The sequence below is a fragment of the Roseateles chitinivorans genome (assembly GCF_002761755.1).
In the GTDB taxonomy this organism is placed as follows: domain Bacteria; phylum Pseudomonadota; class Gammaproteobacteria; order Burkholderiales; family Burkholderiaceae_C; genus Roseateles; species Roseateles chitinivorans.
This window is the reverse complement of sequence record NZ_PEOG01000039.1, coordinates 1-52,241: the sequence shown is the minus strand read 5'-3', so window position 1 is coordinate 52,241 and position 52,241 is coordinate 1. Positions and strand designations below refer to the sequence as shown.

General features: G+C 70.4%; 47 protein-coding genes and 2 tRNA genes. 30 read left to right on the top strand and 19 right to left on the bottom strand.

Translation table 11 applies throughout. The features are described from left to right. The 4 genes from CS062_RS15210 to CS062_RS15195 all read left to right on the top strand — a co-directional run. Positions 1–689 (top strand): DNA polymerase III subunit gamma/tau C-terminal domain-containing protein (locus tag CS062_RS15210; protein ID WP_303645158.1); only part of this gene is annotated, 689 nt, incomplete at its 5' end. Positions 690–805: 116 nt separating this feature from the next. Next, the gene (locus CS062_RS15205) at positions 806–1,135 is read left to right on the top strand and encodes a YbaB/EbfC family nucleoid-associated protein (RefSeq protein WP_091723332.1); all 330 of its coding nucleotides are present in this window, start codon (positions 806–808) and stop codon (positions 1,133–1,135) included. Positions 1,136–1,145: 10 nt separating this feature from the next. Then, a complete protein-coding gene (gene recR / locus CS062_RS15200) occupies positions 1,146–1,733 on the top strand; it encodes a recombination mediator RecR (RefSeq protein ID WP_099862456.1) in 588 nt (195 codons plus the stop codon). Between the two features lie 67 nt (positions 1,734–1,800). Further along, entirely contained in the window at positions 1,801–2,190 is a 390-nt protein-coding gene (locus tag CS062_RS15195) for an MAPEG family protein (RefSeq protein WP_099862455.1), read from the top strand. Positions 2,191–2,221: 31 nt separating this feature from the next. Here CS062_RS15195 and CS062_RS15190 read toward each other — a convergent pair whose 3' ends face one another. Beyond that, a complete protein-coding gene (locus CS062_RS15190) occupies positions 2,222–3,994 on the bottom strand; it encodes a transglycosylase SLT domain-containing protein (protein ID WP_099862454.1) in 1,773 nt (590 codons plus the stop codon). A 7-nt stretch (positions 3,995–4,001) separates the two neighbouring features. Continuing rightward, positions 4,002–4,787: a hydroxyacylglutathione hydrolase gene (gene gloB, locus CS062_RS15185; protein WP_099862453.1), complete on the bottom strand. Its 786-nt coding sequence runs from the start codon at positions 4,785–4,787 to the stop codon at positions 4,002–4,004. Between the two features lie 24 nt (positions 4,788–4,811). Between gloB and CS062_RS15180 the strand changes: the two genes are divergently transcribed. From CS062_RS15180 to CS062_RS15160, 5 genes are all read left to right on the top strand, one after another. Next, entirely contained in the window at positions 4,812–5,759 is a 948-nt protein-coding gene (locus CS062_RS15180; protein WP_099862452.1) for a class I SAM-dependent methyltransferase, read from the top strand. 86 nt (positions 5,760–5,845) lie between these two features. Then, positions 5,846–6,316: a ribonuclease HI gene (gene rnhA, locus CS062_RS15175; RefSeq protein WP_099862451.1), complete on the top strand. Its 471-nt coding sequence runs from the start codon at positions 5,846–5,848 to the stop codon at positions 6,314–6,316. Positions 6,317–6,413: 97 nt separating this feature from the next. After that, entirely contained in the window at positions 6,414–6,935 is a 522-nt protein-coding gene (locus tag CS062_RS15170; RefSeq protein ID WP_099862450.1) for a deoxycytidylate deaminase, read from the top strand. A gap of 136 nt (positions 6,936–7,071) precedes the next feature. Continuing rightward, positions 7,072–7,395 (top strand): hypothetical protein, encoded by a 324-nt coding sequence (locus CS062_RS15165; protein WP_099862449.1) that lies wholly within the window; start codon positions 7,072–7,074, stop codon positions 7,393–7,395. A 118-nt stretch (positions 7,396–7,513) separates the two neighbouring features. After that, positions 7,514–7,717 carry a hypothetical protein gene (locus CS062_RS15160; protein WP_099862448.1) on the top strand — a complete coding sequence of 68 codons (204 nt, stop codon included), beginning with the start codon at positions 7,514–7,516 and terminating at the stop codon, positions 7,715–7,717. Positions 7,718–7,745: 28 nt separating this feature from the next. Here CS062_RS15160 and mltB read toward each other — a convergent pair whose 3' ends face one another. The 4 genes from mltB to CS062_RS15140 all read right to left on the bottom strand — a co-directional run bounded on the left by mltB (position 7,746) and on the right by CS062_RS15140 (position 13,085). Further along, the gene (mltB, locus tag CS062_RS15155) at positions 7,746–8,873 is read right to left on the bottom strand and encodes a lytic murein transglycosylase B (RefSeq protein WP_233218076.1); all 1,128 of its coding nucleotides are present in this window, start codon (positions 8,871–8,873) and stop codon (positions 7,746–7,748) included. Positions 8,874–9,014: 141 nt separating this feature from the next. Continuing rightward, positions 9,015–11,060, bottom strand: a complete 2,046-nt coding sequence (locus tag CS062_RS15150) for a transglutaminase TgpA family protein (RefSeq protein ID WP_158238804.1) — start codon at positions 11,058–11,060, stop codon at positions 9,015–9,017. Beyond that, positions 11,057–12,097, bottom strand: a complete 1,041-nt coding sequence (locus CS062_RS15145) for a DUF58 domain-containing protein (protein WP_233218075.1) — start codon at positions 12,095–12,097, stop codon at positions 11,057–11,059. Before CS062_RS15145 ends, CS062_RS15150 begins: the two co-directional genes overlap by 4 nt. A 34-nt stretch (positions 12,098–12,131) precedes the next feature. Next, positions 12,132–13,085 (bottom strand): AAA family ATPase, encoded by a 954-nt coding sequence (locus CS062_RS15140; protein WP_099862445.1) that lies wholly within the window; start codon positions 13,083–13,085, stop codon positions 12,132–12,134. A 58-nt stretch (positions 13,086–13,143) separates the two neighbouring features. Between CS062_RS15140 and CS062_RS15135 the strand changes: the two genes are divergently transcribed. Together CS062_RS15135 and CS062_RS15130 are read left to right on the top strand one after the other, a co-directional pair. Beyond that, the gene (locus CS062_RS15135) at positions 13,144–14,097 is read left to right on the top strand and encodes a histone deacetylase family protein (RefSeq protein ID WP_099862444.1); all 954 of its coding nucleotides are present in this window, start codon (positions 13,144–13,146) and stop codon (positions 14,095–14,097) included. An 80-nt stretch (positions 14,098–14,177) separates the two neighbouring features. Further along, complete coding sequence (locus CS062_RS15130) at positions 14,178–15,560, top strand: mechanosensitive ion channel family protein (RefSeq protein ID WP_233218074.1); 1,383 nt, start codon at positions 14,178–14,180, stop codon at positions 15,558–15,560. A 63-nt stretch (positions 15,561–15,623) separates the two neighbouring features. Here the strand turns inward: CS062_RS15130 and CS062_RS15125 are convergent, their stop codons facing one another. Next, positions 15,624–17,165: a fumarate hydratase gene (locus CS062_RS15125; protein WP_099862443.1), complete on the bottom strand. Its 1,542-nt coding sequence runs from the start codon at positions 17,163–17,165 to the stop codon at positions 15,624–15,626. 279 nt (positions 17,166–17,444) lie between these two features. Here CS062_RS15125 and nhaA point away from each other — a divergent pair, with 279 nt between their 5' ends. Then, the gene (gene nhaA, locus CS062_RS15120; RefSeq protein ID WP_099862442.1) at positions 17,445–18,608 is read left to right on the top strand and encodes a Na+/H+ antiporter NhaA; all 1,164 of its coding nucleotides are present in this window, start codon (positions 17,445–17,447) and stop codon (positions 18,606–18,608) included. A gap of 66 nt (positions 18,609–18,674) precedes the next feature. Here nhaA and CS062_RS15115 read toward each other — a convergent pair whose 3' ends face one another. Next, positions 18,675–19,289 (bottom strand): TIGR00645 family protein, encoded by a 615-nt coding sequence (locus CS062_RS15115; protein ID WP_099862441.1) that lies wholly within the window; start codon positions 19,287–19,289, stop codon positions 18,675–18,677. A gap of 182 nt (positions 19,290–19,471) precedes the next feature. On the opposite strand from CS062_RS15115, the gene acs reads away from it, so the two are divergent. Further along, entirely contained in the window at positions 19,472–21,442 is a 1,971-nt protein-coding gene (gene acs, locus CS062_RS15110; RefSeq protein WP_099862440.1) for an acetate--CoA ligase, read from the top strand. A gap of 332 nt (positions 21,443–21,774) precedes the next feature. Further along, the gene (locus tag CS062_RS15105) at positions 21,775–22,035 is read left to right on the top strand and encodes a hypothetical protein (protein ID WP_158238803.1); all 261 of its coding nucleotides are present in this window, start codon (positions 21,775–21,777) and stop codon (positions 22,033–22,035) included. A 51-nt stretch (positions 22,036–22,086) separates the two neighbouring features. Here CS062_RS15105 and CS062_RS15100 read toward each other — a convergent pair whose 3' ends face one another. Beyond that, positions 22,087–22,398: a c-type cytochrome gene (locus CS062_RS15100; RefSeq protein ID WP_099862438.1), complete on the bottom strand. Its 312-nt coding sequence runs from the start codon at positions 22,396–22,398 to the stop codon at positions 22,087–22,089. A 152-nt stretch (positions 22,399–22,550) separates the two neighbouring features. On the opposite strand from CS062_RS15100, the gene CS062_RS15095 reads away from it, so the two are divergent. Further along, positions 22,551–22,799, top strand: coding sequence for a TIGR04438 family Trp-rich protein (locus CS062_RS15095; protein ID WP_099862437.1), 249 nt, complete (start codon positions 22,551–22,553; stop codon positions 22,797–22,799). Between the two features lie 98 nt (positions 22,800–22,897). Here CS062_RS15095 and ilvD read toward each other — a convergent pair whose 3' ends face one another. Continuing rightward, positions 22,898–24,607 carry a dihydroxy-acid dehydratase gene (gene ilvD, locus CS062_RS15090; RefSeq protein ID WP_099862436.1) on the bottom strand — a complete coding sequence of 570 codons (1,710 nt, stop codon included), beginning with the start codon at positions 24,605–24,607 and terminating at the stop codon, positions 22,898–22,900. Positions 24,608–24,711: 104 nt separating this feature from the next. On the opposite strand from ilvD, the gene CS062_RS15085 reads away from it, so the two are divergent. The 6 genes from CS062_RS15085 to CS062_RS15060 all read left to right on the top strand — a co-directional run bounded on the left by CS062_RS15085 (position 24,712) and on the right by CS062_RS15060 (position 28,771). Next, positions 24,712–25,617, top strand: coding sequence for a LysR family transcriptional regulator (locus CS062_RS15085; RefSeq protein WP_099862435.1), 906 nt, complete (start codon positions 24,712–24,714; stop codon positions 25,615–25,617). Positions 25,618–25,752: 135 nt separating this feature from the next. Next, positions 25,753–26,805, top strand: coding sequence for a tetratricopeptide repeat protein (locus CS062_RS27290; RefSeq protein ID WP_099862434.1), 1,053 nt, complete (start codon positions 25,753–25,755; stop codon positions 26,803–26,805). 60 nt (positions 26,806–26,865) lie between these two features. Next, positions 26,866–27,693 (top strand): prolipoprotein diacylglyceryl transferase, encoded by an 828-nt coding sequence (gene lgt / locus CS062_RS15075; protein ID WP_099862433.1) that lies wholly within the window; start codon positions 26,866–26,868, stop codon positions 27,691–27,693. Between the two features lie 27 nt (positions 27,694–27,720). Continuing rightward, positions 27,721–28,440, top strand: coding sequence for a DNA polymerase III subunit epsilon (gene dnaQ, locus CS062_RS15070; RefSeq protein WP_099862432.1), 720 nt, complete (start codon positions 27,721–27,723; stop codon positions 28,438–28,440). 138 nt (positions 28,441–28,578) lie between these two features. After that, a tRNA-Val gene (locus CS062_RS15065) sits at positions 28,579–28,653 on the top strand. Positions 28,654–28,696: 43 nt separating this feature from the next. Next, a tRNA-Val gene (locus tag CS062_RS15060) sits at positions 28,697–28,771 on the top strand. 50 nt (positions 28,772–28,821) lie between these two features. Here the strand turns inward: CS062_RS15060 and CS062_RS15055 are convergent. Beyond that, complete coding sequence (locus tag CS062_RS15055; RefSeq protein WP_143742357.1) at positions 28,822–29,322, bottom strand: hypothetical protein; 501 nt, start codon at positions 29,320–29,322, stop codon at positions 28,822–28,824. Between the two features lie 93 nt (positions 29,323–29,415). Between CS062_RS15055 and CS062_RS15050 the strand changes: the two genes are divergently transcribed. Next, complete coding sequence (locus CS062_RS15050) at positions 29,416–30,261, top strand: NUDIX hydrolase (protein ID WP_099862430.1); 846 nt, start codon at positions 29,416–29,418, stop codon at positions 30,259–30,261. Positions 30,262–30,331: 70 nt separating this feature from the next. Next, entirely contained in the window at positions 30,332–31,432 is a 1,101-nt protein-coding gene (locus CS062_RS15045; RefSeq protein ID WP_099862429.1) for an NAD(P)/FAD-dependent oxidoreductase, read from the top strand. 19 nt (positions 31,433–31,451) lie between these two features. On the opposite strand, the gene CS062_RS15040 is transcribed toward CS062_RS15045, so the two are convergent. Together CS062_RS15040 and CS062_RS15035 are read right to left on the bottom strand one after the other, a co-directional pair. After that, the gene (locus CS062_RS15040) at positions 31,452–32,462 is read right to left on the bottom strand and encodes a Bug family tripartite tricarboxylate transporter substrate binding protein (RefSeq protein ID WP_233218073.1); all 1,011 of its coding nucleotides are present in this window, start codon (positions 32,460–32,462) and stop codon (positions 31,452–31,454) included. Then, positions 32,455–33,375: a LysR family transcriptional regulator gene (locus tag CS062_RS15035; protein ID WP_099862427.1), complete on the bottom strand. Its 921-nt coding sequence runs from the start codon at positions 33,373–33,375 to the stop codon at positions 32,455–32,457. The genes CS062_RS15040 and CS062_RS15035 overlap by 8 nt, the downstream gene beginning before the upstream one ends. 257 nt (positions 33,376–33,632) lie before the next feature. Here CS062_RS15035 and CS062_RS15030 point away from each other — a divergent pair, with 257 nt between their 5' ends. From CS062_RS15030 to CS062_RS15015, 4 genes are all read left to right on the top strand, one after another. Further along, entirely contained in the window at positions 33,633–34,733 is a 1,101-nt protein-coding gene (locus tag CS062_RS15030) for a porin (protein ID WP_099862426.1), read from the top strand. Between the two features lie 36 nt (positions 34,734–34,769). Next, positions 34,770–36,071, top strand: a complete 1,302-nt coding sequence (locus CS062_RS15025) for a PEP-CTERM sorting domain-containing protein (protein ID WP_099862425.1) — start codon at positions 34,770–34,772, stop codon at positions 36,069–36,071. A 30-nt stretch (positions 36,072–36,101) separates the two neighbouring features. Continuing rightward, positions 36,102–37,502 carry a hypothetical protein gene (locus tag CS062_RS15020; RefSeq protein WP_438270480.1) on the top strand — a complete coding sequence of 467 codons (1,401 nt, stop codon included), beginning with the start codon at positions 36,102–36,104 and terminating at the stop codon, positions 37,500–37,502. Between the two features lie 235 nt (positions 37,503–37,737). Next, positions 37,738–39,648 carry an amidohydrolase gene (locus tag CS062_RS15015; RefSeq protein WP_199174251.1) on the top strand — a complete coding sequence of 637 codons (1,911 nt, stop codon included), beginning with the start codon at positions 37,738–37,740 and terminating at the stop codon, positions 39,646–39,648. Between the two features lie 60 nt (positions 39,649–39,708). Here the strand turns inward: CS062_RS15015 and CS062_RS15010 are convergent, their stop codons facing one another. After that, on the bottom strand, positions 39,709–40,563 hold the full coding sequence (locus tag CS062_RS15010) for an amidohydrolase family protein (protein WP_438270479.1): 855 nt from the start codon (positions 40,561–40,563) through the stop codon (positions 39,709–39,711). 100 nt (positions 40,564–40,663) lie between these two features. Beyond that, the gene (locus tag CS062_RS15005) at positions 40,664–41,266 is read right to left on the bottom strand and encodes a hypothetical protein (protein ID WP_099862422.1); all 603 of its coding nucleotides are present in this window, start codon (positions 41,264–41,266) and stop codon (positions 40,664–40,666) included. Between the two features lie 215 nt (positions 41,267–41,481). On the opposite strand from CS062_RS15005, the gene CS062_RS15000 reads away from it, so the two are divergent. Further along, a complete protein-coding gene (locus CS062_RS15000) occupies positions 41,482–41,967 on the top strand; it encodes a hypothetical protein (protein ID WP_099862421.1) in 486 nt (161 codons plus the stop codon). A gap of 48 nt (positions 41,968–42,015) precedes the next feature. Here CS062_RS15000 and CS062_RS14995 read toward each other — a convergent pair whose 3' ends face one another. Together CS062_RS14995 and CS062_RS14990 are read right to left on the bottom strand one after the other, a co-directional pair. Further along, complete coding sequence (locus CS062_RS14995; protein WP_199174250.1) at positions 42,016–43,875, bottom strand: glycoside hydrolase family 13 protein; 1,860 nt, start codon at positions 43,873–43,875, stop codon at positions 42,016–42,018. A gap of 81 nt (positions 43,876–43,956) precedes the next feature. Continuing rightward, the gene (locus CS062_RS14990; protein WP_143742355.1) at positions 43,957–45,675 is read right to left on the bottom strand and encodes an alpha-amylase family glycosyl hydrolase; all 1,719 of its coding nucleotides are present in this window, start codon (positions 45,673–45,675) and stop codon (positions 43,957–43,959) included. Positions 45,676–45,895: 220 nt separating this feature from the next. Here CS062_RS14990 and CS062_RS14985 point away from each other — a divergent pair, with 220 nt between their 5' ends. Both CS062_RS14985 and CS062_RS14980 read left to right on the top strand, forming a co-directional pair. Further along, positions 45,896–48,712 (top strand): alpha-1,6-glucosidase domain-containing protein, encoded by a 2,817-nt coding sequence (locus tag CS062_RS14985; RefSeq protein ID WP_099862418.1) that lies wholly within the window; start codon positions 45,896–45,898, stop codon positions 48,710–48,712. A gap of 172 nt (positions 48,713–48,884) precedes the next feature. Further along, positions 48,885–50,201, top strand: coding sequence for a tetratricopeptide repeat protein (locus CS062_RS14980; protein ID WP_143742354.1), 1,317 nt, complete (start codon positions 48,885–48,887; stop codon positions 50,199–50,201). 20 nt (positions 50,202–50,221) lie between these two features. Here CS062_RS14980 and CS062_RS14975 read toward each other — a convergent pair whose 3' ends face one another. Next, positions 50,222–50,563: a YkgJ family cysteine cluster protein gene (locus CS062_RS14975; RefSeq protein WP_099862416.1), complete on the bottom strand. Its 342-nt coding sequence runs from the start codon at positions 50,561–50,563 to the stop codon at positions 50,222–50,224. 80 nt (positions 50,564–50,643) lie between these two features. Continuing rightward, on the bottom strand, positions 50,644–52,134 hold the full coding sequence (locus tag CS062_RS14970; protein ID WP_233218072.1) for a serine/threonine protein kinase: 1,491 nt from the start codon (positions 52,132–52,134) through the stop codon (positions 50,644–50,646). Positions 52,135–52,241: the final 107 nt, after the last annotated feature.

Here is a 52,241-nt window from a genome sequence, read left to right as displayed (position 1 = left end):
GCGCCGCCCCCGCTGGCGCGCCCGCTACCCGCTTCAGCGATCGCCTGCGGCCGCGTGCCGCGCCGCCCGTCGCTGCGCGGGCCGAGGCCGATGTCGAGGAACCCGAGGACCTGTCGCCGCCGCACGATGACGACGGTCCGCCGCCCTGGATGGACGTGCCGCCGCCATCGGACGAGGAGGCCTCCATCGGCATGGGTCTGTCCGACATGGATGACCCGATGCCCGGCTCCGGCTCCGGCGCCGGCGATGCCGACGGCATCTACGTCTCGACCGCGATCGAGGAGGTGGCGTTGGTCCCCACCGCGCTGGGCGAGCGCTGGCACGCGCTTGCGCCGCAACTGGGCCTGAACGCGCTGGCGCGGGAACTGGCGCTGCAGGCCGAATGCCTGGAGATCGACGAGGCGGCCGAGCCGCAGCGCTGGCGTTTCCGGGTCGAGCGCGAGTCGCTGCGCCAGCCCGGCCTGCAGGACAAGCTGCAGGCGGCGCTGACGGCGCTGATCGGCAAGCCCACGCGCGTGGAGATCGAGGCGGGGCGTGCCACCGACTCGCCGGCGCTGCGCGACACGATGGCGGTGCGTGCCCGCCAGCGGCAGGCCGAGGCGATCATCCTCGAGGACCCGGAAGTCCAGCAGTTGCTGGCGCAGTTCAAGACGGCGCGCATCCTGCCGGGCTCGATCAAGCCGGCCTGACCGGCGCCGCGGCCGATCCGGCGCTGGGCGACAATCCCGCCCATCGCCTCGACCTCCGGGTCGCGTTCCCGGTCGGCCAACCACCGAACCATTGAATCTCTGAACAAGGAATTACGATCATGATGAAGGGTCAACTCGCCGGCCTGATGAAGCAGGCGCAAGCGATGCAGGACAACCTGAAGAAGGCGCAGGACGAGCTCGGCAACATCGAGGTCGAAGGCCAGTCCGGCGCCGGCCTGGTGAAGGTCACGATGACCTGCAAGCACGACGTCAAGCGCGTCGCCATCGATCCCAGCCTGCTGGCCGACGACAAGGACATGCTGGAGGACCTCGTCGCCGCCGCGTTCAACGACGCGGTGCGTCGCGCCGAGCAGGTCAGCTCGGAGAAGATGTCCAAGCTGACCGCCGGCATGCCGCTGCCCCCCGGCATGAAGTTCCCGTTCTGATCGGACGACGGTGACCGCGCTCGACCAGTTGATCGAGGCCTTGCGGCGCCTGCCCGGCGTGGGCCAGAAGTCGGCCCAGCGCATGGCCTACCACCTGCTGCAGCACGACCGCGCCGGCGCCGACGCGCTGGCTCGCGCGCTGCAGGACGCGGTGCGCAACGTGCGCCACTGCGAGCGCTGCCACACCTTCAGCGAGACGCCGCTGTGCCCTATCTGCGCCGACCGGCACCGCGACGCCCGGCTGCTGTGCGTCGTCGAGTCGCCGGCCGACCAGGCCGCGATGGAGCGCACCGCGTCCTACTTCGGCTACTACTTCGTGCTGCAGGGACGGATCAGCCCGCTGGACGGCGTGTCCACCCGGGAGATCGGCGTCGACCAGTTGCTCGAGCGGGCCGCCGATGGCCAGGTGGAGGAGGTCATCCTCGCCACCAGCTTCACCGCCGAGGGCGAGGCCACCGCCCATGTGCTGGCCGAGGCGCTGCGCGCCCGAGGCCTGCGCAGCACCCGGCTGGCGCGGGGCGTGCCGGTGGGCAGCGAGCTGGAGTACGTGGACCTGGGCACGATCGCGCACGCGCTCGTCGACCGCCGCTCCACCTGACGACCGCCGCGGTCGGCACCGACCGCTTCGCGGCACTCATCCATCACCGCGCCCGGGGAGGGCATCGATGACCATCGCCAACCACTGCCTGATCGTCGCCTGCCTGATGCCGCTGTTGTGCGCATGGATCGCGAAGTCCAAGGGCATCGGCAAGCGCCGCCGCGACGGCGGCTTCGACAACCACGACCCGCGCACCTGGCTCGCGCGCCAGACGGGCTGGCAGGCGCGCGCCAACGCGGCGCAGGCCAACAGCTTCGAGGCGCTGCCGCTGTTCATCGCGGGCGTGCTCGCGGCGCAGCAGATGCAGCTGGCCCAGGCGCGCATCGACCAGCTCGCGATGGGATTCATCGCGGCGCGGGTGGTGTATATCGCGCTGTACCTCGCCGATCAGCCCACCCTGCGCAGCCTGGCGTGGGGCGTGGGCCTGGCGCTGTCCGTGGCGCTGTTCTTCGCCTGAAGCGGCGGGGGCGGTGCCGGGACGCCGCCGCTCAGCGCAACGCGGTCTTGGTCGACACGGTGCGGGCGCCCTTGCCATCGCTGGCGGCGACCTTGGCGCTGCGGGTTTTCGCGCCGCCCTTGGCCGGCTTGTTCGCCGCGCTGGACGCGACCTTGGTGACCTTGCCCGACTTCGAGGATCCGGCCTTCGACTTCGATGTCGTCGAGGACGGCTCCACCGAGGCCAGCGTCTGGCCTTCGCGTACGTAGACGACGATCTGCTGGCCCGGCTTGAAGGTCGCCTTGGTGCTGACGCGGTTCCACTGCGCCAGCTGCGTCGTGCCCAGGCGATGGCGGCGCGCGACGCTCGCCACCGTGTCGCCCTTGTTCGCCTTCAGTGTCACGCGGCGCATCGGCGGCACGTCGGGCGCGAAGCCGATGCGGGCGTTGTCGGCCAGGTGTTCGGAGACGTCCTGGTCGCGGGAGGCGGTGCGCGGCACCAGCAGGGTCGAGCCCTTGGTCACCAGCATCCGCGCCGGGATGCGATTGATCTCGCGCAGCCCGGTCTCGCTCATGCCGACCTGCTTGGCCGCGTCGGCCGGCTTCATCGTGCGGGGCACGACCCAGGCGGTCCATGAGGCCAGCGGGCCGCGATGCTTCTCGAGGTTGGTCACGAAGGTGCTGGCGTTGTCGTAGGGCAGCAGCAGCTGGCCGCTGCTGGCCGCCAGGATCACCGGCTTGTTCATCGACGGATTGAACTGGCGGAAGGTCTCCTCGTCCAGCTCGGCCAGCTGCGCGGCGCGGGTCACGTCGATGTCGCGGTCGATGTTGACCGACAGGAAGTACGGATGGTTGGCCACCGCCGGCAGCTCCAGGCCATAGGCCGACGGGCGCATCACGATGTTCTTCACCGCCTGCAGCTTGGGCAGGTAGTAGCGCGTCTCGTCGGGCATGCGCAGGCTCTCGTAGTCGATCGGCAGCCCGGCCTTCTGGTTGCGCGCCACCGCCTTGCTGACGTTGCCCTGGCCCCAGTTGTAGGCGGCCAGCGCCAGTTGCCAGTCGCCGTCGAACAGCTTGTTCAGGCGCTGCAGGTAGTCCAGGGCGGCCTTGGTCGAGGCCAGCACGTCGCGGCGGTCGTCGCGGAAGATGTTCTGCTTGAGGTCGAAGTCCCGGCCGGTGGCGGGCATGAACTGCCACATGCCGACGGCCTTGGCGCTGGACTGCGCGTCGTTGCGGAAGGCGCTCTCGACGAAGGGCAGCAGCGCCAGCTCCATCGGCATGCCGCGCTTCTCGACCTCCTCGACCACGTGGTACAGGTACAGGCTGCCGCGGCCGGTCATGCGCGCGACGTAGTCGGGCCGGCTGCTGTACCAGTCCTCGGCCTTGCGGACCAGGTCGTTGTCGAGCTCGGGCATCGCCATGCCGGCGCGCATCCGCGCCCACAGGTCGACATGGGTCTTCGGCGCGTCCAGGTCGACCTTCTCGCCGGGGTTCATCGTGTCCTCGAGCAGCACGTCGAGCTTCTTTTCCGGCGCGGTGGCCACGCGGGCCACCGGCGTCGCGGGCGAGGGCACGGCCGAGGCGGCCGATTCGACCGCCTGCACCGTCTGCTGCGCCACGGCCTGGGCGTCCTGGTTGTCGGGGGGCGCGACCGGGCGGTTGGCGCAGGCGGCCAGCACCAGCGGCAGCAGCGCTGCGATCAGCGTCAGCGCGGGACGTCGGGGGGAGGAAACGGTGGAGGTGGCGGAGGCGGGAACGGCGTCCGCGCGGTCCGCGGAGCGGGAGGAACGAAGCAGCGGGAAGGACGGGGTCGGGTGTCGGTGCATCGGGATCTCAGCGAAAGTCGTTCTTCCATCGGCGCAGCCCGGCCAGGACCGAGACCGGCTGCGCGGTGACGCTCGGGTCGTGGCGCTGCGCGGCCGCGCGGACCTCGGCATGCTCGCAGCGCAGGAAGGGGTTGATCTGGAGCTCCACGGCGATGGTGGAGGGCAGGGTAGGCAGCGACTGCTCGCGCCGGGCCAGACACCAGGCCTCGTGGCGCGCGACCGCCTCGTTCTGGGGCTCGACTGTGCGAGCAAATCGAAGATTCGACAAGGTGTACTCGTGCGCGCAGCACACCCGGGTCTCCCCGGGGAGCGCCGCCAGCTTGGTCAGCGAGTCCAGCATCTGTGCGGGCGTGCCCTCGAAGAGCCGGCCGCAACCGGCGGAGAAGAGCGTGTCGCCGCAGAACAGGATCGGCGCGTCGCCGTTGCCCGGATGCTTCAGCACGAAAGCGATGTGACCGGCGGTGTGGCCGGGGACGTCCAGCACCTCGAAGACCTGGCCGAGCAGTTCGATGCGGTCGCCCTCGCGCAGCGGCACGACGGGCACCGGCATCGCTTCGGTGGCGGGACCCCAGACCTGTGCCCCCGGCGCCAGCAGCGGCAGCAATTCACGCAGGCCGCCGACGTGATCGCCGTGGTGATGCGTCACTAGAATGCCCTGCAGGTCCAGGCCGAGCGCGCGCAGCGTCTCCTTCACCGGCGCGGCGTCGCCCGGATCGACCACCAGGGCCGACCGGCCGTCGTGCAGCAGCCAGAGGTAGTTGTCTGTGAAGGCGGGAACGGCGATCAGGTTCATGCAGGCAAGGGGATCGGGTTCCAGATGAAGACGCGGGGCCAGGACGAGGACACCGACGGGAAGGCGCCGATTGTAGAGGCGCAGGTCCGGCCGGATGCTGCCGCGGCGGAGCTCGCGCACTGGCTGCGCACGCCTGCCGGGCGCTACCTGCTGGCCTGGGAACAGCGCTTCATCGACGCCGCGGTGATCGACTGGTTCGGCTATCACGCGCTGCAACTGGGCTTCCCGGAACTGCACGGCCTGCGCACCAACCGCATGACGAACCGGTGGCTCGCGCTGGACCATCGGCCGTTCGAGGAGGCCGCCGCCGGGCCGCCGCGGCCCGCGCTCACCGCGCATCCGCTGGAGTACCAGCCCGAACCGCAGGCCGAGGCCGCACCGGGCCTCAACGGCGCGGGCCGCGCGGCGATCTTCTGCGAGTTCGACGCGCTCCCGTTCGAGGCCAACAGCCTGGACCTCGTCCTGCTGCCCCACACGCTGGAGCAGGCGGTCGATCCGCACCGCTGCCTGCGCGAGGTCGAACGCGTGCTGCGTCCCGAGGGCCGGGTCGTGATCCTGGGCCTGAACCCGGCCAGCCTCTGGGCCGTGAGGCAGAATCTCGCCCGCGTCAATGGCCGGCTGCTGAGCCGTGCGCCGCGGCTCTACCTGCCGGAGGAGCGCGAGTACATCGGCTACTGGCGGCTGCGCGACTGGCTGCGGCTGCTGTCGTTCGAGGTCGAGCGCGCGCAGTTCGGTTGCTATCGACCGCCGCTGCTGAGCGATCCCTGGCTGGCGCGCTGGCAATGGATCGAGAAGCCCGGCGGCAAGTGGTGGACGGTGCTGGGCGCGCTGTATGGCGTCATCGCGGTCAAGCGCGTGCACGGCATGCGGCTGATCGGGCTGGCGCGCGGCAAGAAGCGCGTGGCCAAGGCTGCGCCGGCGGTCGCCGCCGTCCACCATCATCACCATCGCGACGACGTCGAGGTCGACTGAGCCTCGACGCGCCGGATGTCCTGGATCCGGGCGCGCCGCCGCGCCCGGTCCGCCTTTTTCAAGTTCCCTGTTGCCCCGCTCCCTTCATGACCGATACCACTCCCGCCACGCCGAAGATCGCCAAGCCCAGCGTCGTCATCTACACCGACGGCGCCTGCAAGGGCAATCCGGGGCCGGGCGGGTGGGGGGCCTGGCTCAAGAGCGGCGACCATGAGAAGGAGCTGTTCGGTGGCGAGCGCAACACGACCAACAACCGCATGGAGCTGACGGCGGTGATCGAGGCGCTGACCTCGCTCAAGCGCAGCTGCAACATCGTGATCTACACGGACAGCGAGTACGTGCGCAAGGGCATGACGGAGTGGATCTCCGGCTGGCAGCGCCGCGGCTGGAAGACCGCCGACGGCAAGCCGGTGAAGAACGCCGAACTGTGGCAGCGCCTGGACGCGCTGCGCAAGCTGCACACGGTGGAGTGGCGCTGGGTCAAGGGCCATGCCGGCGATCCTGGCAACGAGCGCGCGGATGCGCTGGCGAACAAGGGTGTCGGCGTCGCGAAGTAGCCGGCCCGGCCAGGGCCGCCGCCTCTCCCGGGGGCGGCTTCATGCCCTCCACTACACTTTCCCGCCTCGTCCCCGACCTTCGTTCCCTGTCTGCACCATGGACAACCATCCGCTGATCGACTGGCATTCGATGTTCATGGGCGTGGCCCTGCTGGCCAGCGCCCGTTCCAAGGACAGCCGCAAGCGCAACGGCGCCTGCATCGCGAGCGCGGACTACAAGATCGTCGGGGTGGGCTACAACGGCCTGCCGCGCGGCTGCGACGACAACGACCCGGCCTACTGGTCCGACGACGACGCCGATCCGGCCAACTCGCGTCACAGCTACATCGTCCACGCCGAGGTCAACGCGATCCTCAACTGCGTCGTGCTGCCGCTGACCGGCAGCACCATCTACACGACCCAGTACCCCTGCCCGCGCTGCGTGCAGTCCATCATCCAGGTCGGCATCCAGCGCGTGGTCTACCTGGAGAAGAAGGACCACCAGGTCGGGCTCAACGCGGCCTCGGCCAAGATGCTGACCGACGCCCACGTCGACGTGCTGGCGCTCAATGAGCTCGACGTGCCCGCCGCCGCCTGGTGCACCGAGCTCTCGGGCTTCATCGCCCGGCCTCGCCGCTGATTGGCGCAGGCCGGCGGCACGAGTCGCCGGTCAAGCTGGGCAGGGCGTCCGGCGATCGCCAGAACTGGCCCGGAATTCCCCCGCTTTTCCCGCTCAAGTTCCGGGCGGTGCGATCCATGATCCTGTCCACGCCGACATGAATCGCTCCGAGGCCACCATGCACACCCAGATCCCGCCGCACCTGATGCCCGAAACCGCCCAGGCACCCTGGGGACTGGTGCCGGATCTCGGCCTGACGGTGGCCGGCACCGCGAGCATGGACGAGCTGCTGACGCTGCAGGACCTGATGGCCGACCACGGCCTGACGCTGCAGCCGACCCGCATGCTGTACGACCGCCTCTACGCGCTGGAGCGCCTGTCCACGGCCCATGCCCGCGGCGATGCCCGGCTGCAGGCGGTCGCGCAGGACCTGTTCGATGCGTACCAGCGTCGCGGCGAGTGGATCGGCCTGGTGCACTGAGCACGCGGTTTTCCACTGGATCGACAGCAGAAGGCGCCCGAGGGGCGCCTTTGTCGTTCTTGCGGGTGGGGCCTTCCGCACCGTGGCTAAGATCGATCGGCCACTTCAGGAGGAAACCATGAATGCTCCGCGCACTTCCAGTGACTTCCCACCCGGCCTGCATGGCGGGCTCGAGCATGACGACGAGGACCATCGCGTCGGCGAGACCGGCCAGAAGGGGCCCGAAGGCGATGGCGACATCGACCGCGCCCATCATGAGCAGCGTGACTCCGGCGATGGCGCCGGGCGCCCGCGGACCAAGCCGCCGATCCCCGGTCGTTGATCGCGGGCCGCCGATCCCCGGCCGTTGATCAGCTGGCGCTGGCCGGGCTCGACGGGGGCGTCGGGCCGGTCGCCTTGCGCCAGCTCGCGAGGGTGTTGGCGAACTCGATCACCGCCATCGCGTAATAGCTGCTCTGGTTGTACCGGGTCACCGTGTAGAAGTTCTGGGTGCCCGCGACGTACACCGGCGCAGCGCCGCCCATCTGCAGCTCGATCAGCGCCAGCGGGCCGTTGTGGGCGCGTCCCTGCGGCGACAGCTGCGCACCGACCGACTCGAACTGCCGCGCGTCCAGCTGCGGCAGCACGTCGCTGATCAGCAGCTGCGCGCGCGCCGCGGTGTCATTGGGCACCTGCACCTCGTAATGCGTCGGCATGCCGCGCTGCCAGCCGTGCTCGCGCAGGAAATTGGCCACCGAGCCGATCGCGTCGACCGGGCTGTCGATCAGGTCCACATGACCGTCGCCATCGAAGTCGATCGCGAAGCGCCGCCAGCTGCCCGGCATGAACTGGCCCCAGCCCATTGCGCCCGCGTACGAGCCCTTCATCGCCATCGGATCCAGGCCGTTCTCGCGCGCCAGGATCAGGAACTGGCGCAGCTCCTCGCGGAAGAAGGGGCTGCGGTCGCGCGCACCGGGTGGCAGCGGCGACGGGTAGTCGAAGCTCAGCGTCGCCAGCGCGTCCAGCACGCGGAAGCTGCCCATGATCCGGCCGTAGAAGGTCTCCACGCCGATCACCGACGCGATGATCTCCGCCGGCACGCCGTAGGACGCCTCGGCGCGCGCGAGCGCCGCCTCGTGCGTGGCCCAGAAGGCCAGCCCGGCCTGCAGCCGCTGCGGCTCCACGAAACGCTGCCGGTAGGCGCCCCAGTCCTTCGCCTGTCCCGGCGGCCCCGGGAGGATCAGCCGCTGCACCGTCGGTTGCGGCCGTGCCAGCGCCAGCACCGCGCGCAGCTCCTCGCGGCGGTAGCCCAGCGAGTCCGCCTGCGCATCGGCGAAGGCCATGACGTCGGCGCGGTCACCGTAGGCCGGCGGCGGCGCGGGCTTGCGCGCCGGCTTCTTCCCGGCGGACTTCGGCTTCGCGGCCGGATGCGGCTTGTGGGCCGTCTCCGCCAGCGCCGGCGCGGCGGCCAGGCTTGCCATCAGCGGAGTGGCGGCCATCGAGGCCTGCAGGAGGGCATGGAGAAAGAGGCGGCGAGGTGCGGAGCGGCGGTCTGCGGTCATTCGGGAAGGTGGCGGATGCGGCGGATGCGGGCCGGCGGGCGGCGGTGGAGCGTCGAGGACTCGAAGGGGCGGCGGGGGTCAGCGGGCCAGGGCCTGACGGAGGTCGGCACACTGAGCCGCGAACTGGCGCTGCCATTGTGACGTGGCGGCGGCGAGGTCCTGCCGGTAGCGCTGCGCTTCCAATTGCAACAGCGTGGCGGCGACCGTCCCGGCCGGCGCGCCGTGGCGCTCGACCAGCGCCGCGGCCCAGCGCCGCGGGGTCTCGTCGTCGCGGGTGGACAGGCCGAGGCGATCGAGCTCGCGTCGCACCCGGGCGCGCTGGCGCGACCAGGGATCGTGCGGCCGCCGGTGCCAGGCCGCCAGGCCGGCGCCGACCAGGGCCGCCGTCGCCATCAGGCCGCCGGCGACCTGACCCAGCGCGGTCCAGTCCGGATTCTCGAAACCCAGCCGCTTGAGCAGGTTCATCTGCTCGCCGGTGGAGAAGTTCAGCACCGTCTGCTGCCAGCGGTTGTTCAGGCGTTCCCAGGTGGTGCGCAGCGCCGTCAGCAGGCCCGGACGGAGCTGCTCGAGGGCGCCGGAGAAGACGCCGGGCGACGGCCGCAGCGGTCGGCCCTGGATGCGGTCGGGCGACACCGCCGCGGTCGGATCCGCGCGCTGCCAGCCGCCCGAGGCGGTCCAGAACTCGGCCCAGGCGTGCGCCTGGCTCATGCGCACGACCAGGTCGCCGTCCTGCAGCTGGGGATCGGCGCCCTGGAAGCCGGTGACCACGCGGGCCGGCACACCCGCCGCCCGCATCAGCACGACATAGGCCGAGGCGAAGTGCTCGCAGAAGCCGAGCTTGCGGTCGAACCAGAACTCGTCGATCGCATGCGGGCTGGTCTCGCCGTAGACACCGGGAGCGAGGGTGTAGCCGAAGCCGTCGCGGCGGATGCGGGTCAGCAGTTCCCGGTTCACCGCGAGCGCGCGGGCATCCTCGTCCAGCGTCGCGAAGCGCTCCTGCAGCGAGGCGCCGAGCGCCCGCGTGCGCGGATTGAGGCCGGGCGGCAGGCTCAGCGCCTCGAGCCGATCGGCGCGGCCGATGCGGGCGCCCCATTGCGCGCGTGGCCAGGCCTCATGCCGGAATCGCAGCGTTTCCGCGAACGGCAGCGCGACCTGCCACTGGCCCTGCGGCCCCCGTGTCGCGGCCAGGCGCCCGACCGGGATCCGGTCGCCGGCGACGCCCGGACTGAACTCGAGCAGCGGGATCGCGGTCACGCGCAGCGGCTCGATCGTCGCCTGGTAGCGGAACACCGGACCGTCGAGCGTCGGCGCGACCTCGCCGCCGACCCAGGTCACGCGCGAGGCGGTCCAGGTCTGGCCATCGAAGCGCGTCAGCACCTGTGCGCGGAAGTACAGCTGCGGCTGAGGCGGCGGCGCGCCGTCGAAGCGCAGCCGCATCGCGATCGTGTCGTCGCTGGCCACCTCGGCGAAGGCGCCGAAGCTCATCGTGTCCGACAGGCCGGTGCGCGCGCCCGAGTCCTTGGGCAGGCCCCACAGCGGCGGGAAGCGCGGGAACAGCACGAACAGCGCCACCATCACCGGCAGGCCGATCAGGGTGTTGCGCGCCGCGATGCGTGCCGCCAGCTTCAGGCTGGGCACGCCCTGCGGCATCTGCGCGAGCACCAGCGCCGACAGCAGCGCCCAGACGCAGCCGATCATCCACACCGCGATGAGCGGGGACTGGGAGTACAGGAACTGGGTGAGCACCAGGAAGAAGCCGAGGAAGAAGACGACGAAGGCGTCGCGCCGGGCGCGCAACTCCAGCGTCTTCAGCGCCATCAGCATCGCCAGCATCGTGATGCCGGCCTCGCGTCCGAGGATGGTCTTGTGGGTGGCCAGGGTCAGGCCGATCACCAGCGCCAGCACCGCCAGCAGGCTCCAGCGGCCGGGCAGGGCCTCGCTGCGCCAGGCCAGCCGCGCGCGCCAGCCCAGCATCAGCGCGGTCAGGGCGCTGCACCACCACGGCAGGTGGTCGGCGTGCGGCAGCAGCACCGCCGAGATGATCGCCAGCAGGAAGAGCGTGTCGCGCGCCTCGCGGGGCAGCGGGCTGCGGCGGCCTGCCGCCAGTGCCGGGGCGGCGCTCACGGCTGCTCCTGCGCCAGGGCCAGCGCTTCCATGCAGTCGCGGAAGTGCTCCGGCCCGAGGTCGGGCGCCAGCGCGACACCGCGCAGGCGCAGCCCGTAGGGCAGGCCTTCCTCCTCGGCGCGCAGCACCCACGCCGCCAGCCGGGAGACGCGCTGCTCGAACGGCAGGCCGCGGGTCGCGGCCAGGTCCAGCCACTGCTCGCTGGCGCGGCTGCCCAGTCGCTCGCGCACGAGCAGGGCCGCGCCCGCGCCGCTGCCTCCCGGCGGCTGCGGCTGGGCCAGCGCGAGTGCCGACTTCTTCCACAGGATCTGCCGCGGCGAGTCCCCGTGGCGGTAGGGCCGAAGTCCCGGATCGTCACCGAGACCGGGCTGGCCCTGGCCCTGCGGCAGCCCTTCCTCAACGGCGGCCGCCGGCGGCGCGTCCAGCTCGGGCGTCGGATAGACCCAGGCCTGCGCGGCCGGCCGCCAGTAGCTCCAGGTCATGAACAGGCCGAAGGGGAACTGCGATTCGATGCGCAGCCGCGGCAGCGCATGGCGGCCGCGGTTCGGGAAGCTCAGCTGCAGCTGCAGTTGCGCATGGCCCTGCGCGGGCACGTCGGCGAAGGCGGTATCGCCGGGCTTGGCGTCCGGCAGTCGCAGGCCGACGCCGAAACGCGCCGCCGAGGGGTTGTGCAGCCGGATGTCCAGCGCGAGCGCCTGGCCGGCGTAGGCCGGCGGGGGCGTCTTCAGGTCCAGCTTCAGGCCCCGCAGGTTGCGGTGGGTCGCGTTCATCGACGCCATGCCGGCGCCCGCCAGCACGAAGGTGAGCAGGTAGCCCAGGCTCAGCTGGTCGTTGATCGACGCCAGCAGCAGCACCAGCAGCGTGACCACGAAGGCGGCGCCCGGACGGCTGGGCAGGATGTAGAGGTTGCGCTGCGTCAGCGCAGTCGTGTCGCTGGCCGGATGGCGGGCCTGCCACCATGCGTCCCAGCGCCGCTGCCACGGCCAGCGCAGGGCCGGCGGTTTCAGCGGAGGCAGCTTCCAGGCGGGCACGCGCACGGCGGTCTCCGGTCGGTCGATCGCGACGCGCCGCTCAGGGCAGCGGCACGGCGGCCATCATCGCGCGCACCTGTTCGCGGGCGCCGCGCGCGCTGCCGCCGCGGGGACGCAGCCGGTGGGCGATCGTCTGCGGCAGGATCGCCTGCACGTCGTCCGGCGAGACATAGTCCCGCCCGCTCAGCAGCGCCTTGGCGCGCGCGGCGCGCAGCAGCGCCAGGCCGGCGCGCGGGCTCAGGCCTTCCTGGAACCATTCGCCGGAGCGCGTCGCCTCCAGCAGCGCCTGCAGGTAGTCCAGCAGCGCGGGCGACACATGGATGCGCAGCACCTCCCGCTGCAGGGCGCGCAGCTGCTCCGGCGTCATCACCGGCTTGAGCGCGCGCAGCTGCTCGCGGCTGTCCTCGCCCATCAGCAGTTCGCGCTCGGCCTGGCGGTCGGGATAGCCCAGGCTGATGCACATCAGGAAGCGGTCCAGCTGCGACTCCGGCAGCGGATGCGTGCCGAGCTGCTCGCTCGGGTTCTGCGTCGCGATGACGAAGAAGGGTTGCGGCAGCGGATGGGTCGTGCCGTCCACGCTGACCTGGTACTCCTCCATCGCCTCCAGCAGCGCGCTCTGCGTCTTCGGGCCGGCGCGGTTGATCTCGTCGGCCAGCAGCACCTGGCTGAAGACCGGACCGGGGTGGAACTGGAAGGCGCTGGCGCCGGCAGCCTGCGCGCCGGGCTGGTAGATGTTGACGCCGAGCAGGTCCGAGGGCATCAGGTCGGTGGTGAACTGCACCCGCGAGAAGCGCAGGCCCAGCGAGATCGCCAGCACATGCGCCAGCGTGGTCTTGCCGACGCCCGGGAGGTCCTCGATGAGCAGGTGGCCGCCGGCCAGCAGGCAGGCCAGGCAGTCTTCCGTCTGCGCCTGTTTGCCCTTGATGATCGTGCTAATCTGCCGCCGCAGGTCGGCCAGCGGTTGGGAGGCGAGGGTCGGGGCGTCGGAGCTCATCGGCGCACGATATCTCAGAATCCCTGCGGTCCGACGACGCCACGCGCACGCCCCGACCATGTCCACCGCCTTCATCAGCCACCCCGACTGCCACCGTCACGACATGGGCGCCGGTCATCCGGAATGCCCGCAGCGCCTGGCCGCGATCGAGGACTGGCTCATCGCCCACGGCATCGACACCGCGCTCGACCGGCACGACGCGCCCCGCGCCGAGCTGCGGTCGCTGGAGCGGGCGCATTCGGCGCGCTACGTCGCCGAACTCAAGGCCGAGCTGGAAGCGCTCGAGCAGCAGGCCCGCCAGGGCGTGCCCAACCCGATGAAGGCGCTCGACCCCGACACCAGCGCCAATGCCCACACCTGGTCGGCGGCGCTGCGCGCGGCCGGCGCGGCGGTGAAGGCCACCGACCTGGTGATGGACGGCCGCGCCGAGAACGCCTTCTGCGCCGTGCGCCCGCCGGGCCACCACGCGACCCGCGAGCAGGCGATGGGCTTCTGCTTCTTCAACAACGTGGCCGTCGCCGCCCGGCATGCGCTGGACGTGCGCGGCCTGGACCGCGTCGCGGTCATCGACTTCGACGTCCACCACGGCAACGGCACCGAGGACATCCTCGCCGGCGACGAGCGGGTGCTGATGGTCAGCATCTTCCAGGACCCGCTGTACCCGTATTGCGGCGCCGAGCCCAAGGGCCCGAACATGCTCAACCTGCCGGTGCCGCCGTACACCCGCGGCGCCGAGGTGCGCGAAATGATCGAGTCGCTCTGGATGCCGGCGCTGGAGCGCTTCCGGCCGCAGATGGTGTTCGTCTCGGCCGGCTTCGACGCGCACCGCGACGACGAGCTCGCGCAGCTCGGCCTGGTCGAGGCGGACTACGAATGGATCACGCTGCGGATCATGGACGTGGCCCGGCGCCATGCGAAGGGCCGCATCGTGTCCTGCCTCGAAGGCGGCTACGACCTGGGCGCGCTGGCGCGCAGCGTCGGCGTGCACGTGCGGACGCTGGCCGGGATCTGAGCCGCATCGCGCCGCACGCCCCCTCGATTTCCCATTGACCGAAGGACCGGCCCGTGCCGGTTGCCGAATTGATCTCCTCCTTGAGCTCCACCCTGGGCAGCACCGCGCCCCTGAACCACACCCTGAGCCTGCGCGAGCTGGAATCGCTGCTCACCATGCTGGCGCGCCCGCGCGCGCTGATCGAGGTCGGCCTGGTGCTGGCCTGCCTGGCGCTGTCGTGGCTGATCGTCTACCGCATCGCCAAGCATGTGACGGCCGCGCCGGGCCACCACTCGGTGCTGCTCGGCCACCGCGTGTACGACGGTGTGCTCTTCCCGGTCATCGCGCTGCTGCTGGCGCTCGGCGCGCGGCGGCTGATGCCGCTGCTGGGCGAGCCGGTCGCGCTGTTCCGCGTCGTCATTCCGGTGCTGCTGTCGCTGGTGGTGATCCGGCTCGTGGCGCGCGTGCTGCGGGCGACGATGCCCGACTCGGTCGGCATCAAGCTGCTGGAGCGCAGCGTCTCCTGGGTCGCCTGGCTGGGATCGATCCTGTGGATCGTGGGCCTGCTGCCGATCCTGATCGACGAGCTCGACGACTACAAGCTGGGCTTCCTGCCGAAGAACGCCCGGGGCGAGTCGACCACGGTCTATGACCTCCTGGTCGGGGTGTTGCAGGTCGGCGCCATCATGCTGGTGGTGCTGTGGCTGTCGTCGGCGATCGAATCGAGGCTGCTGCGCGGCAAATCGGTGATGGATCTGTCGATGCGCAAGATCGCGGTCAACCTGACGCGCACCGCGCTGATGGTGGTCGGCGCGATGGTGGCGCTGAACATGGTGGGCCTGAACCTGAGCGCCTTGTCCTGGCTGGGCGGCGCGGTCGGCGTGGGGCTGGGCTTCGGCCTGCAGAAGATCGCGGCGAACTATGTGTCGGGCTTCATGATCCTGGCCGAGCGCTCGCTGCGCATCGGGGACATGGTCAAGGTCGACAACTTCGAGGGCCGCATCAGCGACATCAAGACCCGCTACACGGTGATCCGCGCGCTCAACGGCCGCGAGGCGATCGTGCCCAACGAATCGTTGATCACGACGCGGGTCGAGAACCTCTCGCTCGCCGATCCGCAGGTCAATGTGACGACCGTCGTCCAGGTGGCCTACGGCACCGATGTCGACGCGCTGTTCCCGCAGCTGATCGAGGAGATCCAGCGCGTGCCGCGCGTGCTGTCCGAGCCGGCGCCGTCGGTGTCGCTGAGCAACTTCGCCGCCGATGGGCTGGAGCTGACGATCGGCTTCTGGATCTCCGATCCGCACAACGGGCAGGGCGGCGTGCGCTCCGATGTGAACCTCGCGGTGCTGCGGCTGCTCAACCGGCTGGGCATCGATATCCCGTTCCCGCAGCGGGTGGTGCGGACGGTCGCCGAAACGCCTTCGCCGGCAGCGGGCCCGACCGCCGCGGCGGCGACGGCACCGGACGCAACGCGCGGCTGATCGCCACCACGAGCATTAAAAAGGCCACCCGAGGGTGGCCCTTGCTTGCGGCGCGACGCCGGATCAGCCGGCGGCGACCGGGATCTTGATCGCCTTGCCCGAGGCGATGCGCTGTTGCCACTCGGCCGGGCCGGTGATGTGGGCACTGGTGCCGCCGGCGTCCACCGCCACCGTCACCGGCATGTCGACCACGTCGAACTCGTAGATCGCTTCCATGCCCAGGTCCTCGAAGCCGACGACCTTGGCATGCTTGATCGCCTTGGACACCAGGTAGGCCGAGCCGCCGACCGCCATCAGGTAGGCCGACTTGTGGTTCTTGATCGACTCGATCGCGACCGGGCCGCGTTCGGCCTTGCCGATCATGGCGATCAGGCCGGTCTTCTCCAGCATCATGTCGGTGAACTTGTCCATCCGCGTCGCGGTGGTGGGACCGGCCGGGCCGACCACCTCGTCACGCACCGGGTCGACGGGGCCGACGTAATAGATCACGCGATTGGTGAAGTCCACCGGCAGCGATTCGCCCTTGGCCAGCATGTCCTGGATGCGCTTGTGCGCAGCATCGCGGCCGGTCAGCATCTTGCCGTTGAGCAGCAGCGTGTCGCCGGGCTTCCAGCTCGCGACCTCTTCCTTGGTCAGCGCGTTCAGGTCGACGCGCTTGCTCTTGTTGTAGTCCGGCGCCCATTGCACGTCGGGCCACAGGTCCAGGCTGGGCGGCTCCAGGTAGCTGGGGCCCGAGCCGTCCAGCACGAAGTGCGCGTGGCGCGTGGCCGCACAGTTCGGGATCATCGCGATCGGCTTGGAGGCGGCGTGCGTCGGATAGGTCTTGATCTTGACGTCCAGCACCGTGGTCAGCCCGCCCAGGCCCTGCGCGCCGATGCCCAGCGCATTGACCTTCTCGTACAGCTCGATGCGCAGCTCTTCCAGCTTGTTCTGCGGGCCGCGCTCGAGCAGCTCGTACATGTCGATGTCGTCCATCAGCGCTTCCTTGGCCAGCAGCGCCGCCTTCTCTGCCGTGCCGCCGACGCCGATGCCCAGCATCCCCGGCGGACACCAGCCCGCGCCCATCGTCGGCACGGTCTTGAGCACCCAGTCGACGATCGACTCGCTCGGGTTGAGCATGTAGACCTTGCTCTTGTTCTCGGAGCCGCCGCCCTTGGCCGCGACGATCACGTCGACGGTGTTGCCGGGCACGACCTCCATGAAGATCACCGCCGGCGTGTTGTCCTTGGTGTTCTTGCGCTCGAAGATCGGATCGCTGAGCACCGAGGCGCGCAGCTTGTTGTCCGGATGGTTGTAGGCGCGGCGAACGCCTTCGTTGACGGCGTCCTGGATCGAGCCGGGGAAGTCGGCCCAGCGCACGTCCATGCCGATCTTCAGGAAGACGTTGACGATGCCGGTGTCCTGGCAGATCGGACGACGACCCTCGGCGCACATCTTCGAGTTGGTCAGGATCTGCGCGATGGCGTCCTTGGCGGCCGGGCTCTGTTCGCGCTCATAGGCGCGGGCCAGGTGCTGGATGTAGTCGGCCGGGTGGTAGTAGCTGATGTACTGCAGCGCGGCGGCGACGCTTTCGACGAGGTCGGCGTAACGGATCGTGGTGGTCATGGTGAGGCTCGGGGATCCAGGGACGCGGCGGATTATCCTCCACCACCCCAAGGCCCCGGCGCCAGCCACGGCTTGCGCGCCGATATCCGCACGGAACGGGTCCGGACGGGGGATCCGTCGGCGTCGTTCGGGCGCGCTGCCGGACGGGTGAGCGCGCACCGGCGATGATGTCGGCTTCACGGGCGGTTTGGCCGGGATCGGTCATCGACCTGCCTCCGCCGCGCTGATCCACTGCCTGGGGCCGCCGATCCGGCGGCTCGTTTTTCGGGAGGAACTTTCTTGACGCCGGGACTCAAACGCTTCTTCGCCAGCGAATCGGCTGGCGGCATCGTGCTCGCGATCGCCGCGGTGGCCGCGCTGATCCTGTCCAACTCACCGTGGCGGGAGTTCTATGCCGCCTTCACCCGCATCGAGGGCGAGGTCCGCATCGGCGGCGACTGGCTGGTGCTCGCCAAGCCGCTGCTGGTCTGGGTGAACGACCTCTGGATGGCGGTGTTCTTCTTCCTCGTCGGCCTGGAGATCAAGCGCGAATTCGTCAGCGGCGAGCTGGCCGAGCGCTCGCAGGCGGTGCTGCCCATGGTGGCCGCGCTGGGCGGCATGGTCGTGCCGGCGCTGATCTATGCGGGCATCAACCGCGGCGATCCGGTGGCGCTGCACGGCTGGGCGATCCCCGCCGCCACCGACATCGCGTTCGCGATCGGCATCGTCATGCTGCTGGGCAGCCGGGTGCCGGCCTCGCTGAAGGTCTTCCTGACGGCGGTCGCGATCATCGACGACCTGGGCGCCATCGTCGTCATCGCGCTCTTCTACACGAGCCAGCTGTCGCTGGCGATGCTGGGCGCCGCCGCGGTCTGCCTGGCGATCCTCTTCGCGCTCAACCGGGCCAGGGTGACGCGCGCGGACCTCTACATCGTCGTCGGCCTGGTGCTGTGGACCTGCGTGCTCAAGTCGGGCGTGCATGCGACGCTCGCCGGCGTCGCCACGGCGCTGTTCATCCCGTCGGACGACGGCCGCGGCCATTCGCCGGCCGAGGACCTCGAGCATGGCCTGCATCCGTGGGTCGCCTTCCTGATCCTGCCGATGTTCGCGTTCTCCAACGCGGGCGTGTCGCTGCTGGGCCTGCACGCGGGCGACCTGCTGCACCCGGTGTCGCTGGGCATCGCGCTGGGCCTGCTGACGGGCAAGGCGGTGGGCGTGTTCGGCAGCTCCTGGCTGATGATCCGTTTCGGCCTGGCGCAGCGACCAGGCGGCGCCGACTGGATCCAGTTCTTCGGCGTCTGCGTGCTGTGCGGCATCGGCTTCACGATGAGCCTGTTCATCGGCGGCCTGGCCTTCGAGGGCCACGGGCCCGACTACGAGACGCGCGTGAAGCTGGGCGTGCTGGGCGGCTCGATCCTGTCCGGCGTGGCGGGGACGCTGATCCTGCTGCGCAAGCGCGGCTGAGCGGGCGTCCCCCAAAGAAGAAGGGAGCCCGCGGGCTCCCTCGTCGTTCAGGCGCCGTGGCGGCGCTCAGTGCTTGGCGCCCGGGGGCTGGGACAGCAGCCGGTCGGTCATCGCGATGGCCAGCGCCGACAGCAGGAAGGCCAGATGGATGGCCGTCTGCCAGATCAGCGTCTGCTCGGTCAGGTTCTGCACATTGATGAAGGTCTTGAGCAGGTGGATCGACGAGATGCCGATGATGGCCGTCGCCAGCTTGACCTTCAGGACCGACGCGTTGACGTGATCCAGCCATTCGGGCTGGTCCGGATGGCCCTCCAGATGCAGCCGCGACACGAAGGTCTCGTAGCCGCCGACGATCACCATGATCAGCAGGTTGGAGATCATCACCACGTCGATCAGCGCCAGCACGGCCAGCATGATGATGGTCTCGTTGAGCTTGGTGGGCGCGCTGCCCGCCTTGTAGCCGACGCTGTCGACCAGCAGCTTCAGCGCCTCCTGGTTGCCGAAGGCCGCCTCGACCAGGTGGATCAATTCGGTCCAGAACTGATAGACGTAGACCGCCTGCGCCAGGATCAGCCCGAGGTACAGCGGCAATTGCAGCCAGCGGCTCCCGAACATCAGGTGGGCGAGCGGGTGCATGCGCTTGGGTGCGGTGTCGGCCGGGGCCTTCGGTCGATCGGTCATCGGGGCAATCCTTCAGGTCGTAACGGGCGGGAACCGCCAAACCGGGCGATTTTAGTGAGAGCATGCCCCTGGTTTCGCGGCTGCGCGCCCGCCGCTCTTCTACAAGAGTAAGCAGGTCGTCAGTGTGAAAGCGGAGAGTTCGCCCGAGTTTGAAGATCCCTGCCTGTACGGAGACATAGGCCATGAGCGACAAGATCAGCGACAAGATCTACAACCCCCCCGCAGCCGCCGTCCAGGGCGCGCATGTGTCCGGCATGGCCGCCTACGAGGCGCTGTGCAAGGAGGCCGAGACCGACTACGCCGGCTACTGGGCGCGCCAGGCGCGCGAGCTGCTCAGCTGGAAGCAGCCGTTCACCCAGGTGCTGAACGAGTCGGACGCGCCCTTCTTCAAGTGGTTCGAGGACGGCCGGCTCAATGTGTCCTACAACTGCCTGGACCGCCACGTCGAGGCCGGCCGCGGCGAGCGCGTCGCGATCATCTTCGAGGCCGACGACGGCAGCGTCACCCGTGTCACCTATGCCGAGCTGCTGGCCAGGACGGCGCAACTGGCCAACGCGCTCAAGGCGCGCGGCGTGAAGAAGGGCGATCGCGTCGTCATCTACATGCCGATGTCGGTCGAGGGCGTGGTGGCGATGCAGGCCTGCGCGCGCATCGGCGCGACGCACTCGGTGGTCTTCGGCGGCTTCTCGGCGCAGTCGCTGCGCGACCGCGTGCAGGACGCCGGCGCGGTGATGGTGCTGACCGCCAACGAGCAGGCCCGCGGCGGCAAGTCGCTGCCGCTCAAGGCCATCGTCGATGACGCGCTGGCCGACAACAGCTGTCCGACCATCAGATCGGTGATCGTCTACAAGCGCACCGGCGGCCAGATCGCCTGGGTCGACGGCCGCGACGAATGGCTGCACGACGCGGTGGCCGGCCAGGCCGCGAGCTGCGAGCCCGAATGGGTCGAGGCCGAGCATCCGCTGTTCCTGCTCTACACCTCGGGCTCGACCGGCAAGCCCAAGGGCGTGCAGCACAGCACCGGCGGCTACCTGCTGCATGCGGCGCTGACCACCAAGTGGACCTTCGACCTGAAGGACTCCGACATCTTCTGGTGTACCGCCGACATCGGCTGGGTGACCGGCCACACCTACATCACCTACGGTCCGCTGGCGCTGGGCGGCACCGAGATCGTCTTCGAGGGCATCCCGACCTTCCCGGACGCCGGCCGCTTCTGGCAGATGATCCAGAAGCACCAGGTCACGATCTTCTACACGGCGCCGACGGCGATCCGCTCGCTGATCAAGGCCGCCGAGACCAACGAGGCGGTCCATCCGAAGAATTACGACCTGAGCTCGCTGCGGCTGCTGGGCTCGGTGGGCGAGCCGATCAACCCTGCCGCCTGGGAGTGGTACCACCAGCATGTGGGCGGCGGCCGCTGCCCGATCGTGGACACCTTCTGGCAGACGGAGACCGGCGGTCACATGATCACGCCGCTGCCGGGCGCCACGCCGCTGGTGCCGGGCTCCTGCACGCTGCCGTTCCCCGGCATCACCGCGGCCATCGTCGACGAGACCGGCAACGACGTGCCCAACGGGCAGGGCGGCATCCTGGTCGTCAAGAAGCCGTGGCCCTCGATGATCCGCACCATCTGGGGCGATCCGGAACGCTTCAAGAAGAGCTACTACCCGCCTGAGCTCAAGGGCTACTACCTGGCCGGCGACGGCGCCATCCGCGATGCCGACAACGGCTACTTCACGATCACCGGCCGCATCGACGACGTGCTGAACGTGTCCGGCCACCGCATGGGCACGATGGAGATCGAGTCGGCGCTGGTCAGCTGCACCGACCTGGTGGCGGAAGCGGCGGTCGTGGGGCGGCCCGACGACACGACCGGCGAGGCGATCTGCGCCTTCGTCGTGCTCAAGCGCCCGCGTCCGAGCGGCGACGAGGCCAAGGCCATCGCCAAGCAGCTGCGCGACTGGGTCGCCAAGGAGATCGGCCCGATCGCCAAGCCCAAGGACATCCGCTTCGGCGACAACCTGCCCAAGACGCGCAGCGGCAAGATCATGCGACGCCTGCTGCGTTCGGTGGCCAAGGGCGAAAGCGTCACCCAGGACACCTCGACGCTGGAGAACCCGGCGATCCTGGAGCAGCTCGGCCAGGCCTATTGACGGCTCACCCGCACGGCTCACCAGGCCCCGCCACGGCGGGGCTTTTTCTTTGCGCATCACCGGCGCGCCGGCAGGCGCCTCCAGGGGCGCGCCTGCCGACGTGCTCGCCCGGGACCTGTCGGGCCATGGGCGCGGAGCGGGCCTGGGCGCTGGTCTCCGGCAGTGCTTGGCCTTCATGTGGCACCCGACGCCGTACGCACACTGGCTCGGGTCGTGGAATCGCGAGGTCCGGCGGACCAAGAATCGTCGCACCGCCTCCATCGAGGCGGGCCGCGATCAAGGCGGCGCTCGCGCGGCATCCCCGGATGCCGATCTCACAGAAGGAGTCGCTTGTGGAGTCTTCGTTCCCGCAGAAGTCCCCGAAACCCACCCGGCGCTGTGCGGCCGCGCTGGCGCAGCGCCTGCTGGCCATCGGTGGCCGGGAGATCCTGATTTCCGTCGGCCTGCGCGGCCGGGTGCGGCTGAACTTCCTGAGAAGATTCCTGAGAAGAGGGCAGCTGATGCAGCGGCTGAGGGCGGGCGTCCGGAGGCGCCCGGGTCCCGCGATCGCGACCCTCCTCGGGAGGGCGTTCCTTCCGCCGACGGGCCGCTGAATGACACAAGGCCCCGAATCCGGGGCCTTGTTCATGGCGAGCCGTCGACCTTCACTTCGTCGACAACACCCACTTGGCGAGTTGCTCGGCTTCGGCCGGGCTGACCTGCGCGTTGGCTGGCATCGGGACCGGGCCCCAGACGCCGGAGCCGCCCTTGATGATCTTCTCGGACAGCTTCTTCACCGCATCCTTGTCCTTGGCGTACTTGGCCGCGACATCCTTGTAGGCGGGACCGACCAGCTTCTTGTCGACGGCATGGCAGGCCATGCAGTTCTTCTTCTGGGCCAGTTCCTGGCTGGCGAAGGCGCTGGGGGCGGACAGGGCCGCGATCAGGGCCGCGGAGACGAACAAGGCGTTTTTCATGGCATCCTTTCAGATCCTGCCGGGAAGATGCGGAACACCCCGAGAAGGGGGCCGCTTCCGGGAGGAGCGGCGAGTGGCTGGGGGATTCCGGGCTCGGGCGATTGTAGTGTTGGGAGCCGTGCCGACCGGGCGCGCGTACGAGGAGAAATGCGATGTGGTTGATCGTGATCGGCGTCTTGTTGATCGCACTGAAGCTGGCCGAGTTCGGGCCGATCGGTGCGCTGAGCTGGTGGTGGGTGCTGTCGCCCTTCGTCCTGGCGGTGCTGTGGTGGGAGTTCGCCGACAAGTCGGGCTACACCAAGCGCAAGGAGATGGACAAGCTGGAAGAACGCAAGGAGTCGCGCCGCCAGCGCTCGCTCGAGGCGCTCGGCCAGGCGGACAAGCAGCGCAAGCGGCGTTGAACCGGCGCGGCCCGGGCGCGCGACCGGAATGAGCAGCGGGGCCCTCGGGCCCCGCTGCCGCTTTCAGCGCGCCGACCCGCGGGCCGGCGCCGGATCGGTCACTCGAACTTGTCGAGCACCGCGCCCGAGCTGGCGCTCGAGGCGCTCTTGGCGAACTTGGCCAGCACGCCGCGGGTGTAGCGCGGTGCCGGTTTCGTCCACGCGGCCTTGCGACGCGCCAGTTCGGCATCGTCGACATGCAGCTGCAGCAGGAGCCGGTGGGCGTCGATGGTGATCGAATCGCCTTCATGGACCAGGGCGATCGTGCCGCCTTCGTAGGCCTCCGGCGCGACGTGGCCGACCACCATGCCCCAGGTGCCGCCGGAGAAGCGCCCGTCGGTGATCAGGCCGACGCTCTCGCCCAGGCCCTGGCCGATCAGCGCGCCGGTGGGCGCCAGCATCTCCGGCATGCCCGGGCCGCCCTTGGGGCCGAGGTAGCGCAGCACCATCACGTCGCCGGCCTTGATCTGGCCGGCCATGATCGCCGCCAGCGCCGACTGCTCGTCGTCGAACACGCGCGCCGGACCGGTGATGACCGGGTTCTTGAGGCCAGTGATCTTGGCGACGCAGCCTTCGGGCGACAGGTTGCCCTTGAGGATCGCCAGATGGCCTTCGGCATAGATCGGATCGTCGACGGCGCGGATGACCTGCTGGTCGGGCGACAGGTCGGGCACGTCGGCCAGGTTCTCGGCGACGGTCTTGCCGGTGATCGTGATGCAGTCGCCATGCAGCAGGCCGGCCTTGAGCAACTGCTTCATGACCGCGGGGATGCCGCCGGCCTTGTGCAGGTCCACCGCCAGGAAGCGGCCGCTGGGCTTGAGGTCGCACAGCACCGGGATCTTCTTGCGCATGCGCTCGAAGTCGTCGATGGTCCAGTCCACCTCGGCCGCATGCGCGATGGCCAGGAAGTGCAGGACCGCGTTGGTCGAGCCGCCGGTGGCCATGATCACCGCCACCGCGTTCTCGATCGCCTTCTTCGTGACGATGTCGCGGGGCTTCAGATTGGCCTTCACCGCCTGGACCAGGCAGTCGGCGGCGCGCTTGGTGTTCTCGACGACCTCGTCCTCGACGTTGGACATGCTCGACGAATAGGGCAGCGACATGCCCAGCGCCTCGAAGGCCGAGCTCATCGTGTTGGCCGTGTACATGCCACCGCAGGAGCCGCTGCCGGGGATGGCGCGCTTCTCGATCTGGCAGAAATCTTCCTCGCTCATCTTGCCGGCGCTGAACTGGCCGACCGCCTCGAAGACGCTGACGATGTTGAGGTCCTGGCCCTTGTAGTGGCCGGGCTTGATCGTGCCGCCGTAGATGTAGATCGCCGGCACGTTGGCGCGCAACATGCCCATCATCCCGCCGGGCATGTTCTTGTCGCAGCCGCCGATGACCATCACCCCATCCAGCCACTGGCCGCCGACGCAGGTCTCGACGCAGTCGGAGATGACCTCGCGCGAGACCAGCGAGTACTTCATGCCCTCGGTGCCCATGGCCATGCCGTCGGAGATCGTCGGCGTGCCGAAGAGCTGGGCGTTGGCGCCTGCGGCCTTCAGGCCGACGACGGCTGCGTCGGCCAGCTTCTGCAGGCCGGAGTTGCACGGCGTGATCGTCGAGTGGCCGTTGGCCACGCCGATCATCGGCTTGCCGAAGTCGCTTTCCTGGTAGCCCATGCCGTAATACATCGAGCGGTTGGGCGCGCGCGCGACGCCTTCGGTGATGTTCCGGGAGCGACGATTCGGTGCGTCGTCGTGGGGGGCGTTCTTGGCGTCGGTCATGGCGGACATCCTGGCGGGCAGTGCTTGGAGCGCGCCAGTATGCGCCGCCCGTCCATGCGGGTCCAATATATAGTGAGTGGCCAATTGATTTGCATGGTGTATCGATGATCGAACTCCGTCCGATCCGCCAGTTCCTCGTGCTGGCCGAGGAATTGCACTTCGGCCGTGCCGCCGAGCGCCTGCACATGACCCAGCCGCCGTTGAGCCTGGCGGTGCAGAAGCTGGAGGCGCAACTGGGCGTGCAACTGCTCGAGCGCGGCCGGCGGGCCGTCGCGCTAACCGCGGCCGGGCAGGCGCTGGTCGAGGCGGGCACGCGGCTCGTGGAGCAGGCCGACCAGGTGCCGTTGCGCGTTCGCGCGGCCGCCAGCGGCGAGGCCGGACGGCTGAGCCTGGGCTTCGTGTCGACCGTCGGCTACGGGGACATGCCGCGCTGGCTGCGGCTGTTCCGCGAGGCGCTGCCCGATGTGCAGCTCGCGCTGCGCGAGGCGACGCTGGACGTCCAGCTGCGCGGCTTCGAGACCGGCGAACTCGATGCCGGCTTCGTGATCCACGCGCCGGGCGCCGAGCCTGCCGGTTTCGAGCGCCTGATCGTCTCGACCGAACCGCTGGTCCTCGCCCATGCGGAGGACTGGGGGCTGGCGGGGCGACGCAAGGCGGCCCCCACCCTGGAGGAGGTGCTGCGCCAGCCGCTGGTGGTGTTCCCGCGCGAGATCGCGCCCTCGCTGTTCGATGCGCTGCTCGGCTTCTACCGCGCCCACGGCGCCACGCCGCAGATCGCCCAGGAGGCCATCCAGATGCAGACCATCGTCAACCTGGTGTCGGCCGGCATGGGCGTGGCCTGGGTGCCGCGATCGGTGTGCGCGCTGCAGCGGCCGGGCGTGCGCTACCGGCCGTGGCCGTCGACCCGCGTGCCGGCCTGCGACACCAGCCTCATCTGGCGGCCGGACGCGTCGCCGGTGGTGCGGCGGTTCGTCGACCACGTCCGGCGGCAGGTGAAAGTCAAGGCATGACCCGGGCCGCGGCCCCCGGAAGGGGCAGGTCGGGCCTGCCGATGTCCGGTGGCGGAGGCGAAGCGGAAGTACGGTGCGGCGCATGCACGTCCGGCCGAGTTCTGCGACCATGCGCCGATGAAAGGATCTCCCCCCGTGAAAGCTCCCCGCAAGAATGACGATGGCGACCGCCGCGGCCTGCTGCGCCGGGTGGTCGGTGCGATCTGCCTCATCACCGGCTTCTCGATGCTGATGAGCGTGGCCTTCGCGACGCCGGCCCAGGCCGCCGTCTTCAAGGACCATGAACTGCAGACGCTGCTCGACGCCGGTCGGGCGGACGACCTGGAGAAACTGGCCGCGCAGCGGGTGAAGGCCGATCCGGACGACCCGCAGGCGGTGGCCGCGCTGGCGCTGGCGCAACTGGACCTGGTCGACGGCAGCGTGCTGAAGCAGAACATCCAGCGGCTGGAGCAATGCCTCCAGCGCAGCCCCAATGAGGGCGCCTGCCATTACGCGCTGGCGCTCGCGCTGGTGATGCAGGCGCGCGGCGGCAGCAAGTTCAAGGCGCTGGGCTCGCTGGGACGCGTCAGCGAGCTGGCGCAGCGGGCGATGGCGCTGATGCCGGACGCCCCCGAGCCGCGCAGCGCGCTGCAGCAGTACTACCTGGCGCTGCCCGGCTTCATCGGCGGTGGCGAGTCCAAGGCGCGAGCGCTGGAGCAGGAGGTGAAGGACGCGGCCCAGCTGAACCTGATGCGCGCGCGGGTCGCGGCGTCGAAGAAGGACTGGCCGGCGATGGAGAAGGCGCTGCGCGCGGTGCGCACGCAGCGACCGGAACTGCTGCTCGAGCTGCGCGTGCTGTGGAGCGACTACGGCCGCAACCTGATGTTCAGCGACCAGAAGGACAGGGCGGTGCCCTGGTTCGAGGAGCTGCTCAAGAGCCAGCCCAGCCAGGCGATGGGCGCCTACGGCCTGGGCCGGGCCTACGACGCGCTCGGGCAGTACGACAAGGCGGTGGCCTCGTTCGAACGCGCCCGCGGCATGCAGGGCGCCGAGCAGCTGGGCCTGGATCGCCGCCTGGGCGCGGCGCTGGCGGCCAAGGGCGACAAGGCCGCGGCGCGCGCCGCCCTGCAGCGCTGCGTCGACAACCGCCGCGGCAGCCATGGCGACATCGAGGACTGCCGCAAGCAGCTCGCGGCGCTGGGCGGCTGAGCGGTCGGGCGCCGCCCGGCCCTTATGATTCGCGCCTTTGCGGCGCAGTAGAGCTCTCTCATGTTGGTGCATCCCCAGTTCGACGCGGTGGCCTTCCATCTCTGGAAGTGGCCCATCCACTGGTACGGCCTGATGTACCTGGCCGCGTTCGGCCTGTTCCTATGGCTGGGCAACCGCGTGGTTGCGCGCCCCTGGAACGCGGCCCGCGGCTGGACCCGCCGCGACGTCGACGACCTGCTGTTCTACGGCGTGCTGGGCGTGGTGCTGGGCGGCCGGCTGGGCTACGTGTTCTTCTACAAGCCGGCCTACTACCTGAGCCATCCGGGCGAGATCCTGGCGGTGTGGCAGGGCGGCATGTCCTTCCATGGCGGGCTGCTCGGCGTGCTGGTCGCGCTCGCGCTCTTCGCATGGCGACGCGGGTTCCACTTCCTGGAGGTCGGGGATGTCGTCGCACCCTGCGTGCCGACGGGACTCGCCGCGGGGCGGTTGGGCAACTTCATCAACGGCGAGCTGTGGGGCCGCGCGGCCGATCCCGGCCTGCCCTGGGCCATGGTTTTTCCCCAGGCCAACGACGGCGGCATCCCGCGCCACCCGTCGCAGATCTACCAGTTCCTTGGCGAAGGCCTGCTGCTGTTCATCGTGCTGTGGCTGTTCGCGCGCAAGCCGCGACCGATGGCCGCGGTGTCCGGTTTGTTCCTGCTCGGTTATGGGGTCGCGCGCTTCACCGCCGAGTACTTCCGCGAACCGGATTCCTTCCTCGGCCTGCGCGCCTTCGGCTGGAGCCAGGGCCAGTGGCTGAGCGTGCCGATGATCGTCGGCGGCGCGCTGATGATGCTGTGGGCCTATCGCCGCGCGGCGCGCCTGCCGGCCGCGCCCGCGATGCGCTGATCGGCGCCCGTTCCTGCGAGACCAGACATGCGTCAGATCTTCTTCGATACCGAAACCACCGGCCTGAATCCTGAATCGGGCGATCGCGTCGTCGACATCGGCCTGGTGGAGATGGTGAACCGTCAGCTGACGGGACGTCATCTGCACTTCTACCTGAACCCGGAACGGGACATGCCCGAGGAGGCGTTCCGCGTCCACGGGTTGAGCAGCGAGTTCCTCGCCGACAAGCCCAAGTTCGCGCAGATCGTCGATGAGTTCCTCGCGTTCATCGAGGGCGCGGAGCTGGTGGCCCACAACGCGGCATTCGACGTGGGCTTCATCAACGCCGAGCTCAAGCGCTGCGGCCGGGCGCCGCTGCACGAGTGCGTCGACAACGTGCTGGACACGCTGCTGATGGCGCGGGACATGTTCCCCGGCAAGGCGAATTCGCTCGATGCCTTGTGCCGGCGGCTGGAGGTCGACAACAGCAACCGGGGGCTGCACGGCGCGGTGAAGGACGCGGAGCTGCTGGCGGAGGTCTACATCCGGCTGACGCGCGGTCAGGATTCGCTGGTCATCGATGACAGCGCCTCGTCGTCGCAAGGCCAGGGCGGCGAGATGGTGGTCGCGGCGATCGACTTCAGCGCGTTCGATCTGCCCGTCATCACGCCGACGCCGGAAGAGCTGGCGCTGCACGACAAGGTGCTGGTCGACCTGGACAAGGCCAGCGGCGGCAAGCGCATCTGGCAGGTGGCGGCCACGGCTTGACCGCGGCGCCGCCGCTGCGCACGGCCCGGGAGAATTTCCGAAGAGTTCTTGAATCGAGTCAAAAACTCATGGCATAATCTTCGACTTTCCCGGACATCCCCGGCAGCGGCGCAAGCAGCGGTCGAGGACGACAAGACCGGGCGGTTAGCTCAGCGGTAGAGCACTGCCTTCACACGGCAGGGGTCGCAGGTTCGAACCCTGCACCGCCCACCACGTCTTGATGTCTCGTGAAACCCGGCAACCCGGTCCGAATACCGGGCGGTTAGCTCAGCGGTAGAGCACTGCCTTCACACGGCAGGGGTCGCAGGTTCGAACCCTGCACCGCCCACCAGAACAACCCCGTCAGCGTCAGCTGGCGGGGTTTTTTCTTGGCCGTCGGCCTCATCGGGTCACGTCGCGCAGCACGCCGAATATCAGCGAGCCCAGCACCGTCACCGTGGTCAGCTGGCCGGCCACCATCCACCGGATCAACTCGGTCTTGGTACTGGCGAGTTCGTGCTTGACCTCGCCCCGCAGCAGCGACATGTCGCCGCGTACCGCGGCGATCTCCTGCCGCATCTCCGCCCGTACCGCGGTGATCTCCTGTTTCATTTCGGCCCGAAGGACGGCGACTTCACCGCGGACCGCAGCGATCTCCTGCTTCATCTCCCCGCGCCAGACGGAGAACTGCGATTTCAGGTCGGCCATGTCGACCTTCACGGCCTGCAGATCGGTGAGCTTGGCATAGGGGATGTGCTGGTCGGTCATGCGTTTCTCCAGGGCGCCGGCGATCGCTTCGGCAGCGGTGGTGGCTTCGTGGTCGGTCGCGCCAACCTGGCGGAAGGCCTGGTGCAAGGCGAGCTTCGTCGAGCGGCTCCTTGGCGTTGTGGACTGCGGGTTCATCGCTGAACAAGGCCGCGATGATCCCGCGTGCGCGGGGTCACGTCTCTTGCACATTCCAGTGATTCTTGGGGGGAGAGCCCGGACAATCGCCGGATGCCTGCGCTGCCCCGATCGCTCGTCGCCGTCCTGCCACGCTGCCTGCAACTCGCGCAGCAGCCGCTGCCCGCCGGCTTGCTGCCGCTGAGGATGAACGGCCTGACCCTGGGCCATCTGCATCCGATGCGGCGCGCGGTGCTGAGCGAAGTCTGGCCCGAACTGCGGACCGGCGACGGCGGGCTCGACTGGGACGCCGGGGCGCTCGACATCGAGGCCCGCTCCGCGCGCATCGAGGCGGTCGCGCTCGCGTTGCGGGCACGCGGCGCGATCACCGGCTGGCGCGGCGAGCGCTATGTCTGCGAGCGGCCGGTCGACGATCCCTGCGCCGCGCGCGGCGACCCGCTGTTCCGCCTGGAGCGCGCCGCCTTCCGCTTCTTCGGCCTGATGAGTCGCGCGGTGCATGTCAATGGCTTCCTGCCCGGTGCGCGCCTCGTGTGCGGTCGCCGGGCGATGTCGAAGGCCACGGACCCCGGCCGGCTCGACAACCTCGCCGCCGGTGGCTTGACCGCCGACGAGGACCTGGTCGCCTGCGCCCGCCGCGAGCTGATGGAGGAGGCCGGCGTGCCGATGGCCCTCAGCGCCGCGGTGCAGTCGCGCGGGGCCTTGCGCAGCACGCGCATGGAAGCCGAGGGCCTGCATGACGAGGTGCTGCATGTGTTCAGCCTGGCGCTGCCGGCCGGCTTCCTGCCGCTCAACCGCGATGGCGAAGTCAGCGAGTTCCTGACGCTGGACCTCGAGACCCTCGCCCAGCGGCTGGCCGGTGGCGAGTTCAGCCATGACGCTGCCGCCGTGTGCGCCTTCGGCCTGCAACACGCCCAGGCGCTGACGGACCTGCGCGCCTGATCGCACACCGGCCGCGCCGCTGCGGGTTCCGCGTACCGGCCCGCGAGGTCCGCTCGGCACAATCGCCGCCATGGATCAAGTCGATGCAGTGGTGATCGGGGCCGGCGTGGTCGGCCTCGCCGTGGGACGGGCGCTGGCGATGCAGGGCCTGGAGACGCTGGTGCTCGAGCGCGAACTCGCCATCGGCACCGGCGTCAGCTCGCGCAACAGCGAGGTCATCCATGCGGGCCTCTACTATCCCGCCGGCTCGTTGAAGGCGAGGCTGTGCGTGCGCGGCAAGCAGCTGCTCTATGTGCACTGCGCCTCGCACGGCGTCGCGCATCGGCGCTGCGGCAAGCTGGTGGTCGCGACGGCGCCGGCACAGTTGCCCGGCCTGCGCGCACTGCAGGCCAAGGCCGCGCTCAACGGCGTCGACGACCTGCGGTGGCTGACGCGCGAGGAGGCGCTCGCGATCGAGCCGCAGCTGCGCTGCGAGGCTGCGTTGCTGTCGCCCTCGACCGGCATCGTCGACAGCCACGGGCTGATGCTGTCGCTGCAGGGCGATCTGGAACGGCATGGCGGCGCCGTCGCATTCGGCGCCGCGGTGACCGCGGTGGACCGCGGCGGGCCGGGACACATCGTGCATGCGAGCGACCTGTCGCTGGGCGCGCGCCTGGTCGTCAACGCCGCCGGCCTGCACGCGCCGCTGCTCGCGGGGGCCATCGAAGGGCTGCCGCCACCCCCCGTCGCCCGCTTCAGCAAGGGCTGCTACTTCGCGCTGCAGGGCCGCGCGCCGTTCTCGCGTCTGGTCTATCCGCTGCCGCAGGATGCCTGGCTCGGCGTGCACCTGACGCTGGACCTCGGCGGCCAGGCGCGCTTCGGACCGGATGCGCAATGGCTCGATGTCGATCGCCCCGAGGACATCGACTACGCCGTCGATCCGGCCCGCGCCGAGGCTTTCTACGACGACGTGCGGCGCTACTGGCCCGCGCTGCCCGATGGGGCGCTCCAGCCGGCCTACAGCGGCGTCCGGCCCAAGATCCACGCGCCGCACGAGCCCGCGCCGGACTTCCGCATCGACGGCCCCGCGCAGCACGGCGTGCCGGGCCTGGTGAACCTGATGGGCATCGAGTCGCCCGGCCTCACCAGCGCGCTCGCGATCGCCGAGGAAGTCGTCGCGCGGCTGGGCTGAGCGCCGCGGCGTTCCGCCCTCAATCGGGCGGCACCCGCAGCGCGCGTTCGCGTTCCTTCGCGATGCGTGCGGCGAAGTCCGCGGCGCTGCCGCCGGTGGGCAGGTTGCTGACCTCCAGCATCCTGGCGCGCAACTCGGGCTGGCGCAGCGCCTCGTTGACCACCGCATTGAGGAGACGCAGCCGTTCCTCGGGCACGCCGCGCGGCGCGAACAGGCCGAAGGTCGAGACCAGGTTGGCTTCCGGGAAGCCGAGTTCCGCCAGCGTCGGCACCTCGGGCAGCACCGGCAGTCGCACCGGCGAGCCGATGGCGAGCGCCTTCAGCCGGCCCTGGCGCACCAGCTGCAACTGCTGCGAGGCGACGTTGGACGACAGCAGTTCGAACTGGCCGCCGATCGCATCGGTCAGTTGCTGGCCGCCGCCCTTGTAGGGCACGTGGATGATGTCGACGCCAGCCGCGGCGCGGACCTGCGCGAGCACCATGTGCCCCACCGTCGCATGTCCGGAGGTGGCCCAGCGCAGCCGCCCCGGGGCAGCCCGCGCGGCGGCCAGCATGGCGCGGAAATCCCGGGGCTTGAACGACGGATGGGCGAGCACCAGCACCGGCGTGTCCATGAGGCTGACGACCGGCACGACGTCGCGCAGCGGGAAGTCGGTGCGCCCGGCCGGGGCGGATCCGGGGGATGGCGCCGGCGGTCCGAAGACCAGCGGCGAGATCGCGCAGTAAGCCAGCGTGTGCCCATCGGGCGCTGCACGCGCCAGCGACTCCAGCGCGGTGAGGCCGCCGGCGCCGGCGCGGTTCTCGACGATCACCGGCACCTTCAGCCGCGCGCCCATGAACTGGGCGAGCGCCCGCGCGGTCTCGTCGCTGACGCCGCCGGGCGGGTAGGCCACGATCAGGTGCAGGGCGCGCGACGGCCACGGCTCGGCGGCGGTCGCGGGCTGGGCGCGCACGCCCTCGGTGATCGCGGCGAGGCCGGCCAGGCGCGCGAGCGCCATGCCGTGCCCCATCAGCCATGCGCGCCTATGCATCGCGATGCTCCAGCGCGATGCGGCGGGCCAGTGCGAGGAAGGTCGCCATCGGACCGTCCTGGTCGTGGGTCCGATAGGCCAGCGTCAGCGGCGCCTCGAGCCGGGCCTGCTTCTCCATCGGCCTGAACACGATCGAGTGCGCATGCACGCCCCGCATCGATGCCGGCACCACCGTGATCCCGGCGCCGGCGGCGACCAGGTTGAGGTTCATCATCATCCGGTCGACCTCGACGAAGCTGCGCGGCCGCACGCCGTCGCGCTCGCACAGCGCCAGCAGGTTGGCGTACAGGCCGGGCGCACCGGGGCGGCGCACCAGGATCAGGTCCTCGTCCTCGAGCTCGGCCAGCGGGACCGGCGTGGTGGCCGCGCGCGGCACCGAGGCGAGCCGGTGGTCCAGCGGCACGGCGAGCAACGCGGGCTCGCTCAGCAGCGTCTCGAAGCTGATCCCCTCGGGCCGCGCCACCGGCACGCGCAGGAAGCCGCCATGCAGCCGGGTCTTCACGATCGCGTCGATCAAGCCGGCGGCATTGTTCTCGGTCATCGACAGCGCGATGCCGGGATGCTCGCCCCGGCAGGCGCGCAGCACCGCCGGCGTGTAGGCATGCGCCGCCGCCGAGCTGGTGAAGCCGATCGACAGCAGCCCGTGCTGGCCGCTGGCCAGGCGCTCCATGCGGTCGCGCATGTCGTGGTAATCGCGCAGCAGGCGCCGGGCCTCGTCGAGGAACTGCCGGCCGCCGTCGGTCAGGCTCACGCCTTTCGGGTGGCGGTGAAGCAGGGCGATGCCCAGCTCCTGCTCCAGGGTCTTGATCTGCTGGCTCAGCGGCGGCTGCTGCATGCCGAGCAGCGCCGCGGCGCGTGTCATGTGGCCGGTCTCGGCGACCGTCACGAAATAGCGCAGGTGTCGGAGGTCCATGGCTGCCTGTCTCCGGGGCCTGGGGTGTTGCTGCTCCGCTGCGGGAGCTACGTAGGGCCCATATTCAAAACGTCTCGGACTCTGTGAATCAGTGTATTTGACGCTATGGAGCGGGGTCACTAAGGTCCGCCCCGGATACCGACGCAGCGACAGCGAGACAGCGATCCAAGCACCGTCCCAGGACGGTCCGGCGGTCAGTACGACGAACGGTCCCGACGAGGACACGACAACAACGACACGAGACGGAGACAACGTTGATGGCAACGACCACGCATTCGAGCGGCGCGCGCGCGCCGGTCCTCATCGCCACCGCGATCACCCTGGGCCTGCTGGGCGCCGCCGGCGCGCAGGCGCAGGCCGGTTCCAGCGTGCAGCTGTTCGGCCTCATGGACATCGGCGTGCAGGCGCTGAAGGCCAGCGGGACCGACACGCGCTACCTGGTCAACAGCGACGGCAACACCTCCAGCCGCTTCGGCGTGCGCGGCACCGAGGACCTGGGCGGCGGGCTCAAGGTGGGCTTCTGGCTGGAGTCGGCGGTCTCCGTCGACGACGGCACCAGCGGCGCCACCAGCACCAACAACAAGGACTCGGTCAGCGGCGGCCTGACCTGGGGCCGACGCGCCACCGTGCAGGTCTCGGGCCCGTGGGGCGAGCTGCGGCTGGGCCGCGACTATGTGCCGTCGTTCGGCAACCTGACCACGTCGATGCATCCGTTCGGCACCAACGGCGTGGGCAGCTCCGGGATCATGTTCTACCCGGTGCCCGCCAACGGGACGACGGCGCGGACCAATGTCCGGGCCTCCAACTCGATCGGCTACTTCACGCCGTCGGGCGTCAACGGCTTCTACGGCCACGCGATGCTGGCGCTGGGCGAGCAGGGCGCCGGCCCGACGCGCAAGGACGGCCAGCTCACCGGCGTGCGCATCGGCTGGCGCAACGAGGCCTTGAACACCTCGGCGGCGATCTCCAAGACCCGCTATGCGACCGGCGACTACACGCAGAGCAATGTCGGCATGTCCTACAAGTGGGGCCCGGCCCGGTTGATGGCGCTGTGGGGCCGCAACGAGGTCGGCATCACCCGGACCACCGCGACGATGCTGGGCACGCAGTGGGAGGTCTGGCCGCAGGGCGAGCTGCGCTTCGCCTACACCTGGCTGAAAGCGAGGAACGTCGCCAGCGACGCCACCCACATCGCGATCGGCTATGTGCACGACTTGTCCAAGCGCACCGCGCTCTACACCAACCTGGCGAAGGTCGACAACAAGGGCCGCGGCACCCGCTTCAACGTCGGCCTGGCGACGACCCAGCCCGGCGGCGACAGCGGCGGCTTCGAGGCCGGCGTCCGCCACAGCTTCTGATTCCGATTTCCGCAACGGCAACGAAGGAGCACGACCATGTCCCACCTCGGGTTCACGCCCTCCTCGCGGCGAGCGCCGCGCCTGGCCGGCGCGCTCATGCTCGCCTGCTCGGCGCTGGGCGCCTGCCTGCCGCTCGGCGCGCGCGCCGAAGCGACCCGGATCCTGTTCGTCGGCAACAGCTACACCTTCGGCCGCGTCGATCCGGTGATGAGCTACAACGCCGCCAATGTCCATGACCTGACGGCCGCGATGTACGCCACCAACCCGAGCGGCGCGAACAGCTTCGAGCCCCATCCCTGGGGCGGCGTGGCCGGCCTCTTCAAGCAGTTCACCGTGCAGGTCGGGCTGGACTACGACGTGTCGATCTCGGCCCGCAACGCGGCCTCGCTGCGCGGGCAGTTCCTCAACACCAACAGCGCCGGCTGGGACCTGCGGGGCAACATCGGCTCGCAGGCCTGGGACAAGGTCGTGCTGCAGGAGCAGAGCGACGAGCCGCTGACGAAGCAGCCGGGGCTGGCATCCAACCCGGCCTACTTCAACACCTACGCCAACCTGATCGAGAACTGGGTCCACCAGGGCAGCGCGCTGAGCTACCGCGAGCGCGACCTGATCGGCGGCACCAATGCGAAGTGCGCCGAGATCACCGGCGCGTCGACCGGGACCTGCTCGCTGCTGCGCAATGTCGGCGCGAATGCCAACGCGAACCCGGATGCCGATGTCTACCTGTACCAGACCTGGGCGCGGCCCAACCTGGTCAACGCTCCCAGCACGACGGTGACCGACGAGATCACCGGCGCGGTGACGCCGACCGGGCAGCCGGCCCCGTCGTTCTATCCGTCGCTGCAGGCGATGACCGAGGACCTGCGGCAGGCCTACGCCGCGGCGGCGCTGATGGCCGGCGCCGACGGCTCGGGCGGCATCGCCGGTGTCGCGCCAGTGGGCGAGGCCTTCATGCGCGCGATCGCCGCCGGCATCGCGACGCCGGACATGTATGCGTCGACCGCGACGACCGACGGGCTGCTGGACCTGTGGTTCGACGACGGCACCCATGCGAGCAAGTACGGCTCCTACCTGAGCGCGCTGACGCTGTTCGGCACGATCACCGGCGTCGATCCGGCGGTGCTGGGCCTGGGCGAGATCGCGGCACGGGACCTGGGCATCAGCGCGCGCGACGCGGTGCTGCTGCAGCGGGTGGCGAGCGATCAGCTCGGCTTCGCCGCCGCGGTGCCGGAGCCGGGCTCCTTCGCGCTGGCCGGCCTGGGCGTGGCGCTGGTGGGGATGCTGCGGTGGCGCCGGGCGGCGACCGCCGCACCGAGGATGGCCGCGGCTGCGGCCTGAGTTCCGATCGACAGGGAGAGCCGGATGAGGATGAAGCCGATGAGGATGAACGGGAAGCGTCGCGCGGGCAGCGTGCTGGCGGTGGCGACGGTGACAGCGACGATCGTGCTGGGCCTGATGGCGGCGGCGCCCGCCGCGGTCGCGAAGGGCGCGCAGGGCGAGGTCTTCGACATGGCAGCGGAGGCCGCACCGGCGTCGACGAGCTGCCCGTCGCATGTCGGCGAGGGCGCGCGCTGCCTGGCGGGCCAGGACAGCGCCGGCGCGTTCTACATGATCGTCCTGCCCAAGGCCTGGAATGGCGACCTGGTGGTGCATGCGCACGGCGGGCCCTTCCTCGGCGCGCCGACGGCCCGGCGGGTCGTCGAGGATGTCGAGCGTTGGTCGATCATGCCCAGGCTGGGCTATGCGCTCGCGGCGTCGAGCTATCGGCAGGGCGGTGTCGCGGTGACGGCCGCGGCGCAGGACAACGAGCGGCTGCGACGCCTGTTCATCGACAAGGTCGCCAAGCCGAAACACGTCTACCTGCACGGCCAGTCCTGGGGCGCCAGCGTGGCGGCCAAGGGCGCGGAGCGCTTCGTCGACGGCAAGCCCTACGACGCGGTGCTGCTGACCTCGGGCGTGCTGGGCGGCGGCACCCGCAGCTACGACTTCCGGCTCGACCTGCGCGTCGTCTACCAGTACCTGTGCCGCAACCATCCGCTGCCCAGCGAGCCGCAGTACCCGTTGAACATCGGGCTTCCGCTCGAGTCGACGATGAAGCAGGCCGACCTCGCCCGGCGTGTCGACGACTGCCTGGGCCTGAACAAGCCTGCGGCGGAGCGCTCGCCCGAGCAGGCGATGAAGATCAAGACCCTCGTCGACGTGGTCCACATTCCGGAGCGCAGCCTCCTGTCGCACCTGAACTGGGCCACCTGGCATTTCCAGGACATCGCGTTCAAGCGCACCGGCGGCGCCAGCCCCTTCGGCAACACGGGGGCGGTGTATGCCGGTTCGAACGACGATGCGGCGTTGAACGCGGGCGTGCTGCGCTACGCGGCGGATCCGAAGGCGGTGGCGACGCTGGCGGCGGATGCGGACCTCGACGGGAAGATCCCCGTGCCGGTGTTGACGGTGCATGCGATCCATGACCCGACGGCGATGGTCGAGCTGCAGGACAGCTTCGGTCGCACGATGGTGGCCGCGGGCCGCGGCGATGCGCTGGTGCAGACCTTCACCGGCGACAAGGATCACAGCTACCTGAGCGATCCGACCTACGCGGCGCTGATGGAGGCGCTGTCGAACTGGGTGACGCAGGGCCGCAAGCCGACGCCCGCGTCGATCGCGGCTGGTTGCGACAAGGCGCGCGCCACCCTGGGATCGACCTGCCGCTTCGAGCCCGATTACCAGGTCCGGCCGCTGGATTCGCGGGTGGTGCCGCGCGACCGGCGCTGACCGTGCGGGCGGTGACGCCGCGGCGCGGCGGGACCGATGACACCGACGACACCGGCCGAGCGCCGGTGTCTCCACTTTGGGAGAAGCCGGATCGGGCTTTCGGGCGAAGAATTGGTGGGTTCATTCGACAGGAGCCGCCATGTTCACCGACCTGATCCGCACCGGCCGCGAGGACGCGCCGCACGGCAATCGCCGCGACTTCATGGAGGCCGCCGCCGCGCTGGGCTTGAGCGTGATGGCCGGGCCGGTGCTCGCGCAATCCGCCGCGGGCGGGGCGCCGGAGCTGATCTTGCGCAACGGCCGCATCACGACGATGGACCCGGCCAGGCCCGAGGCGACCGCGATCGCGCTGCGCGACGGCGTGGTGATGGCGGTAGGCAGCGACGCGGACATCCTGAAGCTCGCCGGCGCGCGGACCCGGGTGGTCGACGTCGAGAAGCGCCGCGTGATCCCGGGGCTGACCGACTCGCACATGCACATCATCCGCGGCGGACTCAACTTCAACATGGAGCTGCGCTGGGATGGCGTGCGCTCGCTGGGCGCGGCGCTGCAGATGCTCAAGGAACAGGCGGCGCGCACGCCGGCGCCGCAGTGGGTGCGGGTGGTCGGCGGCTGGAACGAATTCCAGTTCGACGAGAAGCGCATGCCGACGCTGGCCGAGCTCAACGCCGCGGCGCCGGACACGCCGGTGTTCGTGCTCAACCTCTACAACATGGCCTTCCTGAACCGCGCGGCCCTGCGCGCGGTCGGCTACACCAAGGACACGCCGCAGCCCGCGGGCGCGATCATCGAGCGCGACGCGCGCGGCGAACCCACCGGGCTGCTGCTGGCCGAGCCCAACGCCTTCATCCTCTACAACACCTTGAACCTCGGGCCCAAGCTCGATCCGGAGCAGCAGCTCAACTCGACGCTGCACTTCATGCGCGAGGAGAACCGGCTCGGCGTGACCTCGGTGGGCGATGCCGGCGGCGGCTTCCAGAACTATCCCGACGACTACGGGATCATCGACCGGCTCGCCAAGGAGGGCCGGCTGACGGTGCGCATCGCCTACAACCTGTTCCCTCAGAAGGCCCGGCAGGAGCTGGCGGACTTCCAGCGCTGGGCGACGATGGGCCGGCCCGGCGATGGCACCGACTTCTACAAGCTCAATGGCGCGGGCGAGATGCTCGCCTTCAGCGCGGCGGATTTCGAGGACTTCCTCGTGCCGCGGCCGGAGATGCCCGCGGCGATGGAAAGCGACCTCGAGGGCGTCGTGCGCTTCCTGGCGGGCAATGGCTGGCCCTGGCGCATGCATGCGACCTACGACGAGACGGTGTCGCGGGCGTTGGACGTCTTCGAGAAGGTCCATCGCGACCATCCGATCGACAAGCTCGGCTGGTTCTTCGACCACTGCGAGACGGTGACGCCGCGCAACCTGGAGCGGATCAAGCGCCTGGGCGGCGGTATCGCGGTGCAGAACCGGATGTCGATGCAGGGCGAGTACTTCATCCGGCGCTACGGGCTGAAGGCCACGGCGGAGACGCCGCCGGTCAAGCGCATGCTGGAGATGGGCTTGCCGGTGTCGCTGGGCACCGACGCGACGCGGGTGAACAGCTACAACCCGTGGCAGGCGCTGTACTGGCTGGTGTCGGGCCGCACCATCGGCGGCACGGTGCTCTACCCGGAGGAACGGCGACTGGAGCGGATCGCCGCGCTGCGGCTGATGACGGCGGACGGGGCCTGGTTCTCGCGCGAGACCGGCAGGAAGGGCGTGCTGAAGGCCGGCGCGTTCGGCGACCTGGCGGTGCTGGACCGCGATTTCCTCACCGTGCCGGAGGACCAGATCCAGGACATCACCTCGGTGCTGACGGTGGTGGCCGGCAAGCCGGTGCATGGCAGCGGCGCGTATGCGTCGCTCGCACCGCCGCTGCCGCCGGCGATGCCGGACTGGTCGCCGGTGCGCCGCTACGGCGGGTACCAGGCGCGCAAGTCGTCGTCGTCCTCGATGAGCGATGCCGAGCGGCGCTACCAGTACGCCGCGATGTGCGGCTGCGCCAGCCAGTGCGGCGTGCATGGTCACGACCACACGGCGGTCGCGAGCGCGGCAAGCGACGCGTCGGCGGCTCAGGCGTTCTGGGGCGCGCTGGGCTGCAGCTGCTACGTGTGAGGCGGCGCGCTGCCGCGGCGTGCCGGACTGCATGACGGCCCGCGGCGGGTACGGCTTCGCTCAGGGCGGCAGTCCGAAGAGCCTTGCGGCGTTGCCCCATGCGATGCGTCGCGCGATGTCGGCGGGCAGGTCGCCGAGCCAGGCGCGATAGCCCAGCATCGTCGCGTCGTAGTGCTGCCAGCGCTGGTTGACCCAGGTGTCCGATCCGATCAGGAAGCGATCCGGATGGCGCTCGATCAGCGCTCGCCAGTCGGGGCAGAGCTTGCCGCCGTCGCAGGTGAGGCCAGGGCGATAGGACAGCTCGCCCATCAGCCGGGGGTACTTGGCCAGCAGGTCCTGGACGCGCTCGATCGGCGTGCCGTTGATGCCGGTGTGGGCCCAGACCAGGCGGAGCTCGCGTCCCTGGCTGGGCGTCGCCGCCATCAGCAGCTCGATCGCTTCATCGTCCACATGGGCAAGCACGACCAGCGACTTCTCCTCGGCCAGCGCCATCAACTGGCGCGCGACGGGTCCGCGCGCATTGCCGCTGTCGTAGAGGTGGAACTCGCCCAGGCCGCGGTAGGGGCCGGCGGCGGTGCCGCGCGCGAGTTCCTCCTGGACCATGCGATAGATGCTGGGGTCGCGAAACCAGTTGTCGTAGTCGGCCCGGGTGCGATAGAGCCGGATGAAGGGCACGACGGTGACGCCGGCGGCCCGTGTCTGCGGCAGCGCGGCCAGCGCCCGCGTGCCGTCGTTCGGACGCGAGTTGGACAGGATGCCCTTCACACCGTTGCGCTGCATCCGCGCGAGCACGTCGGCCGGCGGATGCGGACCATCGTGGCCGTTCCAGGCTTCCTCGTTGTAGTGGAGATGCGCGTCGAAGAGCGGGCCGGTGTAGTCGGCCGCGAGGGCGCTGCCGGATAACGCCGGCGACATCGCCAGCACGACGAGCGCGGGCAGCAGGGCAAGTGGTGCGGGACGCATGGGCAGGCTCCAGGGCGACGAGGTCGCGGTGCATTCTGCGCCTGCGGCCCACCTATCGGCGATCGGGAATGGTCGCGGGCAGAGGCGTCAGCGAGGAGGCCCCAGGCCCGATCGGGGAGAGACCCAGGCAGCGATCTGGTGACGGATCGCAGAGAGTGACATCGATGAGGTCAGCCGGTGGGCGTCGCGGGCGCAGGATCAGCTGCGGCTCGCGCGGCCAGCGCGCCAGGAGCACGCGCTCGATGAGGGCGCGCGGCACGCTGGGCAGTCGGACGGACAGCCACTCGACATCCTTGAAGCGGGCCATCTCCAGGCCCTCCCAGTCGATGAATGCCGGCGGGTCCTGGAGCACCAGCGTGGCCTGCGGATGAAGGCCGGTCGCCCGCGCGGTCAGCGCCAGGTGGGCGCACGCCGCCTCGCAGAGGCCATGCACCTCCACGCGCCTGAAGACGAATGCCGCATGCAAGGCGAGTCGGGCCCGGGTGGGGCGGCCACCCCGCAGGTCCTTCAGATGGATCGTGTCGACACCCGGGCGGCGTCGGAAGGCGTCGTCGATCCGCTCCACGGCCGCATCGTCGAGCACGCCGTCGCGGATCCACAGGTCCGAGCCGTCCCGTTCAATGCCGATCGCCAGCGCGTCCGGCGCGGCGCCCATCGCCGCGACGAATCCCAGCGGCCTCACTAGCTTCTTCCACATGGGCGCGTCGGTCGCGCACGCAGGGACATCGGTTCGATCGCGTCACGGCGAGCCGCTTGCGGCGCGAGTCGGCTGGCAATTCTGACCACCCGGCATGTCGGCGCCGTCGCTCGGCGCGGGAGCCTGCCTTGCCCGCCGGACACACGTGTCCTACCCGCTTGCCGGAGAGCCCCATGCACCATTTCTCGCCCCGCAGCCTTCGCACCGCCGATCTGATCCGCGAATCGTTGATCGCCGGACTCGCCTCGGGCCTGCTGTCCGCAGCGGCCGTGGCCTGGGGCAGCCGCGCCGGTGGCCATCGCGCGGTGGCCGGCCTGAACGCGCCCAGCCATTGGCTCTGGGGCGACGAGGCCCTCGAGTCCGACGCCTGCAACCTGCGCCATACCGGCGTCGGGGTCGCGACGCATGTCGCCTCGGCCCTGTTCTGGGGCGGGATCTACGCGCTGATGCGCGGCTGGCACCGGCGGCCGACGCCGCTCAACGCGGCCACCGACGCGGTCATCCTCACCGGCGCCGCCGTGGTCACCGACTACCTGCTCGTGCCTCGGCGCCTGACGCCAGGATTCGAGGCCCGGCTCACGCCGCGCCGGCTGGGCATCGTCTACCTGGCGCTCGCCAGCGGACTGGTGCTCGGCGCGCTGTGCAGCGAGCGCGACTGAGTCCGCTCGCTTCCCCCGGCCAGGCGCGGCGAGCCGCGCCCGTGGGCGTCACTCGATCGACAACACCGTCACCGAGCGCGCCGGCAGCGTGAGCGACGTGCCGAGCGTCGCGGTCTGCCCGGTCATGACGTCGGTGGCGGTCTCGCCGCCGCGCAGCATCTCGGAGAAGCGCGTCAGGTCCAGGTCCCGCGCCTCGCGGGCCTTGTTCAGCACCAGCATCAGCCGCTTGCCGTTCTGGCCCTTCGCCGCGTCGTAGCGGAAGAGCACGTAGGCCTCGCCCAGCGGCGCGTACTGCATCAGCGCGCCCTCGTGGACCAGACGCTCCGTCTTGCGCCAGTTCAGCAAGCGCTTCAGCCACGCCTGCGCGGCGGCCTGGCGCTCGCTCAGGCCCGTGCCGGTGAAGGCATTGACCGCGTCGCCCGCCCAGCCGCCGGGGAAGTCGCCCCGCGCCGCGCCGTCGTCGCGGTGGCGCGGGCTGGTCATCAGGATCTCGGTGCCGTAATAGAACTGCGGAATGCGCCGCACCACGCTCAGGAAGGCCCAGGCCATCTTGGTCAGGTCCAGGTCCTCGTGCAGCATGCTGTACAGGCGCGGCGTGTCGTGGTTGCCCTCGAAGAGCACCAGGTTGGCCGGGTCCGGATAGACGAAGTCGTGCGCGAGCCCCTCGTACAGCCGCGTGAAGCCGCCATCGTGCGAGTCGGCCTGGTTCAGGCCGGCCAGGATCGCCTCCTGCATCGGGAAGTCCATCAGGCTCGGCAGCGACGACACGTAGCCATCGTGGTTGCGCTTGCCCGCCTGCCAGTACGACACCACCGCCGGATGCGGACTCCATTCCTCACCGACGATGTTCAGCTTCGGGTACTCGTCCTTCAGCCGGCGCGACCAGGCGGCCAGGAAGTCCTTATCCGAATAGCTGTAGGTGTCGGTGCGCACGCCCGCCAGCCCAGCGCTCTCGATCCACCACAGGCTCATCTGCGTCAGGTAGGTCGCCACCAGCGGCTGGCGCTGGTTCAGGTCGGGCATGTCCGGCGTGAACCAGCCATCGCTGAAGCGCTTGCGGTCGCTCGGCGCGGCATAGGGATCCTGCAGCGACATGCGCGCGTGATGCGTCTCGGTGTACCGGGGCCAGACGTTGACCCAGTCCGCCGTCGGCAGGTCGGCCATCCACCAGTGATGCACGCCGATGTGGTTCAGCACGATGTCCTGGATCAGCCCCAGGCCGTGGCGCTTCGCCTCGGCGCCCAGGCGCAGGTAGTCGGCGTTGGTGCCGAAGCGCGGATCGACCTTGTAGAAGTCCGTCGCGGCATAGCCGTGGTAGCTCCATTTCGGGCTGTTGTTCTCGGACAGCGGCGTCGGCCACAGCATGGTGAAGCCCATGCCCGCGATGTAGTCGAGGTGGGCGATCAGGCCGGCCAGGTCCCCGCCATGCCGGCCGCCCGGATCGTCGCGGCGCGGGCCTTCGGCCATGCCGGGGACCGCGTCGTTGCTCGGGTCGCCGTTGGCGAAGCGGTCCGGCACCACCAGGTAGATCGCGTCCTTCGGGCCGAAGCTCTCGCGTTGCGCCGAGCCGGGCGCCCGGGCCCGCAACGGATAGCGGTGCTCGAGGACCGTCCGGCCCTCATGCTGGAGCTGCAGCGTCAGCGTGCCCGGCTGGGCCGTGGGCGCGATGCGCAGGTCGACGAACAGGTAGTTGGGGCTGTCCCCGCGCCGGGCACCGACCAGCGTCACGCCGGGCGTCGGCGCGAGCGCAACCTGCAGCGCGCCGATGCCGGCACCGTGGAGCATCAACTGCAGGTCGGGGGACTTCATGCCGACCCACCAGTCCGGCGGCTCGACGCGATCGAGCGTGACCGCGGCGGGGGTGGGGACGGGATCGGCCGTCGCGGCGGCGGCGGGAGTGTGCGTCATGGCAATCAGGCTCAAGGCGAGGGAAAGGAGGGAGGCGAGGGGGGCGGCGAGACGGGTGGGGGCGATCATCGTGCACGTCCTTCAGCGCAGCCGGAAGACCTGCACCGACAGCGGGGCCGCCATCAGCGTCAGGCGACCGGCGGGGTCGACGCGTGGCGCCGGAACTGGCGCGCGCCCGGGTGGGGTGGCGGCCGTCGGATACAGCGGGCGAAGCTGGCGCCTCGCCGTCAGGCCGGACAGGGCGACCTTCGCCGCCTCCTGGCCGTAGTTGATGACGACGAGCACCCGCTGACCCTGATACGCGCGCTGGAAGCTCAGCACGCGGCCCTGCGCCAGGGGCGCCTCGTAACGGCCACGTGCCAGCGCCGGCTGGGTGTTGCGCAGCGCCAGCATCGCCTTGTAGAAGTTCAGCAGCGAGCCCGGATCGGCGGCCTGCGCCTGCGCGTTGTGCGTGGCGATGTTGGGCGCCGCCGGCCGGAAGGGCGTGCCCGAGGTGAATCCGCGCACGTCGGCGGTCCAGCTCATCGGCGCGCGCAGCGGCGCGTCGCCCGGCAGGCCCGCGACGCCGGCCTGGCCGATCTCCTCGCCGTAGTAGAGGAAGGGCGTGCCGGGCAGCAGCAGGTAGGTGGCGGCCGCGAGCTTGTAGCGGGCCTCGTCGCCCTGGAACTGGTCCCAGGGCCGACGGCCCGCGAAGATGTCGTGGTTGCTCAGCATGGTCGCCATCGACAGCGGCGACTCGGTGAAGAAACGCGCGACCCGGGCGACCGCCTCGTCGGCGCCATCCCCGCCTTTGGCCGCGTCGATCACCGCGCGTTCCAGCCCGAAGGCGAAGGCGCTGCCGCAGATGTCGGGACGGGTGTAGACCTTGGGCTCGGCCGTCGCCTCGCAGACGACGAAGCGATGCGGATAGCGCTTGATCAGCCGCGCGAAATCGCCGGTGAGCGCGCGGCTCTCCGGCTGGTCGTTCCAGTCCTTGGCGCTGTTCTCGATCAGGTGCGGCACCGCGTCGAGGCGGTAGCCGTCCAGGCCGCGATCGAGCCAGAAGCGCAGGCTGTCCGCGTGGTACTTCACCACCGCCGGATTGCGCATGTTGAAGTCGGGCATGTCCGGGCCGAAGGTCGCGAAGTAACGCGGCGAGCCGGCCGGCGCCAGGGCGGTCGAGGTCGGCTTGGGCGGCGCGCTGGCGCCTTCGGGCAGGTCGGGCACCTGCTCGCCGGGCAGGTACCAGGGCGTATGGCCCCAGATGTCCCAGTCCGTCAGCTCGCCCAGCGGCTTCGGGCTCCACACGAACCAGTCGCGCCACGGACTCGCCGGATCGGCGGCGGCGGCCTGGAACAGCGGATGCTCCCTCGCGCCGTGGTTGATCACGTAGTCCATGACCACGCCGATGCCGCGCCGATGGGCTTCGCGAATCAGCTCGTCGAAGTCGGCCAGGGTGCCGTACTGCGGCTCGATCGCGCGGTAGTCGGTCGTCGCGTAGCCGTGATCGTGGTCGGCGCTGGCGGTGATCGGCATCAGCCAGATGCCCTTGACGCCCAGGTCCTTGAGGTAATCCAGCCGGCGCGTCACGCCGCGCAGGTCGCCGATGCCGTCGCCGTCGCTGTCCTGGAAGCCGCGCACGAAGATCTCGATGAAGGCTCCGTGCTGCCAACCCTCCGGCAGCGCGCTGCGGCCCAGGCGCTCCGGTACCGGCGACAGGTCCACCGGCGCCTCCGGCGCGGCGGCGGCACCGGACGCGAGTGTCGACGCGAGCACGGCCAGCGTCGCCACAACGGCAACGGTGAGGGGGCGAGGTGTCATCTCGCGGTCTCCAGGTCTTTTGATCTGTAGCAAAAGTACAAATTTCAACGTGTCGATCGAGTGCCGGCCGACGACGTTTGCGGCGCAGCATAGAAGGAATGCGTCATGAAGGGAAGTCCCGATCCTCCCGATATGTAGTTTTGCTACTATCGAAAATCGAAGCCGCTGCCGGTCCTCAGGATGGCCTCGGATCAAAAAACAACAGTTCCATGGAGATCCGATGGGCATTCGTTCGACCGTGTTCCGTCTCCTGTCCCGGCCCCGGCCCCGGCCCCAGCTCTATCGCGCGCCTTGTCTCGCTGCGGTGCTGCTTAGCAGCCTGGCGGCGCTCCCGGCCTGGGCGACTTCGGCGGCGTCGCCTGCCGGGGCGCCCAATCCGGCGCTCGCCGCCTGCGACGGCAGTCTGGCGACCACCTTGCGCGCGCAAGCGCCTGCGCTCAGCGCGAGCACCGACGCCCCCCAGCCGGTGTGGCTCGATGACCGCCGGCTGCGCTGGCCCGGACTGGCGCTTGACGCCGGGCAGGTGGTGCGCTTTCATCACTCGGCCGCCGGTGCGCTCGATCTCGTCGACGGGCGTATCGCCGACAGCGAGCTCAGCGGCGTCCTCGAGCCTGCGAGGGAATCTCCAAGCCCCGAGGTCGCCGCGCAGAGCGCCTACCTCGGCGCGGGCGCTGAGTTGATGATCGATCCTGCGATCGATCGGCGCGCGCTGCACCGTGGCCAGACGCTGATCACGGTGGAGGACGGCCAGGGTCGCGTGCTGCGCTGGAGCCCGGCGCAGACGGCTCGGGCGCTCGATGTGCTCCATGCCGCCGCCGAGGATGAGCAGGCGCTCGGCGTCTCGCTGTCGGCGGGCGGCGCCGGCTTCAAGCTCTGGGCGCCGACGGCCGACCGCGTCGAGCTCTGCCTCTACGACGGCCCCGACAGCGCCGCCCGCGCCCGCCTGCAGATGACCCGCGACGAGGCCACCGGCATCTGGTCCGCCGCCCGGACGGGCGTGCGCAGCGGCGCGTACTACCGCTACCTCGTCGAGGTCTTTGTTCCCGGTGTCGGCCGTGTCCGCAACCTGGTGACCGACCCGTACGCGGTCAGCCTCTCGGCCGACTCGGCGCGGGCCTATGTCGCCGACCTGTCCGAGCCCCGGCTGCAGCCGCGCGGCTGGGCGGCCAGCCGCATCCCCGACCGCGTCAAGTCGGCGACCGACATGGTCATCTACGAGCTGCACGTGCGCGACTTCTCGCGCGACGACCCGACGGTGCCGGCGGCGCTGCGCGGCAAGTACCTCGCCTTCACGCGGACCGACTCGGCCGGCATGCGCCATCTGCGCGCGCTCAGCCGCGCCGGCCTGACCGATGTGCATCTGCTGCCGGTCTTCGACCTGGCCACTGTGCCCGAGCGCGGTTGTGCGGTCCCGCGGGTGCCGCCGGCCGCGCCCGACAGCGAGGCGCAGCAGGCGGCCGTCATCGCCCTCGCCGACACCGACTGCTTCAACTGGGGCTACGACCCGTATCACTACAGCGCGCCGGAAGGCAGCTTCGCCAGTGACGCCAGCGATGGCGCCGTCCGCGTGCGAGAACTGCGCGCGATGGTCATGGGCCTGCATGCGGCCGGTCTTCGGGTCGGCATGGACGTCGTCTACAACCACACGACGGCCGCGGGCCAGCAGCCGCATTCGGTGCTGGACCGCATCGTGCCGGGCTACTACCAGCGGCTGGACGCGCAGGGGCGTGTCGAGCGCTCCACCTGCTGCGACAACACCGCCACCGAGCACCGGATGATGGGCAAGCTGCTCATCGATTCGGTGCTGCTGTGGGCGCGGGCGTACAAGATCGCGTCCTTCCGCTTCGACCTGATGGGCCATCAGCCGCGCGCCGTCATGGAACGCCTGCAGGCGCGGCTCAAACGCGAGCTCGGCCGGGACGTGCAGCTGATCGGCGAAGGCTGGAACTTCGGCGAGGTCGCCCACGGCGCGCGCTTCGTGCAGGCCTCTCAGTTGTCGCTGAACGGCACCGGCATCGGCACCTTCAGCGACCGCGGGCGCGACGCGGTGCGCGGTGGCGCGGCCGGCGACGACGCGGCGACCTCGATGCGCCGGCCCGGCTTCCTGGTGCCCGCGCCCGCGGGCGATGCCGGACGCCGCGAGGAGCTGCTGCGCCAGGGCGACCTGCTGAAGCTGGCGATGGCCGGCACGCTGCGGGATTTCCCGCTCCAGGCGGCCGACGGCCGGCGCGTCATCGGCGAACGCCTGCCGTATGGCGACCAGCCGGCCGGTTATGCGTCGGTGCCGGCCGAGGTCGTCAACTATGTCGAGAACCACGACAACCAGACGCTGTTCGACGCCCTGGTGCTGAAGCTGCCCCGTGCCACCGGTGCCGAGGACCGGGCCCGCACCCAGGCCGTCGCCCTGGGCATCAATGCGCTGAGCCAGGGCATCGCCTACTTCCATGCCGGCGGGGAACTGCTGCGGTCCAAGTCGATGGACCGCAACAGCTACGACTCGGGGGACTGGTTCAACCGGCTGGACTGGACGGGCCGGGACAACGGCTTCGGCGCCGGCCTGCCGCCGGCGCGGGACAACGGCCAGGACTTCGGGCTGCTGCGCCCGCTGCTGGCCGATCCGGCGATCAAGCCCGGACCGGCCGTGATCGACTGGACGCGCCGCGTGTTCCTCGACCAGTTGCGCCTGCGCGCCAGCACCCCGCTGTTCCGGTTGGCCGATCCGGCCGACATCGCGCGGCGGCTGGTCTTCCACAACACCGGGCCGGCGCAGCAGCCGGGCGTGACCGTCGGACGGCTCGACGGCGCGGGGCGCGCGGACGCGGTCTTCGAGCGGGTGCTGTACGTGGTGAATGCCACGGCGGCGCCTGCCACGCTGACGATCGCTGCCGAGGCGGGTTTCCCGTGGCGACTGCATCCGGTGCAGCGCGCCCCCAGCGCCGGTGACCAGCGGATCCGCCGCGAGGCGTCGGCCGATGCGGGCGGTACCTTCCGGGTGCCGGCGCGCAGCGTGACGGTCTTCGTGGTCGAGCGCCGCTGAGGGCGGTCGAGGCGCGGTCAAGGCGCGGTCGAGGCGGGGTCAGTGCCGCTCGTCGCGTGAAGGGATTCGCGCCGCGTATCCCCGCGTCCGTCGCACGGAGGTGCGCGCTGGGCGCGGCAGGACTAGCATGGTCTCCAGCGGCCCTGTCAGAGGTCGCATCGGAGAGACGGTCATGGGAACGATCCACGCGATCCACGAGGTCCATCCCGCGGTCCCCGCGACAACCCGGGGGCCGGCGCGTCCGGCGCGCATGCCTGGGTGGCGGGCGAAGCTCCAGAGCGCGACGCGAGGCGCCAGCCTGGCGCTGGTGGCGGCCCTGGTCCTGACCGGCTGCGCGTCGGTGAGCGACGAGTCGACGCTGCCCAAGGTCGACACCGCGCCACTGATCCATGACGAGCTGTTCCCGCCTTCGCGCGACGTGATCGATCCGGCGCAGGTGATGACGATGTCGCCCAAGATGCGCGAGTTCCTCCGCGCCCGGCTGCCCAACGCCGGCAGCGGCACGCTGATGACGGAGACCCGCGACATGCGCCACATGTTGCTGGACGCCCTCTACACCCGCGGCGAGCTGCAGCTCGAGTACGACGCCGAAACCACCCGCACCGCCGCCGAGGCCTTCGACGCCAAGGCCGGCAACTGCCTGTCGCTGGCGATGATGACGGCGGTCTTCGCCCGCGAGGCCGGCCTGCCCATCATGTTCCGGCAGATCTACGACGAGGAGCAGTGGAGCCGCGTCGGCGACCTGCAGGTCATCTCGAGCCACGTCAACATCGCGCTGGGTCGCCGCAAGACGGAGTTCCGGGTGATCGGCAACGACGAGCCCTCGCTGGTGGTGGACTTCCTGCCCGGCGCCCAGATCTCGCGCCAGCGCGCCATGCCGCTGGAGGAGCGCACCATCGTCGCGATGTACTTCAACAACCGCGCCGCGGAGCTGATGGCGCAGGCGCAGCTCGACCGCGCCTACTGGTTCGCGCGCGCCGCCTGGCTGCACGAGCCGCGGCTGCTGTCGGCGCTGAACACGCTGGGCGTGATCTACCGCCGCCATGGCGACACGGCACTGGCCGAGCGCGCCTTCCGCGCGGTGCTGGCGCGCGAGCCGGCCAATGTGCAGGCGATGGCCAACCTGGCGCAGGCGCTGCGGCTGCAAGGCCGGCTGGCCGAGGCCGAGCAGCTCGAGACCCGGCTCGCGCAGATCCAGCCCTATCCGCCGTTCAAGTTCTTCGACCTCGGCGTCGCCGCGATGAAGACCGGCGAGTACGCCAAGGCACGCGACTTCTTCGCCAAGGAGATCGAGCGCTCCGCCTACTACCACGAGTTCCATTTCTGGATGGCGCTGGCCAACGTCGGCCTGGGCAAGTGGGACACGGTGCGCGAGGAGCTCGCCAAGGCCGAGGAGTACAGCGTCACCCAGCCGCAGCGCCGCCTGTATGCGGCCAAGCTCGAGAGCCTGAAGGCGCGGATGGAGCGCACCTCGACGAAGCTGCGCTAGCGGCGGGGGCGCTCGGCCGATCAGCCGTCCAGCGGCGGCAGGCCATGGCGGGCGCGGGCCCGCGCGCAGGCCTCGTCGCCCAGGCCCAGCGGTGAGCGCATGCCGAAGTCACGGCACGGCGACGGGCGCCATTCGTAGATGCCGCAGCCGGCGCGCTCGCCCACTTGTCCTTGAAGGGCCGCGCAGCGCGGGCGGGCATGGTCGGTGCCGCGCATCCGGCAGGTCGAGTCGGTGACCTCGACCGCCAGGCCGTCCGGCACGCTGCCGCCCTCGCTCAGCAACTCATGGCGGGAGAAGTCGACACGGAAGCTCGCGCAGCAGGCGCCGCAGCGGGTGCAGGGGTTGTCGGCAAAGGCGGACATGGCAGGTCGCAAGATCGGACGGGGGCGGTGACGCCGGGAAGCGGGCAGGAGGCGAGGGCGGGGCGGCGGCGGATCGGCGCTCAGTTCGACGCCGACGGGCTGATCAACGGACTGTCGGGTGGCGGCGAATCGTCGGGCAGCGCCGGTTCTCGCACCACGGTGACGGTGCAGGCGCACTGCGTGACGACCTGCGCCGAGACGCTGCCCAGGTAGCGCCGCATCATCGAGCTGGCGCGCGCGCCCATCACGACGTGGTCGACGCCGGTCCGCGCGGCGAATTCGATCAGCGCATCGGCGGCGTCGGGCGCCTCCAGCACGTGGAAGGTGAGGCGCCCGTCCTCGAGCGCCAGCTCGCGCGTCATCGGATGCGCCCAGTTCTTCAGCGCGATCAGCTGCTGCACATGGTGGCTGCGGCCATGCGCATCGGTGAGCTCGTCCATCCCGATGCGATTGGTCTTCATCACGCCGACGCAGGCCAGGCGCGCGCCGGGCTCGGTCTGCATCAGGCGGCGCACCACCTCGCGCAGTTCCTCCAGCAGGGCCGGCGTCGCGCCCTGCACGTCGACGGCGGCCATGATCACCGGGCTGCGCGCCACCTGCGCGCCGACCGAGGCCGGCGCGCGCGGCTCCTCGCCCATCGCCAGGAACCAGCGCTTGAAGCGCCGCACCAGGCCGCTGCGTTGCAGCTTGTGCGCCCGCGCCGTCAGCGGCACCGCGTCGGGCCGCTGCAGGTCCAGCGCGAGCTGCGCGGCGCTCTGGTAGCGGCGCTCGGCGCGCACCTCCAGGCAGTGCAGCACGATCTCCTGGAACCATGGCGGCAGTTCGGGTCGGATCGCGCGAGGCGGGATCGGATCGACATAGAGCCGGCGGCGCAGCTGGCGCACCGAGTTCGGCTGGCCGAAGGGCCGCTCGCCGGTAGACAGGTGGTAGAGCATCACGCCCAGCGCGAACAGGTCGCTGCGCGGGTCGTTGCGGACGAACTGGACCTGCTCCGGCGACATGTAGGGCCCGGTGCCCATCGGCAGCGAGAACTCCTCCTCCAGCAGGTCGGGCAGGAAGTCGTGCCGAGACAGGCCGAAGTCGACCAGCACCACCGTGCCGTCGGGCCGCAGCAGGATGTTGCTCGGCTTGATGTCCAGGTGCACCAGGTGCTGGCGGTGCAGGTCGGTCAGCGCGTGCGCGACCTGGATGCCGATCTCCACGACCTCCACCAGCGGCAGCGGCGCCTGGTCCAGGCGCGGGCGCAGGCTCTCGCCCTCGATGCGCTCCATGACGATGTAGGCCTGCCGGCGCCAGTCGCCGCGCGCGACGAAGCGCGGCACATGCGGCCCCTTGAGCGCCGGCATGATCATCTGCTCGACCTCGAAGCCGACGATGCTGGCCGGATCCTCGCCGCCCTTGATGCGGGGGACCTTCATGATCAGCGGGAAGTCCTCGCCGGGAGGCGCGTCCGCCGGGGACTGCCGCCGCACCTGCCAGAGGTTGGCCATGCCGCCCTGGTGCAGCCGGGCTTCGAGCACGAAGCCGTCCAGCACCTGGCCGGGCTGCAGCGGCGCGGTGATCGGCGACACCGGCGGGGGCGCGTGGGGCTGGGCAGGCGGCAAGGTGGCGTCGTTCATCGATTCAGCGGCCGGCGACGAGGCGCTGCGCGAGGCGGTCCGCGAGGCCGGCCGGAGAC

Bases quoted from the DNA above. Each gene is read 5' to 3' on its own strand.
- CS062_RS14985 (WP_099862418.1), top strand. From the start codon at position 45,896: ATGGGCATTCGTTCGACCGTGTTCCGTCTCCTGTCCCGGCCCCGGCCC.
- CS062_RS14975 (WP_099862416.1), bottom strand. From the start codon at position 50,563: ATGTCCGCCTTTGCCGACAACCCCTGCACCCGCTGCGGCGCCTGCTGC.
- CS062_RS15025 (WP_099862425.1), top strand. From the start codon at position 34,770: ATGTCCCACCTCGGGTTCACGCCCTCCTCGCGGCGAGCGCCGCGCCTG.
- CS062_RS15195 (WP_099862455.1), top strand. From the start codon at position 1,801: ATGACCATCGCCAACCACTGCCTGATCGTCGCCTGCCTGATGCCGCTG.
- CS062_RS15160 (WP_099862448.1), top strand. From the start codon at position 7,514: ATGAATGCTCCGCGCACTTCCAGTGACTTCCCACCCGGCCTGCATGGC.
- CS062_RS14995 (WP_199174250.1), bottom strand. From the start codon at position 43,875: ATGACGCACACTCCCGCCGCCGCCGCGACGGCCGATCCCGTCCCCACC.
- CS062_RS15015 (WP_199174251.1), top strand. From the start codon at position 37,738: ATGGCCGGGCCGGTGCTCGCGCAATCCGCCGCGGGCGGGGCGCCGGAG.
- lgt (WP_099862433.1), top strand. From the start codon at position 26,866: ATGTTGGTGCATCCCCAGTTCGACGCGGTGGCCTTCCATCTCTGGAAG.
- CS062_RS15190 (WP_099862454.1), bottom strand. From the start codon at position 3,994: ATGCACCGACACCCGACCCCGTCCTTCCCGCTGCTTCGTTCCTCCCGC.
- CS062_RS15115 (WP_099862441.1), bottom strand. From the start codon at position 19,289: ATGACCGATCGACCGAAGGCCCCGGCCGACACCGCACCCAAGCGCATG.
- CS062_RS15040 (WP_233218073.1), bottom strand. From the start codon at position 32,462: ATGCATAGGCGCGCATGGCTGATGGGGCACGGCATGGCGCTCGCGCGC.
- CS062_RS14980 (WP_143742354.1), top strand. From the start codon at position 48,885: ATGGGAACGATCCACGCGATCCACGAGGTCCATCCCGCGGTCCCCGCG.
- CS062_RS15135 (WP_099862444.1), top strand. From the start codon at position 13,144: ATGTCCACCGCCTTCATCAGCCACCCCGACTGCCACCGTCACGACATG.
- CS062_RS15035 (WP_099862427.1), bottom strand. From the start codon at position 33,375: ATGGACCTCCGACACCTGCGCTATTTCGTGACGGTCGCCGAGACCGGC.
- dnaQ (WP_099862432.1), top strand. From the start codon at position 27,721: ATGCGTCAGATCTTCTTCGATACCGAAACCACCGGCCTGAATCCTGAA.
- rnhA (WP_099862451.1), top strand. From the start codon at position 5,846: ATGACCGATACCACTCCCGCCACGCCGAAGATCGCCAAGCCCAGCGTC.
- CS062_RS15030 (WP_099862426.1), top strand. From the start codon at position 33,633: ATGGCAACGACCACGCATTCGAGCGGCGCGCGCGCGCCGGTCCTCATC.
- CS062_RS15165 (WP_099862449.1), top strand. From the start codon at position 7,072: ATGAATCGCTCCGAGGCCACCATGCACACCCAGATCCCGCCGCACCTG.
- CS062_RS15095 (WP_099862437.1), top strand. From the start codon at position 22,551: ATGTGGTTGATCGTGATCGGCGTCTTGTTGATCGCACTGAAGCTGGCC.
- CS062_RS15045 (WP_099862429.1), top strand. From the start codon at position 30,332: ATGGATCAAGTCGATGCAGTGGTGATCGGGGCCGGCGTGGTCGGCCTC.
- mltB (WP_233218076.1), bottom strand. From the start codon at position 8,873: ATGGCCGCCACTCCGCTGATGGCAAGCCTGGCCGCCGCGCCGGCGCTG.
- gloB (WP_099862453.1), bottom strand. From the start codon at position 4,787: ATGAACCTGATCGCCGTTCCCGCCTTCACAGACAACTACCTCTGGCTG.
- acs (WP_099862440.1), top strand. From the start codon at position 19,472: ATGAGCGACAAGATCAGCGACAAGATCTACAACCCCCCCGCAGCCGCC.
- ilvD (WP_099862436.1), bottom strand. From the start codon at position 24,607: ATGACCGACGCCAAGAACGCCCCCCACGACGACGCACCGAATCGTCGC.
- CS062_RS15140 (WP_099862445.1), bottom strand. From the start codon at position 13,085: ATGAGCTCCGACGCCCCGACCCTCGCCTCCCAACCGCTGGCCGACCTG.
- CS062_RS15085 (WP_099862435.1), top strand. From the start codon at position 24,712: ATGATCGAACTCCGTCCGATCCGCCAGTTCCTCGTGCTGGCCGAGGAA.
- CS062_RS15170 (WP_099862450.1), top strand. From the start codon at position 6,414: ATGGACAACCATCCGCTGATCGACTGGCATTCGATGTTCATGGGCGTG.
- CS062_RS15180 (WP_099862452.1), top strand. From the start codon at position 4,812: ATGAAGACGCGGGGCCAGGACGAGGACACCGACGGGAAGGCGCCGATT.
- CS062_RS15050 (WP_099862430.1), top strand. From the start codon at position 29,416: ATGCCTGCGCTGCCCCGATCGCTCGTCGCCGTCCTGCCACGCTGCCTG.
- CS062_RS15020 (WP_438270480.1), top strand. From the start codon at position 36,102: ATGAAGCCGATGAGGATGAACGGGAAGCGTCGCGCGGGCAGCGTGCTG.
- CS062_RS15125 (WP_099862443.1), bottom strand. From the start codon at position 17,165: ATGACCACCACGATCCGTTACGCCGACCTCGTCGAAAGCGTCGCCGCC.
- CS062_RS15100 (WP_099862438.1), bottom strand. From the start codon at position 22,398: ATGAAAAACGCCTTGTTCGTCTCCGCGGCCCTGATCGCGGCCCTGTCC.
- CS062_RS15000 (WP_099862421.1), top strand. From the start codon at position 41,482: ATGCACCATTTCTCGCCCCGCAGCCTTCGCACCGCCGATCTGATCCGC.
- CS062_RS15010 (WP_438270479.1), bottom strand. From the start codon at position 40,563: ATGTCGCCGGCGTTATCCGGCAGCGCCCTCGCGGCCGACTACACCGGC.
- CS062_RS14990 (WP_143742355.1), bottom strand. From the start codon at position 45,675: ATGACACCTCGCCCCCTCACCGTTGCCGTTGTGGCGACGCTGGCCGTG.
- CS062_RS15005 (WP_099862422.1), bottom strand. From the start codon at position 41,266: ATGGGCGCCGCGCCGGACGCGCTGGCGATCGGCATTGAACGGGACGGC.
- CS062_RS15055 (WP_143742357.1), bottom strand. From the start codon at position 29,322: ATGAACCCGCAGTCCACAACGCCAAGGAGCCGCTCGACGAAGCTCGCC.